Consider the following 55,980-nt stretch of genomic DNA (forward strand, 5'->3'; position numbering starts at 1 on the left):
GAAGAGATGAAGGCGCGCCGGCAGGATTCGTCGGCAATCTTCTCGTCGCGGCTTGGCTGGGACATCACCGACTACGGCCAGGAGAAATTCGACGAGCTCGGCCTGTTCCTGTTCACCGTTCGCAACGGCCGCTACGAGGACATGAAGAAGGGCATGGGCATGCTTTATGCCGAAAAAATCATGATCTCGCGCAAGGATCAGCTGTCGCCGATGCACCGCCACAACATCAAGGCCGAGGACATCATCAACCGTGGCGGCGGCAAACTGGTGCTGGAGCTGTTCATGCATGATCGCGATGGCGGCATCGATCCGAAGGCCGAAGTATCGGTGCCTGTCGACGGAACCATCCACAGACTACCTGCGGGTGGGCTCCTGAAGCTCGACCCAGGCCAGAGCGTCACCTTGCTGCCGGGCGTCTGGCACGCCTTCTGGGCCGAGGGCAAGGACGTGCTGATCGGCGAGGTTTCGACCGTCAACGACGATCTCACCGACAACGTCTTCCGCGAACCAATCGGCCGCTTCGCGGACATCGACGAGGACACAGCACCGCTGCACCTGCTGGTGTCCGATTATGAGAAGTGGGTGGGGTAAGAAGCGACGGGCGGTCTGGCCGGTTGGCAAAGTTTGCGCTATCTTTGGTCAGTGGACCCTCCGCCTAATCAACGTGGGAACGTCGCCTGGTCGAAAAAACATTGAGGACTCGCCTGTTACGGCGAGTGCAGTTCTCAATTCGTCGGACAAAACTATATGATTTAACTGCTGCTCATCTCTAGCCAGATGAATAGTGCCTAAGCAGTGCTCAAAGTGTACGTAAAAATTACAAGAAATTATATGTAAGACGTTACCTCCTTCCACCGCGCTGGCAACATCAGATCGTTCTGGATCTATGCAGCGAACCCGGCTGAGTGGCAGAACCCAAGAAAATTTGTTAGTCGTTCCGTCGCGGGCCACTAAGGTTATTGGATAAAATTGAACAAACTCTTGGGGCACGAATTTCAAAATTATTTCCTGCCACGTATCATCAACAGCCGGAGGGTTGCCAGTTGGTGGGCAGTGAAGGCTTTCAAAATTGATTAAATTGGATCTGGCACGAAGCACCGGCCGACCACGAGATTCCTCGATTGGTACGGAGGTCATCGCATCAACGGGGGTTACTGGAGAACCGTAGTCAAAAGTCGCCGGCTGAAACGACGTATCCAATCGATCGTACCAAACCCAAGCCATCGTAGTTCTCCAATAGAAGGGCTGCGAAAGCGAACCTACCGCTGATGCTTATCGGCCCTGCGGTTGCCCAGCAGCAGCTTGCGCTCGAGATGCGCCCGCAATTCCCCGTAATACGCCGTCAGGAACGCGCGCGCGTCATGGGCTTGGGGTGCCGCGCCGATCTTGCGTCCGATCGTCTCGGCAACCGTCCGCAGGGCGAAATAGTCGTCGCGGCGCAGCACCTCCTCCAGCTTGTGGAGTTCGGCAATTCCGTAGGCGTCGAGCTGGGCGTGGCTGAACCGGAACGCGCCAGCGCCGGCATCCTGCCGGGCCGACAGATCTTCCAGCAAGGCGCGCTTCGGTGCCTCGACCACCCAGGTCCCCGCCAACAGGTCGCCGATCCGCATGCGGTCGCGATTGAACAGCGGGAACAAGGCAAACAGCAGCGTCCACACCAGTCCGAACACCGCCGTCAACGTGTCGGCGAGGTCGGTCCCGCTGCGTCCAACGATGATCGACAGCGGCAGGAACACCTCGATCTCGCGCATCAGGTTGCGGGCGATGACCTGGTCGATCGACAGGCCGTCTCCGCTGCGCGACGCGACCCGGATGCCGACGATCCGCTTGCCGGGCGTAGCCGCGCGCCGGCCCGCTTCGAAAACGATGAAGTAGGCGTTGCGCAGAAAGAAGATCAGGATGATCCAGACGACGAAGAGCGGCTGAAATCCCTCGCTGCCAAGGCCTCCCACCCCGAATAGCGCGACGATCGTGATCACGATTGCCGCCACGGCGATGAACACGATGTCGAGCAGGAAGGCGGAGGCCCGCGTGCCGGCGTCGGCCAACTTTATCCGGAGATCGACGCCTTCGGGCGTGATCAGCGGCCGTACAGCCGCGAAGGCGGCGCGTTTAACGATCGCCATGCCGCACCGCCCGGAACAGGTAGAAATAAGCGATCCACAGCACCAGCATGCCCCCGCCAATGCCGTAGCGCGTGACGTCGCTGGTGATGGTCTGCCTGCCAATGCCCTCGAGCAGCCCGGCAAACAGCAGCATGACCGAGACCCCGACCATGGCGTTCGCGGCGATGCGTCCGGCGCGAGCCGCTGCCGCCATGCGTGTCAATTCGCCGGGAAAGGCGATGCTGGTGCCGATGCGCATGCCCGCCGCGCCGGCCAAAGAGATCGCGAACAATTCGGTGGTGCCGTGGATGGCCAGCCAGCCGCCGAGCTCCATGCCAAGCCCCTTGGACCAATAGACTTGGAACAACGCCCCGATCATGCAGCCGTTGTACAGCATCAGCAGCACCGTCGGCACCGCGAAGGCGAAGCCAAGGGCGAAGGCCAGGATTGCGACCTGGACGTTGTGCGTGAACAGATAGGCGGCAAAGCCTGAGAGAAAGCCATTGTCGCCATCATAAAGCATGCCTCGCAGCAGCTCGGCCGAGGTGTCGGGGCCGCGGCCTCCTGCCAGGCCGGGCGGGATGATCGCGTCGAACCAGCTCTTGTCGGATGCCACCAGCCAGGCGCCTGCACCAATGCCGATCACCATCAGCGCGACCGACGCCAATGTCTCGCGCCACAGGTCGCGAATGGCTTCGGGCCAGTCATGCAGGAAGAAATCGGCGAGGCGCTGCCGCAGCCCGCGGCGCGCGCCGTAGAGATAGAAATAACCGCGCAGCGACAGCGCTTCTAGATAGCCGACCAGCGCATTATCGAGCGATGTCGCGCGCGCCACCGACAGGGAAGACAGCGCCGATCGATAGAGCAGCGGCAGCGACAGCAGCTCCTCTTCGGAAAGCGTCCGCGGCGCACGCTTCTCGACACGCGCCAGCAGCGCCTCGAATGCCTTCCAGTCGGCCTCGCGCTCGCGGCGGAAGCTGGCCAGCGACTGGCGTACCGCGTCGCCGCGCACCGCATTGCCGCGTACCGGCGCCGTCACAGCAAATCCTCCTGCTTGAACTGCAGATAGCGCTCGACCAGCGCCGGGCCGAGCCGGTTGTGGTCGGCTTCGATCACATGCGCCCCGAGCAGGCGCAGCCGGCCGATGACGACCTGCCTTTCGCGCAAGAGCCCTCCGGCAACGACCGCGCGGGCAACATCCTCGCCGGAGCGTGGCGGCAGGTCGGCCAGGCTCTCCAGTTCGGTGTCCTTCATCATCATGAACAGCACGAGATGCCGTTCGGTGAGCCGGCCCACGGTGCGCAGCATCAATTCCGCACTGATCGGATCGACGAAATCGGTGAAGATGATGACCAGCGAGCGGCGGTCGAGCCGCGCCGCCAGCGTCGTCAATGCCAGCGTGAAATTGGTCTCCTCGCTGGAGTAGTCGATCTCGGCGGCCCGTTTCTGGATCATCGCAAAGCTGGCGGGGCCGCGCACCGCGCCGCTCGAAACGCGCGGCCTTGCATCGAAGCCGAACAGGCTGACCATGTCACCGCCCTTCAGCGCGATGAATGCCGACAGCAGGGCGGCCGTCACCGCCCGGTCCACCTTCGGCACCCCGTCGACCGGTTCGCACATCAGGCGTCCGCTGTCGATGGCCAGCACGATGTTGTTGTTCTCCTCGATGCGGAACTCGCGCGCCAAAAGCTTGCCGTGGCGGGCGCTGCGCTTCCAGTCGATCATCCGCCGGCCCATGCCCGGCTGGTAGTCCTTGAGCGCGTCGAACTCGCGGCCTTGACCGGCGCGGCGCTGCGCATGGCCTTCGGCAAGCGCCGCATGTTGCAGCAGCGTGATCGCCTCGCCGCGGGCGCTGCTGACGTCGGGCAGCACCGCAACCTTGCTTTCCACCGGCAGCACGACCTGGTTCCAGACCAGCCCGAACGGCCCGCGCCAGCGCACCCAGAGACGGTCGAAGCTGGCGACGCCGCGCCGCAGCGCCTGGAAGCGGAGGTTGAGCGAGCCGCCTCCGGCGGTTGGCAGCAAGGCGCCGCCGCTGCCGTCCACCGGCGCCAGACGCGCATCGTGGCCGACGCGGGCCTCCGCGGCGCGCGGCCCCGAGTGACGGGCGGCGACGTGCACGCTGAACTCGCCGCCGACACCGACCTGGTGCGGCGCATCGATGCTGGCATTCAGCGATGCCCGTCCGCGTCCGGCTGCTGCATCCACCGCCAGGAAGGCAAGCAGCAGACAGCTCCACAGCAATCCCAGATACCAGAACGACGGCAATGCCAACGCGACCAGGAAGGCCGGCACCGCGCCGGCCGCAGCTGCCCATACCGCTCGGCCGCTGGGATAGATCAACGTGGTGCTTCCGTCTGGTCGACCAGGTCGGAGACGATCTGCTCGACCAGCCGGCCATCGATCTGTGCGGCAGGCGAAAGGATGACCCGATGACGCAGCGCCGGAACCGCCAGCGCCTTGACGTCGTCGGGGATCACATAGGCGCGTCCGTCCAGCGCCGCCCGGGCACGCGCCGCCCGCGCCAGCATGGCGCCGGCGCGCGGACTGGCCCCGACCTCCAGATCGGCATTTTCCCGCGTAGCCCGAACCAGCGCCGCTATGTAGCCGACGACATCGTCGACAAGGGTGACGGAGCCGACGACTTCAAGGGCCTCCTGCAGCGTTTCGCGGTCCGTCTGCGCCTCGATGCCATATTGCGCGATGTCGTGCGAGGCGGAGCCGCCGCCGTGATGGACGATGATGGCTCGTTCTTCCTCGGGGCCGGGATAGCTGACGCGGTGCTTGAACAGGAAGCGGTCGAGCTGCGCCTCCGGCAGCGGATAGACGCCCTGGTGCTCGATCGGATTCTGGGTCGCGACGACCATGAAATTGCGGCCGAGCGAATGCGTGGTGCCGTCGAAAGTGACCGCATGCTCCTGCATCGCCTCGAGCAGTGCGGCCTGCGTCTTGGGCGGCGTGCGGTTGATTTCGTCGGCAAGCAGGAGATCGCAGAAGATCGGGCCGCGCGTCAGCGTGAACTGCCCGGTCTGGAAGTTGTAGATGTTCGACCCGACGATATCGCCGGGCATCAGGTCCGGCGTGAACTGGATCCGCCCGTAGGCGATCCCAAGCGCCTGGGCGAAGCAGCGCGCCGTCATTGTCTTGGCCGTGCCCGGAGGACCTTCCAGCAGGATATGCCCGCCCGCAAACAAGGCGGTCAGCATCAGGTCGACCGTATCGTGCTGCCCGGTGATCGCCTTGGCCACTTCTTCCCTGATCCGTGTCGCCAGGGCCTTCACATCATCGACGTTCACCGAGCCTCCTTGCCGTCCAGTCATGCAGCCGTTCTGCTGCCTGTTGCATCTGCGTCAGATTCTTCGCCTCGCCGGCCGCTTGCGAGCGCGTCGTGAAGCCGCCGGCTTGCTCCTTATCGCGAGAGTCGAGCCAGTGGTCGAGCGCTTTGCCTTGCAACCCTTGCGGTGCGCCGAGCAGCGCGCCGGCGCGTACCCGCATCAAGGCCGCATAGCGGCCTCCCAGTTCGTCCAGCCGGCCGGCACGCCGCATGAGCATCGCCGTCGTATCGACCAGCGCACGCTTGCCGAAGGAAATCGCGCGCTGGTCGATACGCGGCGGGCCGAACCGGCCAAGGCCATGCAGGAACGCCAGCGCCGCAGCGATCAGGATCGTCAGTGTCAGCGCCAGGAACGGCGGCTCGACCAGAAGCTTGGCGAGGTCATATTTCCGCGCCCCGCCGTGCAGTGTCAGATCGAACATGACCAGACCCTTGCCAGGCCGCAGCCATTGGATCAGGTCGCGCGCCGCGGCCGCCTTGTCGGCATCTCCAAGCGCGGAATTGTTGATTAGGTCGGGGTCGGTCAGGATGAAAAAGGGTTTGTCTTGGAATTCGATGAGGACAGCCTTGCCGCTGCCTGCCGCAATGATCGGGTGATCGTCGGCAACCCATTGCATGTCTTGCGGCGCGGCGACGAGATGGCCCCGGATCTCGAGTTGCTCGACGGTGCTCCTGCCGACACCGAGCTTGGCCTTGGCGATCCGGCCGAGCCAATCGTTGACTACGGTGTCGGGCAAACGCTCGATTTTCATCTTCCATCCCTCATGCTGCTGGAGGGGCAAGGTCTGCCATTTGGGCAGCACGAAGAGAGTCTCGCGGTCATCGCGAAGCTCAAGAATGTGGTCGAGCGCCTCCGGATCGCTGTCGGGCGAGATGGTGACGATCAGCAGTATATCTCTGGCAAGGTCGTCTTCGGTCCGCGCCATCAAGGGCGCTTCGCCGGTGAGCCGCAGCCATTCCGCCAGGCCGGCGTAGCCGACGCCGCTTTTCGACAGCGGCGTGGCGCCGCCATTGCCGGGCTGCCGGAAATCGGGAGCATAGGTGGACAGCAGGAAGAAACCGGCCGCCGCAAGCAGGCTGGCGAAAATCCCCCAAAACAGCGTTTTTCGATTGAACGGCTCCTGTGCCTCGACCGCCGGTGCGCTCACGTCCAGGCATCCCGGAAGGCGAAACGTTCATAGGCGCCGCGCGCCAGCCGCCAGCCTTCCGCGCCGACCGGCCGGCGCGCGAACAGCGCCGCCTCGACAATGCGGGCGATCTCGGTAAACGCATGGCGCGCCCTTCCCGGCAGGGAAGGGGCATTGGCGATGTCGCGCGCGGTGAGCGACGGGCGCAGGAAGTCCGGCAGCCGGCCGGCAATATCGGCGACGCTGCGCCGAAGCAAAAGGTGAACCGCCTCGTCATAGTCGCCGCGTGCAGCCAGCGCATCCGCTTGCGACAACAGGATCTGCGCGGCGCCGGCGTCGGGGCGCCAGGCTTCTTCGTCTTCGACTTCGGGTCGGGCGCGCTGCCACGGCAGCCGCCAGGCGATGCCTTTCACCTCAAGGAAGACCAGAAGCAGGATGATTGCGACGCCCGATATCACCGCCCCCCAGAACAGATAGATCATGTAGGGACCGAGCGACGACAAAAAATCCTGTAGCGGTTTCAGCCATTCGGGCGGCTTCGGCGGCACATAGGCCGGCAGGTCGAACTGGATCGACTCATCGGCGATCAGCTGCTTGTGCAGATTGGTCAGCCGTTCGGCTTCCGCTGTGCCTGGCTGTGCCACCGCCACCCTCTCCCCTGCAACCTGTGGTTCCCCAGCCGACACTGGCAATGCGGCAAGACAATTGCAAGTGGACTAGACGTCGACCTCCAATGTTGGCACATTTAATGCGGGGATCACCAGCCGATATGCGGTGATTAAGCGGGGGACGCATCATGGTTTCAACGACATTGGAACGGTCGGACAAGTTTCGCATCGGCAGGGTTTTCAGCAACAGTTTTGCGGTTATCGGCCGCAATCCGGGTCTGTTGGTCGGACTAGCGGCTCTTTTTTCCGCCCTTCCGGCACTGGTGCTTAACCTTTGGAATTACAGCAATTTTGCCAACATCAATATTGCTAGTCCCGAAACTCTGGCTGTTGCCGATCCCTCGGCGATTCTACGCAACTCGTTAATATCGGTGGCTTTTGGCTTGATATATCTTGTGCTGGCTTTGTTGTTTCAATCATCACTGGTGAGGGCGACGATAGAAGACTTGAACGGCAAGCGCCCGGCAATCGGTGACTGCATCCAAATAGCTTTACGCTGCATATTCCCGACGCTTGGGATCGGGCTGGTGGTCTTTTTCGTCATGGTCCTCGGGGTTGTTGCGATTGCCGTCGCAGGGCTGATTATCCCGATCTTCGGGACGATCATCGCGTTCGTGATGCTGCTTGTTCCCGGCATCATGTGGTTGCTTGGTATATCGGTTTCCGTACCCGTGCTGATCCAGGAGCGCCTTGGCGTGTTTGGCTCGATGTCGCGGAGCCGCGCCCTGACGAAGGGCAGCCGCTGGTCACTATTCGGCCTTTTGCTGATTCTGTTCTTGGTGGCGATTGCCTTCCAAATGGCATTCGCTTTGGTGTTTGGATTGGCTTTCGCCCTTACCGGCAGCCTCTCGACCGTTGGCCTGATTGTGGGCGCGATTGGAAGCGCCGTTGTGTCAACGGTCGTGTCGACGGTAATATCGGTTGCCATCGCCGTTAGCTATGTCGAGCTGAGACAAATCAAGGAAGGCACCAGCGTCGAAGACTTGGCGGAAATCTTCTCGTAGCGGCAAGGGATTTGCTGCCTTCATCGCGTCAGGATCGGTCTGGACTGGATAGGTAATATCGTGGCGTCAATAACGCTGGAACAGCCCGACAAATTTCGCATCGGCAGGGTTTTCAACGACAGCTTTGCCGTCATCGGACGCAATCCCGTTCTTTGCCTAGGGCTTGCCTTGATTTTCTCCGCCCTGCCGAGATTCGTATTTGCGCTCTGGTTCAGGAATACCGTTACGAATGTCGAGCATGGCGGCCCGGAATTCTCGGTTCAACGGGTCGCGCTCACGGTGGTTGGCGCGATCGGCTATATTGTCCTCATGTCCTTGCTGGAGGTGGCTTTGACGCGCGCTGCCATCGAGGATTTGAGCGGCAAGCGGCCGTCGATGCGTGATTGCATCGGGACGGCCGTGGCACTCCTGCTGCCGGCAATCGGCATTTCGCTGATTGTCAACATTGGCTTCACAGTCGGCCTCGTGCTGCTCGTCGTTCCGGGATTTTTGTTGTTGGTTCTCTGGGTTGTAGCGATACCGGTTCTGATTCAGGAAAAACTGGGGGTATTCGCGAGTTTGGGCCGCAGCCGCGATCTTTCCAAGGGCAGCCGTTGGTCTCTGCTCAGTCTCTGGTTCCCCCTGTTCGTAGCTTTGGTCGCAACAAATTTCACGTTGGGCCGCGTCCTATCCCACTTAGGCATTCCGCTCGTGTTCTTCCTGGACGCTCTGGCGCGCGCGGTCGAGCAAGTCGTGTTTTCCGTTGCCATCGCCGTCAGCTATGTCGAGCTGCGCCAGGTCAAGGAAGGCACGAGCGTCGAAGACTTGGCGGAAATCTTCTCCTGAGGACGGGTGGAGGCTTTTCACCGGGTGCCATCTCGTGTTGCGCTCGAGCAGCCGAGCTTGTTCATAAAGCCTTTGTCTGCGCCGGTAACGCTGTGGCCAGCCGCTTCGCCCATCCCTCGATGCCGGAGCGGCCGGCCAGCAGGTCCTGCCTGATCTCGATGAGGACCGCGGGAATGCCGCGATCGTCGCCATGGACCGGTATGGCGTAGTCGCCGTCGCGGCTGATCGCATAAGGCTCGTTTGCCGCGGCGTTGAGCGCACCGTCGGCGCGCAGGCCGGCAAGCACTGCCTGGCCGAAATCGACTGCCCGGTCGTAAAGCACGCCGGCGTGCCAGGGCCGCGCAATGCCGAGAAAGACCGGCGTGAAGGAGTGGATCGTCGCGATCCGCGTCGGTCTGCCCTGCTTCGCCCGGTCGTCGAGATGGGCGGCCACGCGGTCATGAAACGGCGCGAACATGATTTCGGCACGCCGGCTTCGTTCCTCCGGATCGAGGCCGACATTGCCGGGGATGTCCGTGTCCTCCGATTGCACCGGAATGCTGCCGCCGGAACCAAGCGGCCGGTTGAGATCGATCAAAAGCCGCGAATAGGAGCTGAGGAAAGCCGGAGCATCGAGCAGCTTCGACAGGGCGCGGGTCACTTCGGCGGCGCCGATGTCCCAGGCGATATGGCGCTGCAAATGGCTGCTGTCGAGACCGAGCCGCGCATACTCGGCCGGGATGTGATTGGACGCGTGCTCGCATATCAGAACGATATCGGAACGCCCCGTTTCGTTGATTGCGTCGACCGCGGGTGGCCAACCTTCCGGTAGGATGGCGCTGGCAAGCGGCTCAGCCATCAATACAGCGTCCGGTAGAGATCGCAGACCGCCACCGGGTCGAGACCGGCGAGGCGCTCGGTCTCATGCCGCTTGAGGCCGACAAAAGTCTCGACGAACACCGGCGCGAACCATCCGGTGACGGTCTTGTCGGCGACGAGCGCGTCGAGTGCCGCCGGCAGCGTTTCCGGCAGCTGCACGAGGCCAAGCTTCTTGCGCTCGGCAACGCTCATCTGTGTCGGGTCGCCCGAGACAAGCGGCGGCGCCGGCAGCTTGGCCTTCAGCCCCTCCAGCCCGGCGCGCACGATCGCCGCCAGCGACAAATAGGGATTGCCGGTGGCGTCGGCTGCCCGGTATTCGATGTTGTACTGCCGCGCAGGATCGCGCCCGCCGATCGTCACCGTCGGGCAGATGCGCAGGCTCGCCTCGCGGTCGCGATCGGCAAGCCAGGTATAGGACGAACTCCAGCTATGCGGCTTCAGCCGGTAGTAGGACGACACACTCGCCGCCGTCATGGCGGTGATCGCGGGCAGGTGGCGCAGCACACCGGCACAGAACGAAGCGGCCTGGCTGGAAAGGCCGCCCGGCTGGGCCGGGTCGTAGGTCGCCGGTTTGCCGGCGTCTTCGACGAAACTGAAATGGATGTGGACGCCGTTGCCGACGGCATCGGGAGCGGTTTTGGGCGCGAAGCTCGCCCGCCAGCCGGCACATCGCGCGACTTCGCGCGTGATCTCGCGGATGGCGACGGCGCGATCGGCCGCGGCAAGCGCATCGGCCGGCTCGCACGTCACCTCGAACTGGTCGGTGCCGAACTCGGCGATCACCACTTCGGGCGCGACGCCGGCCTCCGCCAGCGCCGCCATAAGATTGGCGGCAAACGGGTCGGCGCGGCGCAGTGCGGCCAACGACATCGAATGAGCCGGCCCGAAGTCGCCCTCGATATGGAATTCATGCTCGAAGGCGGCGATGACGGAAAGCCCGGCCGCTGTCTTCAACTCCGCCAGCGCATCGCTCAGCATGGTCCGCGTACAGCCGACCCACGGGCTGCCGTCGAGTTCGACGATGTTGCCGGCGACCATGTCGAAAGGCGTCGCCGATCCGGTCAGCGCCGTGCGAAACCGCGCGTTGAGATCGGGAACGAGCCGCACATCGCCTGACGAGCCCCACGGATTGGGATCGACGATCGAGTTGAACGGCGTCAGCGACAGGTTGGCCTGCAGCCAGCCGACGCCGGTCGCGGCGATCTTCTGCAGCTTGCTTTCGACGACCGAGCGGCCGCGCGTGATCGCCGACAGATCGGTGGTGACGACGGCAACCAGCGGTTCGACGGTCATGCAGCTTTTCCCAAGGCTTCGAAACGGGCAGTAACGATAGCGGTATCCGCGATCCAGCAATAGCCGCCGAAAGCCTCGAGCGCGCCGTCATGGCGCTCCTGCGAGGCGGCGGCGCAGGCGTCGGATACGCAGGTGACGAGGTAGCCGCGATCGGCGGCATCGCGCACCGCCATGTCGACGCACTGGTCGGTCATGATGCCGGCGACGATCAGATAACGCACGCCGAGGTTTTTCAAGACATAGTCGATGTTGGTCGAGTTGAAGACGCCCGACGAGGTCTTCGGCAGCATGATCTCGTCGCCGACCGGCGCCAGCGACGGCACCGGCAGGCCTTCCGGCCGGCTCGGCGCGATATGGATCGGCGTCAGCTTGTGGTCGAGCGAGCAGTCGCGGCCGTCTTCGGTCAGGCTCTGGATGATCGTGTGGATCACCTCGACGCCGTTGGCCCGCGCCGCCGCCAGCAGGCGCTCCTGGTTGGGGATCGTTTGCGACGCCGTCTGCCGGTAGAAATAGTGATCGGGACCGCGCTCCGGATGCGCCGGATCAGCACCCGGCTCCAGCCAGACCCGTTGCATGTCGACCAGCAGCAGCGCGGTTTCGCCAGCCCGGAACGGCTCGTTTCGTTTCGGCAGTGATGGCGTCATGCTTGGGGGTCCTGTGTTGCTGACTACAATCCGGCTGATCTAGCTGATTTTGGTCCACGCGTCCTGCGTCGCGGACACACTTATTGGGAGTATTCGAAGTCTCTAATTTAAGATAAGCTTTGTTTTCGGGCGTGGAGACGGGGGGTCTCTGTCATGATCGATTCAGATGTGTTCGACTTTGTCGAACGCTGCAGGAAACATACAGCTACCGGGCCGCTGCTGGGCGACCTTCTCGAGACCGTGAGGAATCTCGGCTTCGAGCACCTTATCCTGAGCGGGGTGCCGCTCGGTGGGCAGAAGCTTGCACCGATGGTCGAACTGAATGGCTGGCCGGCCGGCTGGTTCGAACGCTATGTCGAGGCCGAGCATGCCGCGGCTGATGGTGTTTGCATTTACTCGGCAAAGACCTTGAAGCCGTTCCTTTGGTCGGAAGTTCCGGCAAAATGGTCGGATACGGAGGGCTCACGACGCATTGCCGGCGAGGCGACTGAGTTCGGCATCTGCAGCGGCTTCGCCGTACCGATGCTCAGCGTTCATCATTGGCAATCCGTGCTGTCGTTTGCCTCTTCCGCGAAGGCCTGCGCCCTGTCGCCGCGCCATCAAGTGCAACTGGTGACGATGGCGGTATACGCGGGCATGTCGATCCAGGCCTTGGCGAATGACGATGATGACCATGAGGGCGTGCTGACCGACCGCGAAAAAGAAGTGCTCTTGTGGGCCGCGGCCGGCAAGACATCGTCTGAGACATCCCAGATTCTCGGCCTGACCGAGCGCACGGTCAAATGGCATTCGACACGGGCTCGCGAGGCTTTTGGCGTCGCAACGACCACGCAAGCGGTCGTCGAAGCGGTGCGCCGGCGCCTGATCCACCCCTAAAACGCGTCAACTGTCCCATCGGACAGGTGACGTATATTAGCGCGACTGCGAGTATCCCTGCGAGAACGATCGGGGGATCGCGCCATGATAACGGCCCACGTAGTCAATGCGCATAACAAGCATCTCTATGAAAACGAATTCGACGAGTTTCTGCGCCGCCGGCACGACTTCTTCGTGCACCAGAAACATTGGCGCCCTCCGAGCCCGGACGGTCGCGAGCTGGACCAATTCGATACCGACGCGGCGACTTACCTGCTTGGTATTGAAGACGGTCGCGTAGTGACTTCGGCTCGATTGATCCCAACGAGCGAGCCGCATATGGTCTCGGAGGTTTTTTCTCACATGTGCGAAAAATCGGGCGTCCCCAGACGTCCCGACTGGGCCGAATGGACGCGCACATTCGTCGTTCCCGACAAACGCACTGCTGGACTGAGGGGCACGCTGACGCAGCTGTGCTGCGCGGTGATGGAATACGCTCTCGACGAAGGCCTCAGCGCCGTCGGCGGCATCCAGGAAACCTACTTCATGCCCCACCATGGCGCGCTCAAGTGGCGCGCCGAGCCGATGGGCATGGCGAGGGAAGAAAACGGCGAATGGTACATCGTCGCGTATATTGAGGTGAATGAGGCGGCGCTGGCGAGTGTCCGCAAGATCCTTGGGATTGATCATTCGCTGTTGGTTCGTCGCGGAAAGCAGCTGCCCCTCTCGGACAGGAACAGAAGTCCGTGGCAGACTACTTCGTGATGACTCGTGCCGTAGAGGCTGTTCGCTAGCAATGGAGGAAGAAATGGCAATAATTGTAATGACGTGGCAGAACCCATCTGATCAAGTGAAAGCGGTATCGTCAGATAAAAGAGCTGCCGAATGGAGAAATGTCGTTCTAAAGCAAAAAGGAATTGTAGAGTATAATGCCTTTTCTGGAATATCAACTGGTAAAGATATGGCAGTAGACACCTTTAGATCCTCAGAAGATGCAGCAGCTTTTCTTGGGTCAAAAGATTTTTCTGCAATCGTATCAGAGATGCGATCATTAGGAGTGACAGAAATAGACGTTAACATTTTGGATCAACACCCAGATGTCAAGTCGGCTCTTCGACCCGCGTGAGCCGTCAGATAGCATAACACAAAAAGTATTTTGTGGAGTTGTTGAGGCGCTTGTTCGCAAACCTTACAGAACCTGGGGTTCCATGTATCTGTCAGATCGAGGATAGACCCAGTTTTCATTGAGACCGCGGACAACGCGTGTAGGGCCTCAGTCGCCATGGCGGCCGTTAGGGCGCGCTTTCGACTGGGGCCCTATTTTTTTCGTTTGTGATCGCGGGTTTGAAAGGAGCAGCGGACATGAGACCTGCGCTGGACATCATATACAACATGACTTTGGTGTGCCCGCACGATTGCGCGGTGTGCTGTGTGGATGCAGCGCATGTAACCAGAAAAGGTGAATACGTCCTCATTCGCACCCACGGACTTGCGGCTGAGCAGCGTGTCCTCCGGTCAGATCGCTCCGAAAGCATTTATGATGTTGCCGCCCGTGCCCTCCAGGAGCAAGGTCGGGAATTATCACTTGATCAAAAACTGAAAATTGTCTCGAATATCGATGTCGACGGTGTGCGCCTTGATATTTCCGGTGGTGATCCACTGGTTGTCTCTGACAATTTCAATGTGTTGAAGGCCGCAAGCGCTAAGCTCGGCCGCGGCAACGTTTCGCTCACCGCAACCGGCGCCGGCATGGCGCGAATTGGGCTCCCGGAGATTGTACCCTTGGTAGGTGAGTTCAATTTCACATTCGATAGCGCATCCCCAGACGATGTGGCCAACAGGCCGCCGACCTACGCTTCGCGAAATCTCGCACTCGGGCGGGACCTTGCGAGACTGGGTGCAGCGACGCGCGCGGAATTTCCGATCACCCGCCCGACAAGTATGCCGGAGCACGTCGAGCGACTTTATCTGCAGTTGCACAATGCCGGTATAGATAAGCTGCTGTTGATGCGGCTGTTTACGGTAGGGCGCGGCCACGTAGCCGCGGACACAACATTGGCTGCGGATGAGTATCGCGCTGTAATAGCGCAACTGCGCGCGCTTGAACGACGCCTCGGCTCGCCAACTGTGAAGCTGCAATGCGCGCTTCGCCATATCGAGGGCCGTCCGGCTGACGGGCTTGCGAATTATCCAAACCCATGCGACTTCGTCCGAGAATCGTTTGGCCTCACGCCGCGTGGTGTGCTGCTGGCGTCGCCATGGGCAATCAACGGTCATGGGGAGCCGCTCGACGACGTATTCGTGCTCGGCAACTTGGCGGAGACGCCGCTTTCAGACATTTTGGACTCCCCTCGCGTCAAGGCGATCCGCGACCGCGCCGATGAAAATTTCGGCCACTGCAAGATATTCACCTACCAATTCTCAGAGCGAGCGTCACCGTTTGATCGGCTCTTCGACAAAGCCGACCCGCTCTATGACGCCCGGTTGGCCGTTTCCGTGGCTGCGGAATAGAGAAGTCTATGGAGAAGACGGATTCAACTCTGGTGACAGCGTTTGCTGGGCTGAAGCTGAAAAGTCCCATCATCGCTGCGTCTGGCCCGCCCACCGAGTCGGCAGCAGCCATGCTTGCCTGCGCGAACGCCGGCGCCGGCGCGATCGTGACAAAGTCCATCGTCGATTACGCAAGGACCGCCTGGCCAAACATTCCGCGGCGTGTGCAGCGCAATCAACGCGGCCTTTGGATTCAGGGCAGCTTCGCAAGCGAGACGCTTACTCTCACTGAAGGACGGGCGATGACGGAGGCGGTACGCCAAGTAACCGACGTGCCGATCATCGCAAGTGTTGGGGTACTTGATCCCCAATCGGATGCGCCGGTCGAGGCAGCACTTCAGTTGGTCGAAGTAGGTGCCAGCATGGTACATTTTGACCTCTTTTATTTACCTCAACCGCGCTGCAGCGACGCAGCAATCGCAGGTCTTCGCGCCTTGTTCGGTCGCGCCAGAGCCGCCTTGCCGGTGCCGTTCGGACCTAAGTTGAACATAGACATTCCAGCGCATCGTTTTGCACTGGCGTTCGAGCCGACGTTGTTTGACGCAGTCTTCCTGTTGGATTCTATACGTGTACCGCCACCGCTCTCACCACACGGCAACCCCACAATTGACGCGTGGAGCGGTGGGTTAGAATGCTCACTATTCGGCGACTGGCAGAAGCCTATTACGCTTCAATATACACGAGTACTCGCCGACGCAGGAATTTCCCAGATATGTGCTGGCGGCGGCTTGCGGAGCGCATCGGACATCCTTGAGGCAATAATGCTTGGCGCGGGTTGCGCTCAAATTGCGACGCAGCTTATGATTCATGGTTACGACTGGATACGCCGCGTGAACGACCAGTTAGCGGCGCTCCTGTCGGAGCAAGGTTATAGCAACATTGGCAGCGCGCGGAACATAGCATTGCGATCGCGTGATGGCTCTTCGCCCGAACACACTACTCCCGTCCATGCAGTCATCGACGAATCGAAATGCCAACCATGTGGCGTGTGCACGAAGCTGGCGTTCTGCCCTTTCATCAGTGAGCAACCGAACAGCATACCGAACATTGATGATTCCTGCTACGGATGTGGTTTTTGCGAACAATACTGCCCGCATGAAGGGGCAATCCGCATGGAGCCAATTTCTTGACTGGCGCACGTCTCCTTAGTGGCCGAATGCCTTGGGCGTTAGCGCTCGCGGTCGCCGCCAGTCTTCTCGAACTCGGGCCGATCGCCGATTTGTTGCGGCGAGATGTTAGCATTTCGGCTCTGTTGTTCGCTGGATTGGCCTACCAAATCGGCAATGCGGCGCCTCGTCCAGCAACTTTGACGGTCGGGCCTGTGCTCGTAGTAACGTCGTTACTCGGTGCACTCGGGCTCAGCTGTACAGAAGTCGCGACGATCCCATGGTTCGCGGCAATCAGTTTTTTGAGCTGGTCGCTGCAGGCGATCCGGCGCAGATTCAATACTGGGGCCGGAAATGACTTGCCTTCGACCGCCGAGAAGAGAGCTTCACGCGTCTTGGGCTTCATTGCAGCTACTTTGCTGCCGACCATCATCTGGCTTCCGATAGTCGGAGTGGCGCTGAGCGCCGGTCTTGCATTGAGGCATCGATCGTCTTCACGCCGCGACCCAGCGTTGGTCTCCGGGCCGAACAGTGCCATCAAAATGGCCATGGTGCTGCACCAAGCGCACTATTTCTCCTATTGTTATGCCATGCCATTACTTTTGGCTCGCGCGGATCTCGGGAATACGCCACTTGTCGGATTTTGGTTTGCCTGCGGGTGGGTCAGCTATCTCTCGGCCGAAGCAGTTTGGCATTGCTACCCGCCAAGGACCGTATTCGTTGTCGGCCACATCGGTTTGGTGCCCCTCCTTGGACTTCTTTCCTACCTGAGTGACGTTTCATTGGGAGTTCTCTTGCTTTGGGTGCTATCTGGACTAGGGGGCGGGACAGTATACTCCTTGGCTCTCGTGCAAAAAGCCAATCGCCATTCCCACGAGCGGCTGGAACAGGCAGAAGATATCGGCCACATCGTTGGTGTGATTACAGCGCTTGCCGGCGTGTTGCTCTTGCATTTGAACGAGGCTGTTTTGCCCATGATTGGATCAATCTTGGCGGCATTTGCAGCTATGACTGTATTCATTTTCGTACCCGCTCGCCGTAACGCGTGCACCCGCGTGCAATCTACCGCCGCCGGAGGCAAAAATGCGGGTGAGTGAAATACAAGCCAAGTCGATCCTGGTCGAGTCTAAGCTACCAGCGAGCGACTACGTCGTGAACCCTTATATGGGTTGCAGTTTCGGGTGTTCGTATTGCTACGCGAGTTTCATGGGCCGGTTTCTCGCCGAGCCCATCGAAGCATGGGGGGATTACCTGGCTGTCAAGACAAATGCGATAGAAATATTCAGACGTGAGGTAGCACGTCTTCCAGACGGCAAACGCAATTCGACGATCTTGCTAAGCTCAGTCACAGACGCGTGGCAAGGTCCTGAAAAGAAGTATCGGCTAGCCCGCGGAATCTTAGAAGTCTTACGTGATATGGCGTATCCAGGCCTTGTAAGTATTCTTACAAAAAGCCCGTTAGTACTCCGGGACATTGATGTTATCAATGAGATAGGAATGAAGGAGGTCGGTGTCACTGTCACCACCACTGATGATGATATTGGCCGCTTCATGGAGGCGCACGCACCCTTGGCTACGGAGCGTCTGCGCACGCTCGCCAAACTAAACCTCGCTAATATCCCGACTTATGCCTTCCTCGGGCCGCTTTTCCCACATTATCGACATCGAGAGGACTTGCTCGATGAATTATTTCGCCAGCTAAGTGGCGTGGGGACGAAGATTATCTTTGCCGAGCACCTGAATACATCGCAATACATATTAGGGCGTATTAGCCCGCTGCTCGCGAGAGCAGCGCCAGAAGTCAGGTCGGTTTACGAAGAGGCACGCACAGACGAGCACAGGCGTGTACTCTCTGAGATGGTTATGGCATTGGTCTGCAAATACGGTTTCGAGATTAGGCTCGGGCGAGTGCTTGATCACAATCGGGACAAGAATACCGCCATACATTGAAGCGATTGTTCACCAGCGGTTCAAGCGCTGGTTGATCTGTCTTATGCCCTTCCCGAGACATGGGTGACAGTTCGTTCCGGGACATGGGTTACACTTTCGGCCCTTTGCAAGGAGGGGATTACGGTGACAGTGCACTATTTTCTTTTCGCCGCCTGCCCTCGTTTTCCGGGTTTCACGGCTTTGCCGATTTGCCCCGCGATGCGGCAGACCGGGAACGCCGGCGAGGTGCACCATGCGGCGGGGGCGACGTGGTAAAAAGTGCACTCACCGTAATTCTGATCTATACTCCGGACCGAACGCCTACGGCAAAGCGAAGGGCGGATGAAGTGCTTGATAGAGTTCTCTTTTTAATCATGGGGCGATGTTAAGATGTTAGCCTCCGACCTGACGAAATTTATCGAGCAGGATCATCTGGCTCTGGATGCCTTCGTAAAGGGCGATCCTGAGCCCTTGAAAAACCTCTACTCGCGACAGGACGACGTCATTATTGCCAATCCCTTTGGCCCGCCGGCGAAGGGATGGAGAAAGGCCGCTGAGACCATGGAACGGGCCGCCACCAATTACCGGCACGGCAAGGCCATCGGCTTTGAGCGCATCTCGGAGTATGCGACAGCCGACTTGGGATACATCATCGAGGTCGAGCGGTTCCAATCCAAGGTCGGCGGTGGCAACAAACTGGTGCCGATTGCGCTTCGAGTCACCACCATATTCCGGCGCGAGGAAGGCACGTGGAGGATCGTCCTTCGTCATGCCGATCCGATAACCTCGGCACGCCCGCCGACGTCCATTGTCGGGGAGTAGAAGGGTTGCCGGAGAGGTTTTAGGAACTACGGTGACAGTGCACCATTTCTTTCGCCGCGTGCCTCGTTTTCCGGGTTCTCACGGCTTTGCCGATTTGCCCGATCTCGGTCCCAAGGGGTGCATCAAAATCGTAATATCGGCGACGCGGCAATACTGGAGAGGGCGACACGGGAAACGTGCACTGTCACCGTAATTCGTCGTATCACGTGAACATGCGCGGAACATTCCTAGATGTAGTGTGCTCAGCCCTCCAGCGAGTGTAAGGATCAACGTCGTGCGCGGACGCGGGCACTTGACAGCTTCGATCGCGAGTGGCTCACGCGCCGCCGCTCTGTTGCAGGCTGTGCCATTGTTCAATGCGATCGCATAGGAACTTCACAAATCCACTGCACAGCAACGGCTCAGCTGCACCGTCTGGCGTGAATTCATATATCGCGTCCGACTCATCGATTCCCCAAGTTCCGAGATATTCGCCTTCCTGAGTGACGACAGCGCCGTCCTCAAGCAGGTTTATTGACCATCGAAGATTCATGCCACCTCCCGGTCCGAATGATGCGGATAGAATACAATGCGGATCATCCGCATGGTTGTAACACATGCCATTTTCGGGAATGATCTAAGTAGTTGTTTCTATCGAAAAAAGAAGCTGGCTGGGGAACCTGGATTCGAACCAGGACTAACGGAGTCAGAGTCCGTGGGTCTACCGTTAACCTATTCCCCAGCAGGCGCGGCCGTTGAAAACCACGCGGGCAGGGCGACGATGTCGCCGCGCGTGCCTTGTAGCCGCCGCCGGAAAATAGTCAACCCTGCCGTAGGCATTTCAATCGGCGCGGTTGCTTCAGATTTGCCCTGTCGTCACTCCTGCCGGCGTTTGCGCTGCCCCTCACCCTCTCCCCGTGGAGGACGGGGAGAGGGGATCGCCAGCGTTGCGTCCGAGCCCCTTCTCCCCGTTCTTCACGGGGAGAAGGTCCCGGCAGGGGGTTGAGGGGCGGCGCCGACATTGAGGATTGATCTTCTCACGGTCGTCATCAGGCCTGACGCGATTGCCCAAGCTTCAACTCTCGCTGCGGCTGTATTGCGAGTGCTCGAAGAATAGCACCACGCCGAGCGCGATCAGCAGCGGGATGATCAGGTAGAACAGCCGGAACACCAGCAGCGCCGCCAGCACGCCGACCTGGTCCATATGTGACAAGCCCGCGAGAAACACCACCTCGAACACGCCCAGCCCGCCCGGCGCATGCGAGATCTGCGCGATCGAGAACGACACCAGGAACACGCCGAGCACGACGAAATAGCCGGGATTGCCGGTGGCGGGCAGGGCAAAGAAGATGATCGCCGCCGCCGCCAGCAGCTCGATCGGGCCGACCAGCAATTGCCGCGCCACGATCGGCAGCGCCGGGTAGTGCAGCTGAAAGCTGCCGATCCTGAGTGGTCTCAGATGCAGCCAACTGCCGAATATATAGGCCGCCACCACGAGCAGCATGGCGAACCCACCTGCTTGCGCCAGTCGGTGATGCGGTATGCCGGAAAACCGGTCGATCACCTCGGGCTCGAGCAGCAGGACGATGCTTGAGACGAACAGCGTCGACAGCACGAAGGTGATCCAGCAGATCGCCACCAGAATGCCGACGTCCTGCCCGGTCAGGCCCCTGGTGCCGTAGGCGCGGTAGCGGATCACCGCACCGGAAAACACCGAGCCGCCGATATTGTGCGACAGCGCGTAGGTGGTGAACGAGCAGAAGGTGACGAACAGCCACGATACTTTCTTGCCGATGTGCAGCAACGCGATGTGGTCGTAGCCGGCGAGCGAGGCATAGGCGACGACCGAGCTCAGCGCCGCCAGCACCCAGCCGCGCGCCGGGATGGCGATTATGCCGGCCCAGACATCGTCGAGCGAGATGCCGCGCAATTCGTGCAGCAGCAGCCACAGCGAGAACACCACCGCGGCGATGCCGATGACGGGCCAGAAATAGCGGCTCCAGTTCATTGCCTGACGATCATGCGTTGCAGCCCGTACCCGTTTTCCGGTTCGCAGCAGGAAAACCGCCCGCGCTTCCGAATGGTTCATTTCAGAAATGCCTCATTGAAGCCGGCTATTCAACCGTGAAGGCGCGCTGTGGCGCTCGCGCCTTCCCTTCTCCCAAGGGGACAAGGGCTCACCGACGTCGCCGGCTTTCATGCCGCCGGCAAAATTCGCCGTGAGCGCTCTTGGTGATCCGGCGCGGCGCTGATAGTCTGGCGGCAACTTGAACATGTAAAAGCGCCTGCTGCGTCCGGTCTCCGGTTCGCGCGGCGCCGGAAGGAACGACAGTGGAAGACCACGACGCCGGCGCTGGCGCGCCGGAAGTGGGCGTGTCCAGGGGTTCGCCGACGCCGTCCGGCCAGGCAAGCCCATCCACCGGACGCTACGGCCGTCAGGTGCAACCCTGGTCCGGCAATGGACAGGCTGGCGACACGTCCCACGATCACAAGGGTCAGAACGGCCCACATCAGAACGGCAAACCCAAGAAACGGCGCAAGCGTCGGCGCGGGCGCAAGGTTTTCGCACGCGACGAGACTCGTCCGCTGGCGGCCGGCGCTTCGGTGCCCGCCGCCAACGAGGCCCCGGCCGCGCGCCCGCCCCAGCCAGCGGCTTACGCGCCTCCGCCCTCAGCTCCGCCAAGGCCGGGGCAAGGTGCCCGCACACCGCCGCCGCTGCAGGAATTGCCGGTGTTTGCCGCGCTCGATCTCGGCACCAACAATTGCCGGCTGCTGGTCGCGGTGCCGACGCGCCATGGCCAGTTCCGCGTCATCGATGCCTTCTCGCGCATCGTCAGGCTGGGCGAGGGCCTTACCGCCAATGGCCGGCTCGGCGACGCCGCAATGGACCGCGCGGTCGAGGCGCTGAAGATCTGCGGTGACAAATTGCGCAACCGCAAGGTCAGGAAAGCCAGGCTGATCGCCACCGAGGCCTGCCGAACCGCCGCCAATGGCATCGAGTTCCTCGAGCGCGTCGAGCGCGAGGCCGGCCTGAAGCTCGAGATCATCGACCGCCAGACCGAGGCGCGGCTGGCGGTGTCGGGCTGCGGTTCGCTGGTCGAGCGCGACACGCAAGGCGTCGTGCTGTTCGACATCGGCGGCGGCTCGTCCGAAATCGCGCTGATCGACCTCACCGGTCAGCGCTCGCCAAGGCTTGCCAACCATATCGTCTCGTGGACGTCGCTGCCGGTCGGCGTCGTCTCGCTGGCCGAGCGTTTTGGCGGCCGCACGGTGACACGCGAGATCTTTGGCGCCATGGTCGAGGATGTCGCAATGCGGCTGCGCGCCTTCGACGGGCGCGACCGGCTGAGCCACCTCCTGGCCAGCCCGAAATTCCATTTGCTCGGCACATCGGGCACGGTGACGACGCTGGCCGGCGTCCATCTCGATCTCGAACGCTATGACCGCCGCCGCGTCGACGGGCTGTGGATGGATCGCGACAGCGTCGACCGCATGGTCGAAAAACTGGTCGGCTGGGATTTCCAGCAACGCGTCGCCAACCCTTGCATCGGCGCCGACCGCGCCGACCTGGTTCTGGCCGGCTGCGCCATATTGGAGGCGATCCGCGCCGTCTGGCCGTCGGAGCGGCTGCGTGTCGCCGACCGCGGCCTGCGCGAGGGCATATTGAGCGAATTGATGGCCGATGACGGCGTCTGGCGGCGAGGCAGAGCATGATCCCGAAAAGTGGCTGCCGGTTTTCGGACAAGATCATGCTCAAACAAGCAATCAAGCAATGACCAAGAAACCGGAAAGACCGAGCTCCGCCGGCATTCGCGTGCTGAAGACGAAGATCAAGAAGAAAAGCGGCCTGAAGGAATCGTCGCGCCGCTGGCTGCAGCGCCACATCAACGATCCCTATGTCCAGCGCTCGAAGGCCGACGGCTATCGTTCGCGCGCCGCCTACAAGCTGATCGAGATCGACGACAAGCACCATTTGCTCAAGCCTGGCATGAAGGTGATAGACCTTGGTGCGGCGCCCGGCGGCTGGTGCCAGGTCGCCGCCGCGCGTACCAAGTCGACCGCGGAACACCCGAACGTCGTCGGCATCGACTATCTCGAGATGGACGCCGTGCCGGGCGCGCCGGTGCTGCTGATGGATTTCCTCGATCCGCAGGCGCCGGAGAGGCTGGCCGAGACGCTGGGCGGCCAGCCCGACATCGTGCTCTCCGACATGGCCGCACCGACCACCGGCCACAAGCGGACCGACCACATCCGCACCATGCATCTTTGCGAGGTGGCGGCCGATTTCGCGCTGTCGGTATTGAAGCCTGGCGGGCATTTCCTGGCCAAGACGTTTCAGGGCGGCGCCGAGAACGAATTGCTGGCGAGACTCAAGCGGAATTTCCGCTCGGTCCATCACGTCAAGCCGCCGGCCTCACGCGACGAATCGGTGGAGCTTTATTTGCTGGCGAAGGATTTTAAGGGGTAGCGCCCTTTCCTTCTCCCCTTGTGGGAGAAGGTGGCCTCGCGAAGCGAGGTCGGATGAGGGGTGTTCCAGCTTGGCAACACGCTTGCAGTTATCATCGCCTCATTTTTTCCAACACCCCTCAACCGTCTCGGCGCTGCGCGCCGATCCACCTTCTCCCACAAGGGGAGAAGGGAAGGGGTTCTCAACTCCCCGGCGGGCTCACCGGCTCCAGCGTCTTCGGCGGTGTCAGCCGGCCATGTCCAGACACGGCATTGCCGGCGTCCGGCGCCAGCCGCATGAACGACAGCGAGGCTGCCGCCGACACCGCCGCTACGATGAAGAAGGCGGTGTGGAAGTCGCTCAGCGTCAGCGGGCCGCCATGGATCTTGGTCGACACTTCCAGGATGCCGCCGGCCAGCGCCACGCCGAGCGCGATCGCCAACTGCTGGAACACCGCGGTGATCGGCGTCGCCTTGCTGGTGTCGGCGGCCGAAATCTCGGCATAGGCAAGCGCGTTGATGCCGGTGAAGAACATCGACCGGATGAAGCCCCCGGCGAGCAGCATGGCGAGGATCAGCCCATAGGGCGTGTCGGGTGTGAACAGGCCGTTGATGGCGATGGACGCGGCAGCGATGAGCGAGCCTGAAATCAGCACCCGGCGGAAGCCGGCGACCCTGAAGATCAGCGCGGTGACGAATTTCATGCCTATGGCGCCGATCGCCGAGACGAAGGTGATCATGCCGGACTGGAACGGCGTCAGCCCGAAACCGATCTGGAACATCAGCGGCAACAGGAAAGGTACGGCACCAATGCCGATGCGGAACAGTCCGCCGCCGAGCACCGACGCGCGGAACACCCGATTGCGAAACAGCTCGAGCGCCAGCAGCGGATTCTTGGCGCGGCGCGCGTGCAGCAGGTAAAGCACCGCCGATGCCAGCCCGACGGCAACGGTGATAAAGCCGGCAACTGGCGGCAGAGCCGGCAGGCTGACCACCGACAGGCCGAACACGATGCCCGATGCCGCCAGCCCGCTCAGCACGAAACCGATGAGATCGAGCGGCGGCGTCTGCGCGGCGTCGGTCTTCGGCAGGAAACGCGTGGCCAGCCAGATGCCGATCAGCCCGATCGGCACATTGATCAGAAAAATCCAGTGCCAGGAAAAATAGGTGGTGATGAAGCCGCCGACCGGCGGGCCGACCAGGGGGCCGACCAGAGCCGGGACAGTCAGCCACGACATGGCGGCGACGAGCTCGCTTTTCGGCGTCGCGCGTACCAGCACCAGGCGTCCGACCGGCGTCATCATGGCGCCGCCAATACCTTGCAGGAAACGTGACACCACGAAAGCCGGCAGCGAATTGGAAATGGCGCACGCGACCGAACCGACGATGAACACGGCGATCGCGGCGCGGAAGACATTCTTGGCGCCGAAGCGGTCGGCCATCCAGCCGCTGATCGGAATGAAGATCGCCAGCGATACCAGATAGGCGGTCAGCGCCAGCTTGAGCGCGATCGGGCTGGTGTGGATGTCGATGGCGATCGCCGGCAACGATGTCGCAATGACGGTCGAATCCATGTTTTCCATGAATAGAGCGACCGCCAGGATAAGCGGAATGGTGCGGTTCACGATGGATCCGGCCTTGAAATGTGCGTCGCGATTGCTTGCCGGCCCTGGGGGCCAAACCGACAGGTAGGGCGGTTATCATGGTTTGGCCCGGATGTCGTATTAATTTGCTGTCACGTTTGTGCGACCGCAAGTCCCGCAGCCCCTGGGGCAAAATGCAGCTTCGCCACTACACAACCATCGGCTTTTCAACGGCCACGGGACGTGTTACGAGCCAGCGCCAATCCTGAAAGGGAAGAAGACGAGTCGGCGCTGTCCATCCAGGGCGAGCGCCTTTCCTGCATTCCGAGGGCTGGCCATGGCAAAAATCATCGAGACGTCCACCGGCGCATTGGCGCTGACCTTTGACGACGTGCTGCTGCAGCCGGGTCATTCCGAGGTCATGCCCGGCGAGACCGACATCCGCACCCGCATCGCCGGCGACATCGACCTCAACGTGCCGATCCTGTCGGCCGCCATGGACACGGTTACCGAGGCGCGGCTCGCCATCGCCATGGCCCAGGCCGGCGGCATCGGTGTCATCCACCGCAATTTCTCGCCGGCCGAACAGGCCGAGCAGGTGCGGCAGGTGAAGAAATTCGAGTCCGGCATGGTGGTCAACCCTGTCACCATCGGTCCCGAGGCGACGCTTGCCGATGCGCTGGGTCTGATGCGCACCTACAGCATTTCGGGCATTCCGGTGGTCGAGAACGGCGGCACCGGCGGCCACACGGTCGGCCGGCTCGTCGGCATCCTGACCAACCGCGACGTCCGCTTCGCGTCCGATCCGGCGCAAAAGGTCTATGAGCTGATGACCCGCGAGAACCTGATCACGGTCAAGGAGAACGTCGATCAGGACGAGGCCAAGCGGCTGCTCCATCAGCACCGCATCGAGAAGCTTGTTGTGGTCGATCGGGACGGCAATTGCGTCGGGCTGATCACGGTCAAGGACATCGAGAAGTCGCAGCTCAACCCGCACGCCACCAAGGATGCGCAGGGGCGTTTGCGCGCCGCCGCCGCCACCAGCGTCGGCGATGACGGTTTCGAACGCGCCGAGCGCCTCATCGACGCCGGCGTCGACCTTCTCGTGATCGACACCGCGCACGGTCATTCGCAGCGCGTTCTGGATGCGGTGACGCGGGCCAAGAAACTGTCCAACTCGGTTCGCATCCTGGCCGGCAACGTCGCCACCGCGGAAGGCACCTTGGCGCTGATCGATGCCGGCGCCGACGCGGTCAAGGTCGGCATCGGACCAGGCTCCATCTGCACCACCCGCATCGTCGCCGGCGTCGGCGTGCCGCAGCTCTCGGCGATCATGTCGGCGGTCGAGACGGCGCAGAAATCCGGCGTTTCGGTCATTGCCGATGGCGGCATCAAATATTCGGGCGATCTCGCCAAGGCACTGGCCGCCGGCGCAAGTGCTGCGATGATCGGCTCGCTGCTGGCCGGCACGGACGAGAGCCCGGGCGAGGTCTATCTGCACCAGGGCCGCTCCTTCAAAGCCTATCGCGGCATGGGCTCGGTCGGCGCGATGGCGCGCGGCTCCGCCGATCGTTATTTCCAGGCCGAGGTGCGCGACACGCTGAAACTGGTCCCGGAAGGCATCGAAGGGCAGGTGCCGTACAAAGGACCTGTGTCTGGCGTGCTGCACCAGCTTGCAGGCGGCCTGAAAGCCGCTATGGGTTATGTCGGTGGCCGCGACCTTGCCGATTTCCGCGAGCGCGCCACTTTTGTGCGGATATCCAATGCCGGACTTCGTGAAAGCCACGCCCATGACGTCACGATTACCCGCGAAAGCCCGAATTATCCTGGCGGAGCCTGACCGTCATGCGTCTTGGCGCAATCTGGCGGCAATGATCCTGCGGCTGTCGCGCCACGCGGCCGCACTCTGTGTCGCCACCGTGGTGGTTTTCATCATCATGACGGCAATGGAGTTCCTCTATTTTCGCCAATTGAGCGGCGGTCTGCCGTCGCTCGACATGCGCTATGCCGGTTTCACCCCGGATGAGGGCATGGCCTGGCTAACAGCCCTCGGCCGGCGCGGCAGCGAAATTATTCTCGTCTGGCATTACCTGACCTTCGACCTGCTGTTCCCGGCGCTGCTGTCGCTGACGATGGTCAGCCTGATCCTGGCCACGGGCCGGCGGCTGAAGAATTTCCGTGCACTGCCTGCGCAAACCCAGTCGATATTCGCGGTTGTGCTGGTGCTGCCCTACCTGCTTACCGACTATGCCCAGAATATCGCCGTGGCTCGTCTTTTGTCCGATTTTCTGTCGGCCAATCCGGATTCGCTATCCTTCGCCTCGGCGCTGATCGTCACCAAATTCGCCCTACTGGCGATACCAGTGACCGTCACTGCGGCTTTCACTCTGATGGCTCAGAAACGGTCTTGAAGGCTGGGTGACAAAGACAGGGGGCATCTTGAACCAGACCGCGATCTTCTGGCCGATGCTGGCGCAGGTGCTGCTGGTCTATATCGTCTACGTCGTTATGGGCCGGCGCCGCCATGGTGCGGTCAGATCGGGCGAAGCCAAGGCCGGCCAGTTCAAGACGCGCTCGACGGAGCCTGGTTCCAGCGTCACCGTCGCCGACAATCTGAGCAACCAGTTCGAACTGCCGGTGCTTTTCTACGTCTTATGCTTGACGCTGCACGTGACCAATGGCGTCAATTATCTGACCTTGGCACTGATGTGGATCTTTGTCGTCTCCCGCTATCTTCACGCATCGGTCCACTTGACCAGCAATCAGCTGATCCTGCGCAGCAGGGCATTCTACCTGGGCGCGGTGGTTCTTGCACTTGGATGGATATGGCTAGCGCTGCATCTGCTCGGCTTGGTCTGAGCAAGCTCAAGGCTACAAATCGAACACAGCGATCTTGCGCTTGTCGAACCTGATGGCGAGTTCACCGCGCACAAGCTTGAGCGCGGCCTCGCCGAAGACGGCGCGCCGCCAGCCTTGCAATGCCGGCACGTCGGCTTCCTCGCCCTCGGCAGCGATGCGGTCGATGTCGTCACTGGAGGCGAGTACCTTGGATGCGACGCCCTCCTTTTCGGCAACGATCCGCAGCAGCACCTTCAGCAACTCCGCCGCGGCGCTTGACCCCTCCGGCGGCTGGAAGCTCTTCGGCAGCTTCGGCATCTCTTCCCTGGGCAGGGCAAGGGCAGCGTTTACCGCGCCAAGCAGTGCCGTCGCCGTCGACGAGCGCTCCCAGCCCTTCGGCGTGGTACGCAGCTTGCTCAGCGCCGCAGCGTCGCGCGGCGCCTGCTGCGCCACTTCGTAGATCGCATCGTCCTTGAGCACCCGGCCGCGCGGCACGTCGCGCTCGCGCGCTTCGCGTTCGCGCCAGGCGGCCACCGCCTGCACGATCGCCAGTTCCTGCGGCTTGCGCAGCCGCATCTTGAGCCTCTTCCAGGCATCCTCGGGATGCGGATCGTAGGTCTCGCGCGAGGTCAGCACGTCCATCTCCTCGTTCAGCCAGTGGGCGCGGTTTTCCCGCACCAGCTCGGCGCTGAGATGCTTGTAGACCTCGATCAGGTGGGTGACGTCGGCGAGCGCGTAGTCGAGCTGCTTTTCGGACAGCGGACGGTGGCGCCAGTCGGTGAAGCGCGAGGACTTGTCGAGCCGCGCTCCGGTGATGCGCTGCACCAGCTGGTCGTAGGAGACGCTGTCGCCGAAGCCGCAGACCATTGCCGCGACCTGGGTGTCGAACACCGGATGCGGCACCAGATCGCCGAGATGCACGATGATTTCGATGTCCTGCCGCGCCGCATGGAAGACTTTGACGATCGCCTCGTTGGCCATCAGCCTGAAGAACGGTTTCAGATCGATGTCGGGCGACAGCGGATCGATCAGCGCGGTCACCTCGGGCGCTGCCATCTGGATCAGGCACAGGATCGGCCAGAAGGTCGTTTCGCGAATGAATTCGGTGTCGACGGTGACGAATTCCGCCTTTTCGAAGGCGGCAATAGCGGTCTCGAGTTCTTTCTGGGTGGTGATGACGTGCATCAAATCGCTTTTGGCAAGGGATAGGGTCTCTTTCAATTTCAGCCGCGCGCGCTTTCGTCAAGCGCAAGCACCTCTATCCAGGCTTTGCGGGTTCATCGGGATCGGCATTCCGCTTCGCCAGCCGGGCAAAAACCGTCGAAGTGCGCAATAGCGCCGTAAAACGGCTGCGATGGGTGGCCGGCACGGCGGAGCGCGCCTGCATCCGGTAAAGGATGACGGCCACGAAGATCGCATAGACGGTGGCGCTGAACACGAACAGCGCGCTCGGCCCGAAAAATTGCATCACCGTCGAGGCTGCGAACGGCCCGCCAATGGCGCCGAAGGAATAAAACAGCATCAAGGCCGCGTTGATCAGCACGAACTCGCCCTTGTCGGCGCGGTCGTTGGAATGCGCCGCTGACAACGAATAGAGCGGCATGGCGAAGCAGCCGAAGATGAAGACGAGCAGGAAGTTGAGAAACGGGCTGCCGCCTGCCACGAATGCCAGCGCCAGTGCCGCCACCATCGCACAGCACGTCGTCATCAGCAGCACCGAGCGCCGGTCCCAGCGGTCGGAGAGATAGCCAAGCGGGTATTGTATGATGGCGCCGCCGAAAATGCCGACGCTGACGAAGGTGACGACGTCGGCGACCGACATGCCGATCTGCTCGGCATAGACCGGCGACAGGGTGCGAAAGGCGCTGTTTGTGACGCCGACGGCGATACAGCCGAAGCAGCCGAGCGGCGAGATCCGCCAGACGCGCGCCAAATCGAGCTTGACGTCTTCCGGCGGCGTCGGATTGGAGCGGTCGCCGAGCGAAACCGGCACCAGCGAAACGGTGATCATCATCGACATGATGGCGAAGATGGCAAAGCCGCCGGCGCCGAAGATCGGGATCAGGAACTGGGCGCCCGTCACCGAGCCGATGTCGACCATCCGGTAGATGGCAAGCACCCGCGCCCGGTCGGTGTTCGTGACGCCGGAATTCAGCCAGGCTTCCATGATGGTGAACAGGCCGGCAAAGCAGAACCCGCCGGCAAAGCGCACGGCGCACCACATCACCGGATCGATGACCAGCACCAGAAGCAGCGTTCCCGCCGAGGCGATCGCCGCGAGTGCCGAAAAGGCGCGCACATGGCCGACGGACTTCATGATGCGGGTCACGGCAAGGCAGCCGAGCAGGAAGCCGGCGAAATAGAACGTGCCCATCAGGCCGATCGAGGAAGCGGGAAAACCTTCCTGCGCACCACGCAGCGCAATCAACGTGCTCTGCAGGCCATTGCCGCCGAGCAGGATGCCGGCGGCGATCAGGAGGGGGATCAGCGGGCGGATGGAGGACATGAAGGAAAGCCTGTCGTTGATCCTTCTTGAACCATCGCCTTCGCCAATGCCAGCGGCAATTCCCGGTGGCGTTGGGGCCAGCCGGGGGCCTTAACGCATGTCGCGCAAAAGTGTGCAGCGGTTTTGCGATAACGACATGCATAAAAACAAGAACCTAAAGCGCGTCGCCGAGGCCGATCGAACGCGACACGTTTTAGGTGCATTAACGAGGGGGAACTTGCGCTACCGCGTGGCGCCGGACCCTCCGTGTTGGGAACCAAGGCGTATCTTTGTAGTTCAGTGCTGGTGGGCGAATGCGCGTCTTGTGAGCTGCCGGTGTGCGGAGATGGTGTCAGGCATCGACGTCGTTTCTGCTGCCCGGCCTGAAGCTCCAAAGGGAGGTCCGCCATCATGAAATTTCATTCCGCATTTGCGGCATTTGCCGTGGCCGCAGTTCTGGCGGCCGGGCCGGCGCGGGCTGTCGACCTCGTCATGGTGTCCGGAGATACCGGCAACGGCCAGAGAATCCTTCGCGAGATCCTCGATCAATACGAGAAGACGACCGGCAACAAGGTTAGCGTCGTTCCGCTGCCCCCCTCGGCGACGGACCAGTTTGGCCAATACCGGCTCTGGCTTGCCGCCGGAAGCAGCGACGTCGACGTCTATCAAACGGACATCATCTGGGCCCCCCAGCTTGCAAGGCAGTTCATCGACCTGACCGAAGCGACCAAGGATGTCGTTGGCGCCCATTTCCCATCGATCATCAAATCGCAGACCGTGGACGGCAAGCTCGTCGCCTTGCCGATATTCACCGACGCTCCGGCGCTCTACTACCGCAAGGATCTCCTCGACAAATACGGCGCCAGGGTCCCGGCCAGCTGGGCTGAACTTGCCGATACCGCCAAGCTTGTCATGGATAAGGAGCGCGCGGCCGGCAACAAGGACATGTGGGGTTTCGTTTTCCAGGGCAACGCCTATGAGGGGCTGACCTGCGATGCACTCGAATGGGTGAAGTCGAACGGCGGCGGCCAGATTATCGAGCCGGACGGCACCATCTCCATCAACAATCCGCAAGCAGCTGCGGCGCTGGAAATGGCGAGGAGCTGGGTGGGAACCATCTCACCGCCCGGCGTTCTGGCCTACCAGGAAGAAGAGTCGCGCGGAGTCTGGCAGACCGGCAACGCCGTCTTCATGCGCAACTGGCCCTACGCCTACGCGCTTGGCAACAGCGAAAGCTCCCCCATCAAAGGCAAGTTCGAGGTGACGACGCTGCCGCCGGGGTCTGGTGAGGGCGCGCACCCGGCAGCAACGCTTGGCGGCTGGAATCTCGCGGTTTCCAAATATTCGAAGAACCCGGATGCAGCGATCGAGCTGGTCAAATGGATCGCCTCGCCTCAGATGCAGAAGTACCGCGCCTTGAAGGGGGCATATCTGCCGACCATCCAGGCACTCTATGACGATGCCGACATCGCCAGCGCCCAGCCGGTGATTCCGCGCTGGAAGGAAGTCGTCCTCAACGCGGTGCCGCGTCCCTCGGCCCAAGCCAAGAGCCGGTACAATGAGGCATCGAGCGAGTTCTGGACCGCCGTCCACAACACCATTTCCGGCGAGGGCACAGCCGCCGACAACCTTGCCGATCTGGAGTTCTCCTTGACCAGGCTCAAGGGCACCGCCTGGTGACCTCGCCGCGCTCAGGCTCGCTGCTGGCGCGTCAGCGTGTGCGCTCGGCATGGCTGCTGCTTGCTCCGATGCTCATCGTGCTCGCGCCGTTGCCGGCTGGCCGTTGATGCGCACGATCTATTTCGGCTTTACCGATGCCTCGCTCGCCGACCTCGAAGCCCGCCGCTGGGTTGGCTTCGCCAACTATTTCTCCGTCGTGCAAATGCCGAGCGGCCGCGTCGTCTATGACGGGCTGCTCGCCGATCCGGTCTGGTGGCGCGCCGTCTGGAACACGGTGCGCTTCGCGGTGATTTCGGTGACCTGCGAGACGGTGCTCGGCATGATCGTCGCGCTGGTGCTCAACGCCAGGTTTCGCGGCCGCGGCATCGTGCGCGCCGCGATCCTCATCCCTTGGGCGATCCCGACGATCGTCTCGGCGAAAATGTGGCAGTGGATGCTCAACGACCAGTTCGGCATCATCAACGACGTCCTGCTCAAGCTCGGCCTGATCAGCACCAAGATCGCCTGGACGGCCAGCGCCGACACGGCGATGGTCGCCGTCCTTGTCGTCGACATCTGGAAGGCGACCCCCTTCATGGCGCTTCTCATTCTCGCCGGCCTCCAGATGCTTCCACAAGAAATCTACGAGGTCGCCAAGCTCGACGGCGTCGGCGCGTGGAGAATTTTCTGGAAGATCACCTTGCCGCTCATCCGACCGGCGTTGATGGTGGCCATGATCTTTCGCGGTCTCGATGCCCTGCGCATCTTCGATCTGATCTACGTGCTTACGCCAAACAACATACACACCAAGTCGATGTCGGTGTTTGCCCGCGAGAGCCTGTTTGAGTTCGACAAGTTCGCTTCCGGTTCCGCCGCCTCGACGCTTCTCTTCCTTATCCTCGCTCTGCTGACCATGCTCGTTCTTTGGCTCGGCCGGATAAGACTGGACAAGGACTATTGACCATGGGGGACTACTGACCATGTGGATCGTCAAGCGCACGGCTTTCTACCTCCTCGTCGCCGTTATCGTCGTCGTCACGGTGTTCCCGTTCTACTACGCCATCATCACCAGCCTGAAATCGGGGACGGCGCTCTTCCAGATCGACTATTGGCCGAAGACGATTACCTTCAGCAATTACAGGACCGTGTTCACCGAGGGGACCTTCCTGCGCAACCTCGTGAACTCGCTGTTCATCTCGAGCGCCGTTGTCGTCATTTCGCTGTTCCTGGGTGTCACCGCTGCCTATGCGCTGGCGCGCATCCGCTTCCGCGGCCGCTCGGCTCTGCTCCTCACTATCCTGTCCGTTTCGATGTTCCCGCAATTGGCGGTGCTTGCCGGGCTTTTCGAGCTGATCCGCATCTTCGGCCTCTACAATTCGCCGTTCGCGCTGATCTTGTCCTACATGATCTTCACCTTGCCGTTCACCGTCTGGGTGCTCACCGCCTTCGTTCGCGACCTGCCGATCGAGCTGGAGGAAGCGGCGATCCTCGATGGCGCCACGCCCTGGATCATCATCAGCCGCGTCTTCCTGCCGCTCATGTGGCCGGCGCTGGCGACCACCGGGCTTCTCGCCTTCATCGGTGCTTGGAACGAGTTCCTGTTCGCCCTGACGTTTACCTCCAGCAACGAGCAGCGAACCGTGCCGGTGGCGATCGCGCTGCTCTCCGGCAGCTCGCAGTTCGAGATCCCGTGGGGCAACATCATGGCCGCATCGGTGATCGTCACCGTGCCGCTCGTCGTCCTCGTTCTCATCTTCCAGCGCAAGATCATTTCCGGTCTCACGGCGGGCGGGGTGAAGGGGTGAGTGCATAGTTGAACTGCGGGCACAGAGCAGCGAACTCAGATTGACGCCTCGAGCATAAATTGATGCCGGTGGGAAAGGGGCGGGAAGAACGCGAACTCGACCCGGCTGCCGCTTGCCTTGACAAATGCACCCTCTCATGTGCTTTTCGCGCAAATTTTCAGGCTGGGCCATCATGCCTTGGCCGCAACCCAACATCCGGACTTTAAGAATGACAATGCATCGTTACCGCAGCCATACCTGTGCCCAATTGAGGAAGCTCGACGTCGGCTCGACCGTTCGCTTGTCGGGCTGGGTGCATCGCGTGCGCGACCATGGCGGCCTGCTGTTCATCGATTTGCGCGACCATTACGGCCTGACCCAGATCGTCGCCGATCCGGATTCGCCTGCCTTCAAGATCGCCGAGACCCTGCGCGGCGAATGGGTTGTGCGCGTCGACGGCGAGGTCAAGGCGCGCCTCGCCGACACCGTGAACCCCAATTTGCCGACCGGCGAGATCGAGATTTTCGCGCGCGAGATCGAGGTACTGTCGGCCGCCAAGGAATTGCCGCTGCCGGTCTTCGGCGAGCCGGATTATCCAGAGGACATCCGCCTCAAATACCGCTTCCTCGACCTGCGCCGCGACACGCTGCACAAGAATATCGTTGCGCGGACGAAAATCATCGCCTCGATGCGCAAGCTGATGGGCGAGGTCGGCTTCACGGAATTCTCGACGCCGATCCTGACCGCCTCGTCGCCGGAAGGGGCGCGCGACTTTCTGGTGCCGTCGCGCATCCACCCCGGCACTTTCTATGCGCTGCCGCAGGCACCGCAGATATATAAGCAGCTGATCATGGTGTCCGGCTTCGACCGCTACTTCCAGATTGCGCCCTGCTTCCGCGACGAGGACCCGCGCGCCGACCGTCTGCCGGGTGAATTCTACCAGCTCGACGTTGAGATGAGCTTCGTCGAGCAGGAGGATGTGTTCACCACCATGGAGCCGGTGATGCGGGGGGTGTTCGAGACCTTTGCCGCCGGCAAGCCGGTGACGGAGAAGTTTCCGCGCATTGCCTATGATGTCGCCATGCGCAAATACGGCACCGACAAGCCGGACCTGCGCAACCCGATCGAGATGCAGGCCGTCTCGGATCATTTTCGCGGCTCTGGCTTCAAGGTATTTGCCAACATCCTTGCCAACGATCCGAAGGCCGAGGTCTGGGCCATTCCGGCCAAGACCGGCGGGTCGCGCGCCTTCTGCGACCGCATGAACTCATGGGCGCAAGGCGAGGGCCAGCCCGGCCTCGGCTACATCTTCTGGCGCAAGGAGGGCGAGAAGCTCGAAGGCGCCGGGCCGCTGGCCAAGAACATCGGCGAGGAGCGCACCGAGGCGATCCGACAACAACTCGGCCTCGCCGATGGCGATGCCGCCTTCTTCGTCGCCGGTGATCCGAAGAAGTTCGTCTCCTTCGCGGGAGCGGCGCGCACCCGCGCCGGCGAGGAGCTCAATCTTGTCGACCGCGACCGCTTCGAATTGTGCTGGATCGTCGACTTCCCGTTCTTCGAATGGAACGAGGAGGAGAAGAAGGTCGACTTCGCGCACAATCCTTTCTCGATGCCACAAGGCGGCATCGATGCGCTTAACGGCGAGGATCTGCTCGGCATCAAGGCGTTCCAGTACGACATGGTCTGTAACGGTTTCGAGATCGCCTCCGGCGGCATCCGCAACCATCTGCCCGAAACCATGGTCAAGGCGTTCGAAACCGTCGGGCTGGACCGCGCGACGGTCGAAGAGCGCTTCGGCGGCCTTTACCGTGCCTTCCAGTATGGCGCGCCGCCGCATGGCGGCATGGCGGCCGGCATCGACCGTGTCGTCATGCTTCTGGTCGGCGCCAGGAACCTGCGCGAAGTGACCATGTTCCCGATGAACCAGCAGGCCTACGACCTGTTGATGAACGCGCCGTCGGAAGCCAGCCCGCAGCAGCTTCGCGAATTGTCGCTGCGCGTCGTTGCGACGAAGAAAGAGGTTTAGGAAACGCTCCGAACCGGTGCTGTTGATTCATAAAAAGCCCGGCATCGCTGCCGGGCTTTTGCTTGAAAGCTCGGTCAGTCTTCGTTCGCCGTAACCGTCACGCCGAGCGTTTTCGGCAGGTCGAGCGGGTTGGACATGGCGCCCGCCATGATCAGCGCGAACGGCACCGCGGCCGGCGGCTCGGCCGAGACCTCGATGCTTTGCGGATCGTCGAGGAACTTGTTGACCGCGGCCGAAACCTGCGCCGTCAGTTCCGGATTGTTGAGCTGCGCCATGCCGAAGGGCACGATCGCCTTGGCCTGGTTGGCGATGTCCTTGCCGGACATGCCTTGCTGCTTGCCGGCATAATCGAGCACCTTTTTGGTCAGCGAATCGTCGTCGAAGCGGATCGAGGCGCTGTTGAACGAAAGCTGCTGCAGCAGCCCGAGCATGGCCATGCCTTGCGCCGAATTGTCCGCGCCTTCGGGCTGCGCTGCCATCTTCTTCTGCATGTCCTGCAGTGATTTGATGACGTCCAGCGTGTAGCCGCCGAGATCGAAGGTCATGCCGAGCGTGCCGGCATTGTCGACCGATATTTCGTATTTCGACAAGTCCATCCTGCCGTCGGTAGGCTGCCAGGTGCCTTCCATCTCAAGATTGCCTGTTATGTTCTGGTAGCCGAGCGCGTTGATGACTTCCTTGGACTTCGGATCTTCGACCAGGGTCAGGTCGGCAGCGAATTTTTCCGTAGTGCCGGAAAACGCCATGGCCTTGCCGTCGGCCGGCGGCGTGATTGCGATGGCAAGCCCGTCCATCGAGAAAGCAGTTTTGTCAGCCACTTTGACTGTCATGTTGTCGAGCTCGGCCGATTTGTACATCATCAGCGAGCCCAGCGGACCGGTTGCGGCTTCGGCCGGAACCGTCATGTCGTGGATGACGAAGGGGCTGAGATTGAGCGTGACGCCATCTTCGCTGTGTTCGAACGGCGACGTCGATACGGTCGCGATTTGATAGCCGCCATTGGCTTCGGTCACACCTTCGAGCTTGACGTCGCCGATCTTGAGCGCCTCCTTTTCGGCCGCCGGTTTGACCGCCACGCCTTGCAGAACCATGCTGGAGGTGTCGCCGGTTACTCCGGTCCAGGAGAGGTCGACACCCTGCGCGGCGAGGGCAGCCTTCAGCCGGTCGGCGACCGCGGTATCCTGCGCGAACGCCGCATTCAGCGGCAGCGTCAGCAAAAAGGTCGAAAAAGCCAGTCTCTTAACAAGTGTCGAGTGTCTTCTAATAAGTGTCGAGTGTCTGATCGTCATCGAGAGCTCCCCTGAGAGTGTCCTGAAATTCTTTTCAAATCGTCGCGTCGTCACCATTCGGTGACGAACTGGACCGGAAAAAGGCGGGCCTCGGCACAATGGTCGAAAATCGCGGCCAAAGGCAAACCCGATCCATCAGCCTTGCGATAGAAGCAGGATGTAACGGATTGATGTTGGCCGGCGTCGCGACGCTTCCAATTCCTGTTGCATAATGGGTGTCGCGCAAAAATGTGCAACGGTTTTGCGATAACGACATGCATCAAAACAAGGACCTAAAGCGTCGCATGGGGCCGGTCGAACGCGATGCGCTTTAGGAGCACGCATACCGGTGTGCCTCTTGCCGCGAATCACCCGCTCGGCTAGTGCCAGCCCATGGGAAAAAGGCTTTTGCCGCCCGAGAGTGGCGGCGGCGACAATATTGAGCCGGTCGATCTGAAGAAGGCGCTGGAAGAGCGCTATCTCGCCTACGCGCTGTCGACCATCATGCACCGGGCGCTGCCGGACGTGCGCGACGGATTGAAGCCGGTGCATCGTCGCATCATGCATGCCATGCGCCTGTTGCGGCTCAACCCCGACCAGGGTTTTGCCAAATGCGCCCGCATCGTCGGCGAGGTGATGGGCAAATTCCATCCGCATGGCGACCAGTCGATCTACGACGCGTTGGTGCGGTTGGCGCAGGATTTTTCGATGCGCTACCCGCTGGTCGACGGGCAGGGCAATTTCGGCAATATCGACGGCGATAACGCCGCCGCCATGCGCTACACCGAAGCGCGCATGACCGAAGTGTCGACGCTGCTGCTGGAAGGCATCACCGAGGACGCCGTCGATTTCCGCCCGACCTACAACGAGGAAGACGAGGAGCCGGCCGTGCTGCCCGGCGCCTTCCCGAACCTGCTCGCCAACGGCTCGTCCGGCATCGCCGTCGGCATGGCGACCTCGATCCCGCCGCACAATGCGGCCGAGCTTTGCGACGCCGCGCTTCACCTGATCGATCATCCGGATGCGCCCGTCACCAAGCTGATGGATTTCGTGCAAGGTCCGGATTTCCCGACCGGCGGCATCATCGTCGACAGCCGAGCCTCGATCCTCGAAGCCTACGAAACGGGTCGCGGCGGCTTTCGCGTCAGGGCGAAATGGAGCCAGGAGGACCAGGGCAGGGGCACCTGGAACATAGTCGTCACCGAAATCCCTTACGGCGTCCAGAAGGCCAGGCTGATCGAAAAGATCGCCGAGCTCTTGATGGCGCGCAAGCTGCCGTTGCTCGAGGATATCCGCGACGAGAGCGCCGAGGACATCCGCGTCGTGCTGGTGCCGAAGAGCCGCTCGGTCGATCCCGGCATCATGATGGAATCACTGTTCAAGCTGACCGAGCTCGAAAGCCGCTTTCCGCTCAACATGAATGTGTTGTCGCGCGGCAAGGTGCCGAACGTGCTGTCGCTGAAAGGTGTGCTCAAGGAATGGCTGGAGCACCGCCGCGACGTCCTGATCCGCCGCTCCAAGCACCGCCTCGGCGAGATCGAGAGGCGGCTGGAGATCCTCGCCGGCTATTTGATCGCCTACCTCAACATCGACGAGGTGATCAGGATCATCCGCGAGGAGGACGAGCCCAAGCAAGTGATGATGGTGCGCTGGTCGCTGACCGACACCCAGGCTGAAGCCATCCTCAACATGCGGCTGAGAGCGCTGCGCAAGCTCGAGGAATTCGAAATCCGCGAGGAATTCAATGGCCTGACCGGCGAGAAGAAGCAGATCGAGGCACTGCTTGCGTCCGACGCCAAGCAGTGGGCGACGATCAAGTGGGAAGTCGCCAACGTTCGCCAGAAATACGGGCCCGACACCGACATCGGCAAGCGCCGCACCGAGTTCGCCGACGCACCCGAGCATGACCTGACCGATATCGCCCACGCCATGATCGAGCGCGAGCCGGTCACCGTGGTGGTTTCGGAAAAGGGCTGGCTGAGGGCCATGAAAGGTCATCTGACCGACCATTCGGCCCTGACCTTCAAGGAAGGCGACAGCCTCAAGCTCGCCTTCCACGCCCAGACGACCGACAAGGTGCTGGTCTTCACCACCGGCGGCAAGTTCTACACGATCGGCGCCGACCGGCTGCCGGGTGGGCGTGGCCACGGCGAGCCGATCCGCATCATCGTCGACATGGACAACGACCAGGATATCGTCACCGCTTTCGTCCATGATCCCAAGCGCAAGCTGCTGCTGGTGTCGCATGACGGCAACGGTTTCATCGTGCCGGAAGAAGAAGTCGTCGCCAACACCCGCAAGGGCAAGCAGGTGATGAACGTCAAGGCGCCCGACGAAGCCCAGCGCTGTGTGAGCGTCGCCGGCGACCATCTCGTCATTGTCGGCGAGAACCGCAAGATGCTGGTGTTCCCGCTGGCCGAGATCCCCGAGATGGGACGCGGCAAGGGCGTGCGCCTGCAGAAATACAAGGATGGCGGTGTCCTCGACCTCAAGACCTTCACGCTCGCAAGCGGCCTGTCCTGGCAGGATTCGGCAGACCGCACCTTCACCAAATCGCGTGACGAGCTTGCCGAATGGATCGGCGCCCGCGCCTCGGCCGGCCGCATGGTGCCGAAGGGTTTCCCGAGGACTGGCAAGTTCGGGTGAAGCGGTAATCTCCCCCTTTGAGGGGGAGATGGCCGGCAGGCCAGAGGGGGTCCCCGCGCATGAAGCGCCAGCCTGCTTTGTTCGTGGTAAGGTCGCGTCAGGACGTCCCGACCCCCTCTGTCGCCTTCGGCGACATCTCCCCCTCAAGGGGGGAGATTAGCAGCGCCACCCGAACATTTGGAATGTCGTCACGATTGCTGCACTATATCAGTGCATAAGCGATGCGATGGGCTAGGGAGAATTGGGCGCTTGAAGGAAATCAGGATCCAGAAGCCGGAGCGGCAACAGCGTCTGTTTGGCCTGTCGACGCCGCTCAGGGCCGCTGTCATTCCACCGCTGTCGGCGGCGCGCTGGCTCCTGGTGCTGATCGTCGCCGCCGGCGTATATTTTTTCCACGGCTTCCTGTTCCCGGTCCTTGCCGCCCTGGTTATCGCTTTCGCCAGTTGGCCGCTCTATCGGCGGCTGCTCGCAGGCGTCGGCGGCAACCGCACGATTGCCGCTACGCTTGCGATCCTGTTCATCCTGACCTTCCTGGTGGTGCCGATCGCGCTTGCCGGCACCTACGCCATCAACGAGGTGCGCGAATGGGTCGGCTGGGCTATCGAGACCAACCGCTACGGCGCGCCGACGCCGCACTGGATCGCCACGCTGCCTGTAGTAGGCGAATGGCTCAATGAACAGTGGACGGTCAACGTTGGCCATCCAGGCGGTATCGGCGAACTGATCCAGCTGATCAGCGGCGCCAATATCGGCAGCATCTATCGCGGCGCGCTTGCCGCCGGCGGCAGCGCCTTCGGACTTTTGCTGACGCTGCTGTTCATGATGATCGCATTGTTCTTTGCCTATCGCGACGGCGAGCATTTCGCCGGGCAGGTCGATCGCCTCGGCGAACGCATCCTGCCGGCCCGATGGGAACGGATCTCACGCGTGGTGCCGGCGACGATCTCGTCGACGGTTACCGGTATGACCGTTATCGCCATCGGCGAAGGACTGGTGCTGGGCATCGCTTACTGGTTGGCCGGCGTACCGTCGCCGGTGACGCTCGGCGCGCTGACCGGCATCATGGCGCTTATCCCCGGCGGCGCGCCGCTGTCGTTCACGCTGGTCTCGATCTATCTCGCCGCCAGCGGCTCGCCGATGGCGGGGCTGGCGCTGTTCGTCTGGGGCGCGGTCGAACTCTTCATCGTCGACAAGACATTGCGCCCGAAGCTGGTCGGCGGGCCGATAAAGCTGCCCTTCCTGCCAACCTTTTTCGGCCTGATCGGCGGCGTCAAGACAATGGGTTTTCTCGGCCTGTTCATCGGCCCGGTGCTGATGGCCCTGCTGGTCGCAATCTGGCGCGAATGGCTGCGCGAGGTGGAACTGACCGATGAACTCGCTGCCGCCGAACCGGCGGAGCAGGAAGATGCACCGCCGCAGATTGAAATTGTTGCCGAACGCGCCGCCGCGAAAAAGAATCAGGCCGGGTGACTGACGGCGAACGTGGCGCGGCGCTTGCGCCCGTCGTGCAACTGCCAGAGCGAATGGCCGATCAAGGTCATGATGAGGATCGCGCCGCCGATCAGGCTGTTGCGCGTCGGTGTTTCGGCGAAGATCATCCACACCCAGACCGGCGCCAGCACGGTTTCAAGCAGGTAGAACATCGCCACCTCCGGCCCGGAGATGTATTTCGGGCCGTTGGCGAGGCAGAAGAACGAGATCGGCATGATGACGGCACCGTTGAAGACGATCCACCATGGCGCGTTGACGTGAAAACCCACCTTGGAAACCATCAGGGTGGCGACGGCCAGCGGCAGGACCACTCCGATCAGCGCCGTGAAACCCATATCCTTGCCGCTGGCGCGCGAGATGGTGATGGCCGCGGCGATCATGAAAGCCGAGCATAGCGCCATCAGGTCGCCGAAGAGATGTCCGGTTCCAACGGAATCGCCGACAATGATCGCACGCCGACGATCATAAGTGCCAGCGCTGCAAGCGTCAGGGGCCGTGGCCTCTCCTTCAGGAACAGCCATGACAAAAGGGCCGCGAACATGGTTGTGAACGCCAGGATGAAAACGAGGTTGGCTGTCGAGGTATTGTAGACACCGGTGATGAAGGCGATCGAGCCGAGCCCGTAGAGGCCGGCAACGATGAGCCCTGACCAGCCCGGTACAAGCTGCGGTGCCTTTGCGCTCAGCGATCGCCAGGCGGCCCAGATGATAAGCGTGGCGACGAAGGTCGTGCCGGTGCGCAACAGCAGGATCGTCCACGCCTCGCCGTCGGCGAGCCGGATCAGCGGAATGTCGACGGTCAGCGTCAGCCCGCCGATGGCGGTGATCAGAAGGCCTCTCTGGTGGTCGTTGTGGGAAGACATGCGGCAATTCTCGCGTAGGCTTGGAGGCGCAAAATTGACCCGCCCGGTTTCCCAGCCGATCGGCCGGAAGCCCAGCGGCATCCTCCTCGAAACAATTTAAGAGTGAATACCGAAAGCGAAGATCAGCGCGAAACCGCTTCGTGATTGTAGCGTTCCCAGCCTTTCGGGCCGAGATGCTCCTGCGGCTGGAAGCGCATCTTATAATTCATCTTGCGCGAGCCGTTGACCCAGTAACCCAGGTAGACATGGGGCAGACCCATCGCCCTGGCGCGGGCGATGTGATCGAGGATCATGAAGGTGCCGAGCGAACGGTCCTCGAAGTCCGGGTTGAAGTAGGAATAGACCATCGACAGGCCATCGGCCATCTTGTCGGTAAGCGCCACGGCGATCAGTTCGCCCTGGCCCTTGCCGGTAATGAAGCTGTCAGGTCCGCGGCGACGGTATTCGATGACCTTGGTGTCGACATGGGTATCCTCGACCATCATGGCGTAGTCGAGCACGGTCATGTCAGACATGCCGCCACGGCGGTGGCGGACGTCGAGATAGCTGCGGAACAGCGAATACTGTTCGGTGGAGGGTTCGGCGTCGTGCATGGCGCCGACCAGATCCGAATTATGCTGTATGACCCGTTTCATGTTGCGGCTGGCGGTGAATTCCTGCGCCAGGATGCGCACGGACACACAGGCGCGGCAGGTCTCGCAGGCCGGCCTGTAGGCGATGTTCTGCGAGCGCCTGAAACCGCCCTGCGTCAACAGATCGTTCATCTCGGGGGCCTTGTCGCCGACCAAGTGTGTGAACACCTTGCGCTCGAACTGGCCCTCGAGATAGGGACATGGCGAGGGCGCGGTCAGAAAGAACTGCGGCGACTGGGTCGGGTGCTGCGTCATCGAGCCTTGGAAATACTCCTGCGAATCGCTCTACCTTTGGCGCGGACGCCGAAAAATTCAACAGGATTGTGAAAGCCTGGTTGATTGGACGTCTTCACATTTGTGCGCAAAGGCTGCGGCCGCGCTTCAAAAGTCTGCTCAGCGGCCACTGCGGCTGACAACGGTGCCGAGCAGCAGGTCGTGCAGCGTGCGCTTGCGGTCGGAAAACAGGCTCACCAGCAGGACCAGCGGCGAAAGGATGACATTACCGGCCCAAAACAGCACCGAATGCACGACGGCGGTCAGCCCGTCGATGCGGCTGCCGTCGAGTCGGTCGAGCCGGATGCCCATCATCTTCATGCCGGTGGTGGCCTGGTCTTTACTGCCGAGCGTGTTCCAGATGTAGAGGATGGCGACGGTCGGCACGAGAATGGAAAACAGCATCCAGCCGAGGCCGAGCGTCAACAGCCCGAACAGGAACACCAGGATCGCGAATGGAATGGTGAGCAGCGCGACGATGAAATAGTCGATGACGAAAGCGAGAATGCGCCGCGTGCGCACGCCCTCATAAGAGCGGACATCTTCGAGCCTGCTGGTGATGATTTCGCCGTCGAGAACGCGAGCGTTCATGCCATTTCCTCGTAATCGAACCCGGGTTAATGCACGGGCCGCGTATTGATGAAATGGTGAAGGTTCGCGGCGGAATCAAGATCGAGCCTTTCGCCGCCGTGTAGATGGCGACAGAGCGCCTGGGGCCGTCTGACTTGTTGAATTCACGGCGCGGATAGCGTTAGTTTGCTGCGGCGCACAAAGCGCGCCGAGCCGAGGGGACGGGGCGACATGGACTACGACATGCTGGTCATCGGCAGCGGCCCATCCGGGCGCCGCGCCGCGGTGCAGTCGGCCAAGCTCGGCAAGTCGGTGCTGGTGGTCGACAGGGGCCGGCGTCTCGGCGGCGTTTCGGTGCATACCGGCACTATACCGTCGAAGACGTTGCGCGAGACGGTGCTCAACCTCTCCGGCTGGCGCGAGCGCGGCTTTTATGGACGCGGCTACCGCGTCAAGCAGGACATTTCGGTCGGCGATCTGGTCGAGCGCCTGCACAAGACGCTCGACCATGAGGTCGAGGTGCTGCAGCACCAGTTCATGCGCAACACGGTCAAGAGTGCGCGCGCCGCGGTAAAATTCCTGGGCCCCAACAAGGTCAGCCTGACCACCGACACCGGCGACTACAGCGAGGTTGGCTTCGCCCATGCGCTGATCGCGGTCGGCACCCGGCCGCACCGGCCGCGCGACGTGCCGTTCGACAAGACACGGATCTTCGACAGCGACGAGATGCTGGAGCTCGATCGGCTACCGCGCACGCTGACGGTGATCGGCGCCGGCGTCATCGGCGTCGAATATGCGACAATCTTTTCGGCACTCGACGTTCCGGTGACACTGGTCGAGCCGCGCAACACGATGTTGGATTTCGTCGACCGCGAGATCGTCGACGACTTCATCCATCAGATGCGCGACCGCGGCATGACCATCCGATTGGGCAGTGCCGTCAAGGAGATCGCCTCGAAACCCGACTATGCTGAGGTGACGCTGGCCGACGGCCGCACCATACGTTCCGAGATCGTGCTTTATGCCGCGGGACGCACCGGCAATGTCGGCAATTTAGGGCTCGACGCCGTCGGCATCGAGGCTGATTCGCGAGGCCGCATCAAGGTCGATCCGCAGACCTTCCAGACCAGCGCGCCCAACATCTATGCCGCCGGCGATGTCATCGGCTTTCCGAGCCTGGCATCGACCTCGATGGAGCAGGGCAGGGTGGCCGCCTGCCATGCCTTCGGCGTGCCCTTGCCGCCCCCGCCCGAAACCTTTCCCTACGGCATCTACGCCGTGCCGGAAATCTCCACCGTCGGGCAATCCGAGGAGCAGGTGCGCGAGAGCGGTGCCGCCTACGAGGTCGGCGTGGCGCGGTTCCGCGAGACATCGCGCGGCCACATCATGGGTGTCAACACCGGTTTCCTGAAGCTTCTGTTCTCGATCGAAACACGCCGTCTGCTCGGCGCCCATATTGTCGGCGAGGGCGCGACCGAACTCATCCACATCGGCCAGGCGGTCATCAATCTCGGCGGCACAGTCGACTTCTTCGTCAACAACACCTTCAACTACCCGACGCTGGCGGAAGCCTACAAGATCGCCGGGCTGGACGCCTGGAACCGCATGGGGCGAGGGTAGCTTCGGGGCTCATCGATCCGACGCTGCAACGGCGACCGCAGGATCCGCCAGCCATTGCCTGACGATGTCGGCGTCCGGATCGCCAATTTCATGGCCGGAGGCGACGGTGTGGGCCTCGACCTTGGCGCCATGCGAGTTCAGTACAGCGGCCAGCACCGGCGCGAATGGCACGTAGGTCAGGTCGGCGGCGCCGGCGACGATCAGCGCCCGTGCCTTCGACAGGTCGGCCGGCGGCACCTCGTCGAGCACCGGCATAGGACGCAGCAATGCAGCGCGCTCGATCACGCCCGGATGCAGCAACATGACGCTCGAAACCAGATTGGCGCCGTTCGAATAGCCGAGAAAGGTCGCGTGGCGGAGATCGAGGCTGTGGCGCTTCGCGACGCCGGCGACGAAGCCTGCAAACGCATCTGCCTCCGCGCGGACACTTGCCTGCTCGAATCGCGTCGGGTTGATTCGCGTGAACCAGCGGAAACCGTCCTCCTGAGGGATGCGGCCACGGACCGTAACCAGCGCCGCATGCGGCGCGATTTGCCGACCAAGCGGCAGCAAGGTCGTCTCGTCGACACCCGATCCATGCAACAGGAACAGCCAGTCACCGGGTAAATTGGCGGATCGATGGAGCCGGTAGAAAAAGCCTGAATTCTCCTGCAAAATACCGTCTTCGAGGCTTTGCTCGGCCATAGGCACATCCTTTTGATTCCGCGTTACTTTCGTTAATTTGCCGGCTTCAAAACGGAATATTTTCAAGCTCCGCGAAAGTTGATTGAACCGGGCGCATTTCAGTCCGTTTCTTTGCCGATATAATCCCCGCGGGGGGATCGAAGCAGTGTGCGCCGGGTGGTCGCCCGAGGGATCGCATGCCGGGCATGAACAACCAGCTTTAAGGCCTTTTATCGATGACCATGCCAGTTTCGCCGGAACGCGATACGCGTATTGATGTGTTCCGGGCTCTCGCCCTCCTGACCATATTCGTCGATCACGTGCCGGGCACCGTGTTCGAAACCCTGACCTACAAGAATTTCGGGTTTTCCGATGCGGCCGAGGCCTTCGTGCTGATCTCCGGCATGTCCGTCGCTCTCGCCTACGGCACTAAGTTCCAGCCGGGAAACCGGCTGATTGCAACGCTGAAAATGTGGCGCCGCGCCGGCGTGCTCTACGTCACCCACATCGTCACGACGATGGTGGTCATGGCCATCTTCTGCGCGGCGGCGGTGTTTGCGAAACGGCCGGACCTTCTGACGCTGATCAACATCGAGCCGCTCGTCAGGAACCCGCCACAAGTCCTGGTCGGCATCGTCACGCTCGGCCATCAGCTCGGTTACAACAACATACTGCCGGTCTATGCGGCGCTGCTGTTGATGGCGCCGGTCTTCCTGCTGTTCATCAGCTACCGGCCACTGGCGGCGCTTGCTGTGTCCGCAGCCCTTTGGCTGATTGCCGGAATCTACCAGATCGCGCCGCCGAACTACCCGGAGCCCGGCTTCTGGTTCCTCAATCCGCTGTCATGGCAATTGCTGTTCAATATCGGCATGGCCAGCGTGTTGCATGTGCGGCGCGGCGGCACCATCCCGGTCAATCGCTGGCTGGTCGGCGCGGCCGCCGCCTATGTGCTGACGGCGCTCGTCTGGGTGCACAGCCCGCTGTGGGGGCATGTGTCGTGGCTCGACCTGCCGGTGGTGCTGACCGGTTTCGACAAGACGTTCCTGTCGTTGCCGCGACTGCTGCACATCCTGGCGATGAGCTACCTGGTTGTCGCCTTGCCTTTCGTCTCGAACCTGTTCCGCACCGGCCGCGACAATCCGCTCGCCATATTGGGCAAACGCTCGCTGCCGGTTTTCATTGCCGGCACGGTGATTGCCATGGCGGCGCAGGTGATGAAGCTGGTCAACCCGGGCGGCTTTGCCTATGACAGTCTGCTGCTCGCCGCCGGCATCGCCATGCAGTTCGCGCTCGCCTTCTATCTGGAATGGCTGTCCGCTATCGGCTGGTCCGGCAAGGGCAAGCCGGTCCGCAATGAGGCGCCGCCTGTCCGTCCATCCTTTGGCATCGGTCCCATGGCGGCCAACAGGTAAGATTTGGAGCCGATCTGCCCCAGTCAGCCTGTACTTGGCGGCGGTCCGGAAGATGCCCTGACGACAAGTTCGACGTCGAGCGTTTCTCGCCGCACGGTGCCGTCGAAGTCGAGGATTCTTCGCGCTGCCCGGCGGCCGATCTCGGCGATCGGCTGGGCGATGGTGGTGAGCGGAGGCTCGCAAGTTGCGGCTTCAGGCACGCCGTCGAAGCCGACGACGGAAATATCGCGGGGAACCGCGATGCCCCGTGCGTTGAGCCATTCCAATGCCACCATCGCGATCCGGTCCGACATCGCCAGGATGGCGGTCGGCGGTTCCGCCGAGGCGAAGATGGTTTCGAGACCGGCCCTTGTGCTCGCCTTATCGTTTTCCGTCTCGTAGACCGGCACCTTGGCGGTGTCGACACCAAACCGGGAAAGCTCTTCGAAATAGCCGAGGAGGCGGTCACGGGTTCCGGTATAGACTGCGGTCCGGACCTGCTCGGGCGAGACAAGACCGGTGCTGTCGTCGGCGAAGGCCAGCGACAGCACGGCGAAGCGGCGATGTCCAAGTTCCGCCAGATGGCGCGCCGCGAGCCGGCCGCCGGCAACATTGTCGATACTGATCGCCGAGACCGTCTCGTCCTGCGAGCCGAGCTCGAGCGCGACGAAGGGGAGCTTTCGTTCGCGCGTCAGCTCAACGAGACGCGGACCGCCCTCGATGCAGAAAAGGATGAAGCCGTCCACGAGGGCGCTCTGGATATTCCAGGCAAGTTTTTCCTCGTTGCCAGCCGACACGAGGGCTATCCCCGCGCCGGTGGCGTCGCAGGCTTCCGAGATGCCGGCCATCATCACGCGGGCAAACGGGTCGTCGAAGAAATAGGACAGCGGCTCGGTTGTGGCGACGCCGATTGCATTGACCTTGCCGGCGCGCAGCAGCCGGCCCTTGGGATCCGGGCCGGCGTAGCCCAGCGCCTCGGCCGCCGCCTTGACCCGCTCGCGGACTTCCTCGCGCACGATTTCGGGACGGCTGAAGGCATTGGAGGCAGTGCCGTGCGATACGCCCGCGGCTTTGGCGATGTCCGCCAGCCGGATGGGCCTCCTGCTGCCCTCGGTGGGTGATGTCATTTGTTCGTCTCCAGGACTCCTGTCCGACAGTAGTGCCGATTACTAACATCTTCCTTGGATCGATTCAAATTTTGCTTGACATTTGTGCTGTGACGCATATTCTTGAATCGATCCAAGAGCGGTTTTGCCCGCAGACTGGATCGATACAAGAGGAGAGTGCCATGCACCCCGTCAATTATCTGTTCGAGGACATTTACCGGAACGACTGGAGCATCCGCTCGAGCGCGGAGGCCCGCAAGGGGCGCGACAGGACCGGTCCGTGGATTCGCGACCTGCGTTTCCTCGTAGGACGCAAGCGGAGCTGATCGGCGGCCTATTTTTTGTGCCCGCTGATTGGATCGATTCAAAAAGGAGATTAAGCCATGCACCCGATCAAGCATCTGTTCGAAGACATCTATCGCAATTATTGGGGCATATCGCCGGCCACCGAACGGCCGGAGCGGCGGCGTGTGGTCAAAACGGCCAAACGCGACGGCCAAGTCCGGCCCGAACGTCGCCAAGACTGACAGAACCGGCGAACCTGGCTGCCGCGTCAAGGGCGCGGCCGCACCAGCGCCGAGGCGGCCATCATCAGCCAGCCGCCGATGAGCAACGTGCCGCCGATCGGCGCCGACATCGGGAACAGCCGCGAGCCAAGGAAGTCGCGGGCCAAAAGATCTCCCGAGAACAGCAGAAGCCCGACGAGAAGGATGAGGCTTCCGGTTCGCAGGATGCTATTGCCACCGAGCAGCCCGACGGCAAGGAAGACCGGCGCATGCAAGAGCAGGAAGGATGCGGCCGTACCGACGAAAGCGCCGCCGAGATGCGCCGCCGCCGCCGAAAGCGCCACGCCAGCCGCGCCGCATAGGCCGCCGGCAAAAACCAGAATGCGGCCGCCTGCCGCGTGTTCATCCGTGCTCATGTCCACGCCTCCGTGATTCCTGGCGACCGCCTGAGATAGTGCTGCGAACCGTGTCAGGATTTGCCGGCTTCCGCCAGCATGTCGCGCTCGCGGCGCGACTGGACCAGCCAGTTATAGGCCGCTCCGCCCGCCATCAGAATGGATGTGCCGAGAAACACCGAGCGCATACCGAAATGGCCGCCGGCAAAGCCGCCGAGCAACGGTCCGGCGACCTGCCCGACATATTGCGCCGAGATCGACAAGCCCAGCACATTGCCGCCGACCCCGTCGGGCACATTGTGGCGGATGACGCTGGTGATGCAGGGCAAAAGACCGCCAAGCGCCAGGCCCATCAGGAAACGCAGGCCGACGAGTTGCCAGCCCTGGGTAACGAAGGCCTGCGGGATCAGCAGCAGCGCCGAGACGGCGAGTGCGGCAACGATGACGTTCCAGTGGCCGATACGGTCGGCGAGATTGCCGAGCCGCGACGCCGACAGGATGGCGCCGAGCGCTGCCGCTGACATGACGATGCCGGAGACCAGCGTGACCTGGCACTGATCTTCGATGAGCTGCTGGACATAGACGGTGATGATCGGCTCGATCGACATGGTGGCGAAACTCAACAGCATGCCGGTCGCCAGCATGGCGACGACGGGGCGCTTGTCGGGAATCTGCGACCAGCTGTCCTTCACTTTTTCTTCTGACGCGGCCTTGGCGGCAACCGGGCGAGGCGCCTCCTTGATCAGCAAGGTGGTTGCCAGAAAAGCCAGGAAAATGACGCCGCCGGCGAGCAGGAATGTGGCGCGTATGCCAATCAGCGGCGGCAGCGCGCCGCCGAGCAGCGGACCGACCAGGGCACCGGCGGTGATACCGGCCGACAGAACGCCCAGCGCCCAGCCGGAGCGATCCTTCGGCGTCTGCATGGCAACCAGGATGGTCGAGCCCGAAGAATAGCCGCCGGCAAAGCCGATCAGCAGGCGCAAGAGCACCAATTGCCAGACAGTCTGCACCATGCCGGTCAGCGACATGCACAGCGCCATGCCGAAACTGGCGCGCACCAGCATCAGTTTGCGGCCGTAACGGTCGCCTAGCCGCCCCCACAGGGGCGCGACCAGCGCGGCGGCAAGGAAGGTGGCGCCGTAGGCGACGCCCGACCACTGCACGATCGCCGCATGGCCCTCTGCGCCCAGCTGCCCGACGTAAAGCGGCAGGAAGGGCAACAGCAGCGTCATCGCTACAAGCGTGCTGAACGAGCCGGCAAAACACACGGCGAGATTGCGGCGCCAGTGGACGTTGTGCGTGGCGCGGTTGGCGTCTTGCGGCATGTCTGTCCTGTCCGGTCAGCTTGCATGAAACTTGCTGTGGATACCAATCTGGGATACCAACCTGGTATCTGTCATGAACGCAAGCCCCGTCGCTGTCAATGCGGGCCTCTCAAACATGATCGACAAAGGCCGGCGTGATCGGCCAACGCCGGCCAGTGACCCGATTGCCGGAACGAATGACCTGAACGGAACGCCAATGTCGCAGATGCAGAACGTCGAAAAGCAGCTTCGCGAGATGATCCTCGGGCTCGAGATTGGTCCCGGCGAGCGGCTGACGGAGCGCTGGGTCGAAAGCCGCTTCGGCGCCTCGCGCACGCCGGTCAGGGCTGCGTTGCTGCGGCTCGAGACCGAAGGCCTGATCTGCCGCGACGGCCGCGGCTGGACGGTCTCGCCAATCAATCTTGCCGAGCTGGAGCAGATCGCCGTCTATCGCGAGGCGGTCGAGGTCGCGGCAGTCAGGCTGACTTGCACCTTGCAGGACAGAAGTGCCGTCGAAATCATCGAGGCGATGCTCGATTCTTGCGACGACAAGACGCCGCGCGAGGAATGGCATCGCGTCGGCAGGGATTTTCATATCGAGCTGGCACGCCTGTCAGGCAACGAGTTCCTGTTCAGAGCGGTTCGCGATGCGATGACGCGCCTGTCGCGCGCCCGCTGGCTCGAGGTTCGCGACGAGGCAGCGCTCGGCCGCGCCTGGGCCGAACACCATGCCATTCTGTCGGCGGTGCGGGCCGGCGATGCCGATACCGCCGCCCGCCTGCTTTCGGCCCATATCATCGGCAGCCGCGACCGGCTGGTGACCTCGCTGCGCAACGACCGGCGCGGCCTGCGCGCCCGTGGATTTGCCGTCGTCGCTTGAGTGAGGATCGGCTGCCATTGATCACGAAAAGAGCAGATGAGCGAAGAATGCTACTTTCGGTCTCGCTTCGCAAATGCCGATGGCGTAAGAGCGGCGATGGAAAACAACCGATTTGACACACCCGTGACCGTCAAGGGCGCGGCGGGAAGCAATCAGCTCTTGCGTACGGCCCGCGAGGCTTCCGACTACCTCCTCAACAATTGGCCCGGCAAGCGCAGCCCCAAGCACCGCGAAGCGTTGCAAGCCTGTCATGATGCGCTGGCCGGCGACAAGCCGGCCATGAACGCAAGACGGGCCTTCATTGCCGCCGCTCGTGAAGTGAACGTCTTCGTCAGCGACAAGGCGCCTGCCTGAGGCATAGCGGGATTTGACCGAGGCCCGGCCCGCCTGGCAGCCCGGATATCATCACTCTGCCGTTTCGGTTTTGGTTTGGGACTCGCTCTCGCCCTCGGGCTTCGATCGCTCCTTGGCTGCGACCTTGGCAGCCTGCTTTTCCGCCTTCTTGGCAGCCTTCTGCCGGTCGCGTTCCTTGCGTTCCTGACCGTAGTTCGGTGCTCGTGCCATATCGTTTCCTTTCGTTGTGCTTGGCCTTTGCCTAGGAGCATTGGACCGCAAACACAACACCGCAAGGCACGATCGGGCTCCATATCTCGGCGCAGTCCGGAGAGCCCGGCTTTTCAGGCGCCGTCGCGGTCGAGAACGAGATCGGCCGGCCCGAACCGGTCCTTTGCCGTGAATTGCTGGTGCCAGTAGGGATAGAGCACGGGGGGCCTGCTGACCACATCGAGCCGTGTGCGCTCCTCATCGGCAAGCACAAGGCTTGCAGCGGCGATATTGTCTTTGAAATGGGCTTCGGTTCGTCCGCCGATCACCAGCGAACTGACAGCGGGCCGGCCGAGCAGCCAGGCGAGCGCCACCTGCGCCGCCGACACGCCGTGATTATTGCCGATATCGATCAGCGTGTCGACGATCCGCCACAGCCGGTCCTCGTCGCGGATCGGCGGTTCCGACCAGCCGCTGAGCTGGCGGGCGGTCGGCTGGTCACGGTGGTATTTGCCGGACAGCAACCCGCCGGCAAGCGGGCTCCAGACCAGCACGCCGAGCCCCTGGTCGACCGAGATCGGTAACAATTCATACTCGGCCTCGCGCGCTTCCAACGTGTAATGGATCTGCTGGGTGACGAAGCGTGGCTGGTGATGACGGTCGCTGATCCCCAGCCCCTTCATCACTTGCCAGCCGGAATAATTGGAGCAGCCGACATAACGGACCTTGCCCTGCGCGACCAGCGTGTCGAGCGCGGCGATGGTTTCCTCAAGCGGTGTCAGGCCATCCCACTCGTGCAGGAAATAGATGTCGATGACATCCGTCCTGAGCCGCTTCAGGCTCCTCTCGCATTCGCGGATCAGATGGTAGCGCGACAGGCCTTCATCATTGGGGCCTTTGCCGATCCGCATGCGCGCCTTGGAGGCGATCAGCACGTCGCCCTTGCGCTTGCCGCCAAGCGCCTCGCCGATGATCTCTTCCGACACGCCGTTCGAATAGACATTGGCGGTGTCGATGACATTGACGCCGGCATCGATGCAAAGGTCGATCATCCGGCGCGCCTCGTCGAGGTCGGTCTTGCCGACCGCCGAAAACGCGCCGCCGCCGCCGAACGTCATGGTGCCCATGGTCAGCGTCGAAACCTTCAGCCCGGAACGGCCGAGAGTGCGGTATTCCATGTCGTGTCCTCACAATTTATCGGGAAAGGGCGTTGCAGACGACAGCCCTCAATGAACCGGCTATTTGTAGGATAATTCGTTCCGCTTGTCGCCCGTTCCGCAGGGCAAGCTCGATCACATCTTGCGGATTGAAACGCACAGCCAGCGCAGTAGTGGCTGCAATAAAACCGTCATTGCCGGCCTATACTAACATCGGTCCAGCGCTTCGATTTCCGGCCGCCGGGCCGGGCGGCAGAGCGCCTGACAGCGGCCGGCAAGGCCTGTAAGCGGAGCAGCGTAAATGACCGAGATAAAACAGAATTCCCCGGCCAGGGACTGGCTGGAAGCGGAACTCGCCGACACGCTGGATGAAGACTATGAGCTGGAAATCTCGGAGCCGGCGCTGTCGATGGAGATCGCCAAGATCTACAAGAATGCACATCCGCCATCGATCGACCGCCTGCAGTATTTTCGCGATCTCATCACGCTGCAATCCGAGTTGATCAAGCTGCAGTCCTGGGTCGCCTATCACAAGAAGAAGCTCGTCGTGGTTTTCGAGGGCCGCGACTCGGCGGGCAAGGGTGGTGTTATCAAGCGCATCACCCAGAGGCTTAATCCGCGCATCTGCCGCGTCGCAGCACTTCCGGCGCCGACCGAGCGCGAGAAGTCGCAATGGTATTTCCAGCGCTACGTTCCGCATCTGCCGGCCGGCGGCGAGATCGTGCTGTTCGACCGCTCCTGGTACAACCGCTCCGGCGTCGAGCGGGTAATGGGCTTTGCCCAGCCGGATCAGGTCGAGGAGTTCTTCCGCGACGTTCCGGATTTCGAACGCATGCTGGTCCGCTCAGGCATTACGCTTGTCAAATACTGGTTTTCGATCACCGACGAGGAGCAGCAGATGCGCTTTTTGATGCGCATCCATGACCCGATGAAGCAATGGAAACTGTCGCCGATGGACCTCCAGTCGCGCGTGCGCTGGGAGCAGTACACCAAGGCCAAGGAAGAAACGTTCGCCCGCACCAATATCCCGGAAGCCCCGTGGTTCATCGTCGAGGGCAACGACAAGAAACGGGCACGGCTGAACTGCATCGACCATCTCCTCAAGCAGATGCCCTATGAGGAGGTGCCGCACGAGGAGATCACACTGCCGGAGCGCGTCTTCAATCCCGAATACGAGCGCCAGGTACTGCCGCGCGAACTGTATGTGCCGGAGAAGTACTGACTAAAGCGGCGAGGAGGGCGCCGCTCCATGGCGGCACCCTGCAACAAGCTAGGTGCGCTCGATGATGACATGCGTGGCCTTCGGCGTCGCGACCTGCTCGCTGCAGCGATAGCCGAGCTTGGGCATGTCGATGCCGGCAAAAAGGCTCTCGCCGGCGCCTAGCAGGACCGGTGAGATCGCCAGATGCATTTCGTCGATGAGCTTTTCCTTGAGATATTGCCGGATCGTAGAAACGCCGCCGCCCAGCCGTACATCCTTACCGTCAGCCACTGCCTTCGCCTTCTCCAGCGCTGAGTGGATGCCGTCGGTCACGAAATAGAAGGTCGTGCCGCCCTCCATGACAATAGGATCACGCGCATGGTGCGTGAGCACGAAGACCGGCACGTGGTAGGGTGGGTTGTCACCCCACCAGCCTTTCCAGCTGTCATCCGGCCATTCGCCGCGGATCGGCCCAAACATGTTGCGGCCGAGGATCCATGCGCCGACATTTTCGAAGCTGCGTGCCGCGAACGCCTCGTCGGTGTCCGTGGTCCCGCCATCCTTGCCGAGGACCATCTTGCGGAAGGTGCGGGTGCCGAACATCCATTCGTGCAGGGCTTCTCCGCCAACACCCAGCGGGTTCTTCAGGTCTTGGTCGGGACCGGCGCCGAAGCCGTCGATCGACAGGGTGAAAGCGCTGACGCGAAGCTTGGACATGGAAGCCTCCTCGATAACCAATTGTGACATGCAAGCAGTTATCGGGGTAGCTTAACTGATTGCATATTGCAAGCGGTATTTTTGCTGGCGGGGCAATCGCTTCCAAATCATGTTGGAATAACCAATCTCAATGTCGGCGCCGCCCGTCATCCGCCTGCCGGCAGCTTCTCCCTGTATAGTGACGGGGAGAAGGGGCCGGCCGCAACGTCGATGTTTTTGCAACGCTGGAGATTGGTAAAATCTTTTACGAACGCGTCTTTCTCCCTGCCACTTTACGGAGAGAAATACCCGGCAGGGCAACGAGGGGCAGCGTAAACTTGAAGCGATGTCCTGCGGCGTTCCATGTCGCGCTTTGGACGAACGAACACTACTCGATGTAGACGCTACAAAGGCGCATCACCCCTTGAGCATCGCCGCCACTTCCGGCGCGAAGTAGGTCAGGATGCCGTCGCAGCCGGCGCGCTTGAAGGCGAGCAGCGATTCCAGCATCGCCTTTTCGCCGTCGATCCAGCCATTGGCGGCGGCGGCCTTGATCATCGAATATTCGCCCGAGACCTGATAGGCAAAGGTCGGCATCTGCAACTCGACTTTCAGCCGGCGGATGATGTCGAGATAGGGCAGGCCGGGCTTGACCATCAGCATGTCGGCGCCCTCGGCCAGATCCTGCTCGGCCTCGCGCACCGCTTCGTCGGAATTGGCGTGATCGATATAATAGGTCTTCTTGTCGCCCTTGAGCAGGCCGGCGGTGCCGACCGCCTCACGGTAGGGGCCGTAAAAAGCGGATGCGAACTTGGTCGCATAGGACATGATCGCCACATCCTGAAATCCATTGGCG

General features: G+C 61.9%; 54 protein-coding genes, 1 tRNA gene and 2 pseudogenes (2 of these 57 only partly in view). 29 read left to right on the forward strand and 28 right to left on the reverse strand.

Annotation, left to right across the window (positions count from 1 at the left end):
- Positions 1-591, forward strand: the 3' portion of a protein-coding gene (locus NKH99_RS07910) for a D-lyxose/D-mannose family sugar isomerase (protein ID WP_023674428.1). The gene continues 96 nt to the left of window position 1, outside the view; only the last 591 of its 687 coding nucleotides appear in the window; its start codon lies off the left edge, out of view; the stop codon is at positions 589-591.
- A 668-nt stretch (positions 592-1,259) separates the two neighbouring features.
- Here the strand turns inward: NKH99_RS07910 and NKH99_RS07915 are convergent.
- The 6 genes from NKH99_RS07915 to NKH99_RS07940 form a co-directional block, all read right to left on the reverse strand.
- Positions 1,260-2,048 (reverse strand): RDD family protein, encoded by a 789-nt coding sequence (locus tag NKH99_RS07915; protein WP_353013467.1) that lies wholly within the window; start codon positions 2,046-2,048, stop codon positions 1,260-1,262.
- Positions 2,049-2,112: 64 nt separating this feature from the next.
- Positions 2,113-3,144: a stage II sporulation protein M gene (locus NKH99_RS07920; protein WP_353013469.1), complete on the reverse strand. Its 1,032-nt coding sequence runs from the start codon at positions 3,142-3,144 to the stop codon at positions 2,113-2,115.
- Positions 3,141-4,448, reverse strand: a complete 1,308-nt coding sequence (locus tag NKH99_RS07925) for a DUF58 domain-containing protein (protein WP_353013471.1) — start codon at positions 4,446-4,448, stop codon at positions 3,141-3,143. The genes NKH99_RS07920 and NKH99_RS07925 overlap by 4 nt, the downstream gene beginning before the upstream one ends.
- Positions 4,445-5,401, reverse strand: coding sequence for an AAA family ATPase (locus tag NKH99_RS07930; RefSeq protein ID WP_352449246.1), 957 nt, complete (start codon positions 5,399-5,401; stop codon positions 4,445-4,447). Before NKH99_RS07930 ends, NKH99_RS07925 begins: the two co-directional genes overlap by 4 nt.
- Complete coding sequence (locus NKH99_RS07935) at positions 5,388-6,587, reverse strand: DUF4350 domain-containing protein (RefSeq protein WP_353013473.1); 1,200 nt, start codon at positions 6,585-6,587, stop codon at positions 5,388-5,390. Before NKH99_RS07935 ends, NKH99_RS07930 begins: the two co-directional genes overlap by 14 nt.
- Complete coding sequence (locus NKH99_RS07940) at positions 6,584-7,210, reverse strand: DUF4129 domain-containing protein (RefSeq protein ID WP_353013475.1); 627 nt, start codon at positions 7,208-7,210, stop codon at positions 6,584-6,586. The genes NKH99_RS07935 and NKH99_RS07940 overlap by 4 nt, the downstream gene beginning before the upstream one ends.
- Before the next feature lie 152 nt (positions 7,211-7,362).
- Between NKH99_RS07940 and NKH99_RS07945 the strand changes: the two genes are divergently transcribed.
- Together NKH99_RS07945 and NKH99_RS07950 are read left to right on the forward strand one after the other, a co-directional pair.
- Positions 7,363-8,238 (forward strand): DUF7847 domain-containing protein, encoded by an 876-nt coding sequence (locus tag NKH99_RS07945; protein WP_352501475.1) that lies wholly within the window; start codon positions 7,363-7,365, stop codon positions 8,236-8,238.
- A 60-nt stretch (positions 8,239-8,298) separates the two neighbouring features.
- Complete coding sequence (locus tag NKH99_RS07950) at positions 8,299-9,063, forward strand: hypothetical protein (protein ID WP_352770133.1); 765 nt, start codon at positions 8,299-8,301, stop codon at positions 9,061-9,063.
- A gap of 61 nt (positions 9,064-9,124) precedes the next feature.
- Here the strand turns inward: NKH99_RS07950 and NKH99_RS07955 are convergent, their stop codons facing one another.
- The 3 genes from NKH99_RS07955 to NKH99_RS07965 are packed head-to-tail and all read right to left on the reverse strand — an operon-like array spanning position 9,125 to position 11,858.
- Positions 9,125-9,901 (reverse strand): N-formylglutamate amidohydrolase, encoded by a 777-nt coding sequence (locus tag NKH99_RS07955; RefSeq protein WP_353013478.1) that lies wholly within the window; start codon positions 9,899-9,901, stop codon positions 9,125-9,127.
- Positions 9,901-11,214 carry a type I glutamate--ammonia ligase gene (locus tag NKH99_RS07960; protein ID WP_353013480.1) on the reverse strand — a complete coding sequence of 438 codons (1,314 nt, stop codon included), beginning with the start codon at positions 11,212-11,214 and terminating at the stop codon, positions 9,901-9,903. Before NKH99_RS07960 ends, NKH99_RS07955 begins: the two co-directional genes overlap by 1 nt.
- A complete protein-coding gene (locus tag NKH99_RS07965) occupies positions 11,211-11,858 on the reverse strand; it encodes a cysteine hydrolase family protein (RefSeq protein WP_353013482.1) in 648 nt (215 codons plus the stop codon). The genes NKH99_RS07960 and NKH99_RS07965 overlap by 4 nt, the downstream gene beginning before the upstream one ends.
- A gap of 153 nt (positions 11,859-12,011) precedes the next feature.
- Here NKH99_RS07965 and NKH99_RS07970 point away from each other — a divergent pair, with 153 nt between their 5' ends.
- The 5 genes from NKH99_RS07970 (at position 12,012) to NKH99_RS07990 (ending at position 16,393) form a co-directional block, all read left to right on the forward strand.
- On the forward strand, positions 12,012-12,734 hold the full coding sequence (locus NKH99_RS07970; protein ID WP_352542376.1) for a LuxR family transcriptional regulator: 723 nt from the start codon (positions 12,012-12,014) through the stop codon (positions 12,732-12,734).
- Positions 12,735-12,818: 84 nt separating this feature from the next.
- Positions 12,819-13,478 carry an acyl-homoserine-lactone synthase gene (locus tag NKH99_RS07975; RefSeq protein WP_353013484.1) on the forward strand — a complete coding sequence of 220 codons (660 nt, stop codon included), beginning with the start codon at positions 12,819-12,821 and terminating at the stop codon, positions 13,476-13,478.
- 43 nt (positions 13,479-13,521) lie between these two features.
- Complete coding sequence (locus tag NKH99_RS07980) at positions 13,522-13,839, forward strand: hypothetical protein (RefSeq protein ID WP_353013486.1); 318 nt, start codon at positions 13,522-13,524, stop codon at positions 13,837-13,839.
- A gap of 236 nt (positions 13,840-14,075) precedes the next feature.
- Positions 14,076-15,224: a radical SAM protein gene (locus tag NKH99_RS07985; RefSeq protein ID WP_353013488.1), complete on the forward strand. Its 1,149-nt coding sequence runs from the start codon at positions 14,076-14,078 to the stop codon at positions 15,222-15,224.
- 8 nt (positions 15,225-15,232) lie between these two features.
- Positions 15,233-16,393, forward strand: coding sequence for a hypothetical protein (locus tag NKH99_RS07990; RefSeq protein ID WP_353013490.1), 1,161 nt, complete (start codon positions 15,233-15,235; stop codon positions 16,391-16,393).
- A 139-nt stretch (positions 16,394-16,532) separates the two neighbouring features.
- Here NKH99_RS07990 and NKH99_RS07995 read toward each other — a convergent pair whose 3' ends face one another.
- Positions 16,533-16,919 carry a hypothetical protein gene (locus tag NKH99_RS07995; RefSeq protein WP_353013492.1) on the reverse strand — a complete coding sequence of 129 codons (387 nt, stop codon included), beginning with the start codon at positions 16,917-16,919 and terminating at the stop codon, positions 16,533-16,535.
- Here NKH99_RS07995 and NKH99_RS08000 point away from each other — a divergent pair.
- From NKH99_RS08000 to NKH99_RS08010, 3 genes are all read left to right on the forward strand, one after another.
- Entirely contained in the window at positions 16,912-17,466 is a 555-nt protein-coding gene (locus NKH99_RS08000; protein ID WP_353013494.1) for a hypothetical protein, read from the forward strand. The genes NKH99_RS07995 and NKH99_RS08000 overlap by 8 nt on opposite strands.
- 67 nt (positions 17,467-17,533) lie before the next feature.
- On the forward strand, positions 17,534-18,319 hold the full coding sequence (locus tag NKH99_RS08005) for an SPL family radical SAM protein (protein ID WP_353013577.1): 786 nt from the start codon (positions 17,534-17,536) through the stop codon (positions 18,317-18,319).
- Between the two features lie 369 nt (positions 18,320-18,688).
- A complete protein-coding gene (locus NKH99_RS08010; RefSeq protein ID WP_353013496.1) occupies positions 18,689-19,120 on the forward strand; it encodes a YybH family protein in 432 nt (143 codons plus the stop codon).
- A 316-nt stretch (positions 19,121-19,436) separates the two neighbouring features.
- On the opposite strand, the gene NKH99_RS08015 is transcribed toward NKH99_RS08010, so the two are convergent.
- The 3 genes from NKH99_RS08015 to NKH99_RS08025 form a co-directional block, all read right to left on the reverse strand.
- Positions 19,437-19,652: a hypothetical protein gene (locus tag NKH99_RS08015; protein ID WP_353013498.1), complete on the reverse strand. Its 216-nt coding sequence runs from the start codon at positions 19,650-19,652 to the stop codon at positions 19,437-19,439.
- A gap of 115 nt (positions 19,653-19,767) precedes the next feature.
- Positions 19,768-19,841 (reverse strand) — tRNA-Gln (locus NKH99_RS08020).
- Positions 19,842-20,174: 333 nt separating this feature from the next.
- On the reverse strand, positions 20,175-21,107 hold the full coding sequence (locus NKH99_RS08025; RefSeq protein ID WP_353013579.1) for a lysylphosphatidylglycerol synthase domain-containing protein: 933 nt from the start codon (positions 21,105-21,107) through the stop codon (positions 20,175-20,177).
- A gap of 323 nt (positions 21,108-21,430) precedes the next feature.
- On the opposite strand from NKH99_RS08025, the gene NKH99_RS08030 reads away from it, so the two are divergent.
- Together NKH99_RS08030 and NKH99_RS08035 are read left to right on the forward strand one after the other, a co-directional pair.
- The gene (locus tag NKH99_RS08030; protein ID WP_353013500.1) at positions 21,431-22,813 is read left to right on the forward strand and encodes a Ppx/GppA phosphatase family protein; all 1,383 of its coding nucleotides are present in this window, start codon (positions 21,431-21,433) and stop codon (positions 22,811-22,813) included.
- 58 nt (positions 22,814-22,871) lie between these two features.
- The gene (locus tag NKH99_RS08035; RefSeq protein ID WP_352472049.1) at positions 22,872-23,567 is read left to right on the forward strand and encodes an RlmE family RNA methyltransferase; all 696 of its coding nucleotides are present in this window, start codon (positions 22,872-22,874) and stop codon (positions 23,565-23,567) included.
- Between the two features lie 181 nt (positions 23,568-23,748).
- Here NKH99_RS08035 and NKH99_RS08040 read toward each other — a convergent pair whose 3' ends face one another.
- Complete coding sequence (locus tag NKH99_RS08040) at positions 23,749-25,170, reverse strand: MFS transporter (protein ID WP_353013502.1); 1,422 nt, start codon at positions 25,168-25,170, stop codon at positions 23,749-23,751.
- A gap of 295 nt (positions 25,171-25,465) precedes the next feature.
- On the opposite strand from NKH99_RS08040, the gene guaB reads away from it, so the two are divergent.
- From guaB to NKH99_RS08055, 3 genes are read left to right on the forward strand one after another with little or no spacing between them, the layout of a single operon-like run.
- Complete coding sequence (gene guaB, locus NKH99_RS08045; RefSeq protein ID WP_352458563.1) at positions 25,466-26,968, forward strand: IMP dehydrogenase; 1,503 nt, start codon at positions 25,466-25,468, stop codon at positions 26,966-26,968.
- Between the two features lie 31 nt (positions 26,969-26,999).
- Positions 27,000-27,539, forward strand: coding sequence for a hypothetical protein (locus tag NKH99_RS08050; protein ID WP_352932917.1), 540 nt, complete (start codon positions 27,000-27,002; stop codon positions 27,537-27,539).
- A 28-nt stretch (positions 27,540-27,567) separates the two neighbouring features.
- On the forward strand, positions 27,568-27,987 hold the full coding sequence (locus tag NKH99_RS08055) for an MAPEG family protein (protein ID WP_352472046.1): 420 nt from the start codon (positions 27,568-27,570) through the stop codon (positions 27,985-27,987).
- A gap of 12 nt (positions 27,988-27,999) precedes the next feature.
- On the opposite strand, the gene rnd is transcribed toward NKH99_RS08055, so the two are convergent.
- Together rnd and NKH99_RS08065 are read right to left on the reverse strand one after the other, a co-directional pair.
- Entirely contained in the window at positions 28,000-29,151 is a 1,152-nt protein-coding gene (rnd, locus tag NKH99_RS08060) for a ribonuclease D (RefSeq protein WP_353013505.1), read from the reverse strand.
- Between the two features lie 73 nt (positions 29,152-29,224).
- Entirely contained in the window at positions 29,225-30,472 is a 1,248-nt protein-coding gene (locus NKH99_RS08065; RefSeq protein WP_023674455.1) for an MFS transporter, read from the reverse strand.
- A gap of 390 nt (positions 30,473-30,862) precedes the next feature.
- On the opposite strand from NKH99_RS08065, the gene NKH99_RS08070 reads away from it, so the two are divergent.
- From NKH99_RS08070 to aspS, 4 genes and pseudogenes are all read left to right on the forward strand, one after another.
- Positions 30,863-32,131 carry an ABC transporter substrate-binding protein gene (locus NKH99_RS08070; protein WP_352836428.1) on the forward strand — a complete coding sequence of 423 codons (1,269 nt, stop codon included), beginning with the start codon at positions 30,863-30,865 and terminating at the stop codon, positions 32,129-32,131.
- 68 nt (positions 32,132-32,199) lie between these two features.
- A pseudogene (locus NKH99_RS08075) lies at positions 32,200-33,071 on the forward strand (carbohydrate ABC transporter permease).
- Positions 33,072-33,090: 19 nt separating this feature from the next.
- Positions 33,091-33,915: a carbohydrate ABC transporter permease gene (locus NKH99_RS08080; RefSeq protein ID WP_352766917.1), complete on the forward strand. Its 825-nt coding sequence runs from the start codon at positions 33,091-33,093 to the stop codon at positions 33,913-33,915.
- A 214-nt stretch (positions 33,916-34,129) separates the two neighbouring features.
- Entirely contained in the window at positions 34,130-35,920 is a 1,791-nt protein-coding gene (gene aspS / locus NKH99_RS08085) for an aspartate--tRNA ligase (RefSeq protein WP_353013581.1), read from the forward strand.
- A gap of 74 nt (positions 35,921-35,994) precedes the next feature.
- Here aspS and NKH99_RS08090 read toward each other — a convergent pair whose 3' ends face one another.
- Positions 35,995-37,209 carry an aq_1923 C-terminal domain gene (locus tag NKH99_RS08090; protein WP_353013507.1) on the reverse strand — a complete coding sequence of 405 codons (1,215 nt, stop codon included), beginning with the start codon at positions 37,207-37,209 and terminating at the stop codon, positions 35,995-35,997.
- Between the two features lie 372 nt (positions 37,210-37,581).
- Here NKH99_RS08090 and parC point away from each other — a divergent pair, with 372 nt between their 5' ends.
- Both parC and NKH99_RS08100 read left to right on the forward strand, forming a co-directional pair.
- Positions 37,582-39,834 (forward strand): DNA topoisomerase IV subunit A, encoded by a 2,253-nt coding sequence (parC, locus tag NKH99_RS08095; protein WP_353013509.1) that lies wholly within the window; start codon positions 37,582-37,584, stop codon positions 39,832-39,834.
- A gap of 249 nt (positions 39,835-40,083) precedes the next feature.
- Positions 40,084-41,304, forward strand: coding sequence for an AI-2E family transporter (locus tag NKH99_RS08100; protein WP_352542394.1), 1,221 nt, complete (start codon positions 40,084-40,086; stop codon positions 41,302-41,304).
- On the opposite strand, the pseudogene NKH99_RS08105 reads toward NKH99_RS08100, so the two are convergent.
- From NKH99_RS08105 to NKH99_RS08115, 3 genes and pseudogenes are all read right to left on the reverse strand, one after another.
- Positions 41,292-42,187: pseudogene (locus NKH99_RS08105) on the reverse strand (DMT family transporter). The gene NKH99_RS08100 and the pseudogene NKH99_RS08105 overlap by 13 nt on opposite strands.
- A 122-nt stretch (positions 42,188-42,309) precedes the next feature.
- Positions 42,310-43,074 (reverse strand): arginyltransferase, encoded by a 765-nt coding sequence (locus NKH99_RS08110; RefSeq protein ID WP_352472035.1) that lies wholly within the window; start codon positions 43,072-43,074, stop codon positions 42,310-42,312.
- 138 nt (positions 43,075-43,212) lie between these two features.
- Entirely contained in the window at positions 43,213-43,683 is a 471-nt protein-coding gene (locus NKH99_RS08115) for an RDD family protein (protein ID WP_352472034.1), read from the reverse strand.
- Between the two features lie 210 nt (positions 43,684-43,893).
- Between NKH99_RS08115 and sthA the strand changes: the two genes are divergently transcribed.
- Entirely contained in the window at positions 43,894-45,282 is a 1,389-nt protein-coding gene (sthA, locus tag NKH99_RS08120) for a Si-specific NAD(P)(+) transhydrogenase (RefSeq protein ID WP_352472033.1), read from the forward strand.
- 9 nt (positions 45,283-45,291) lie between these two features.
- Here the strand turns inward: sthA and NKH99_RS08125 are convergent, their stop codons facing one another.
- On the reverse strand, positions 45,292-45,966 hold the full coding sequence (locus NKH99_RS08125) for an alpha/beta hydrolase (protein WP_353013512.1): 675 nt from the start codon (positions 45,964-45,966) through the stop codon (positions 45,292-45,294).
- A gap of 215 nt (positions 45,967-46,181) precedes the next feature.
- Here NKH99_RS08125 and NKH99_RS08130 point away from each other — a divergent pair, with 215 nt between their 5' ends.
- A complete protein-coding gene (locus NKH99_RS08130; RefSeq protein ID WP_023674470.1) occupies positions 46,182-47,357 on the forward strand; it encodes an OpgC family protein in 1,176 nt (391 codons plus the stop codon).
- A 23-nt stretch (positions 47,358-47,380) separates the two neighbouring features.
- Here NKH99_RS08130 and NKH99_RS08135 read toward each other — a convergent pair whose 3' ends face one another.
- Positions 47,381-48,463 carry a LacI family DNA-binding transcriptional regulator gene (locus tag NKH99_RS08135; RefSeq protein WP_352682066.1) on the reverse strand — a complete coding sequence of 361 codons (1,083 nt, stop codon included), beginning with the start codon at positions 48,461-48,463 and terminating at the stop codon, positions 47,381-47,383.
- A gap of 161 nt (positions 48,464-48,624) precedes the next feature.
- On the opposite strand from NKH99_RS08135, the gene NKH99_RS08140 reads away from it, so the two are divergent.
- Complete coding sequence (locus NKH99_RS08140; RefSeq protein WP_352472030.1) at positions 48,625-48,768, forward strand: hypothetical protein; 144 nt, start codon at positions 48,625-48,627, stop codon at positions 48,766-48,768.
- A gap of 57 nt (positions 48,769-48,825) precedes the next feature.
- Positions 48,826-48,969, forward strand: a complete 144-nt coding sequence (locus NKH99_RS08145; protein ID WP_352472029.1) for a hypothetical protein — start codon at positions 48,826-48,828, stop codon at positions 48,967-48,969.
- 26 nt (positions 48,970-48,995) lie between these two features.
- Here the strand turns inward: NKH99_RS08145 and NKH99_RS08150 are convergent, their stop codons facing one another.
- Positions 48,996-49,364: a DUF423 domain-containing protein gene (locus NKH99_RS08150; protein WP_352472028.1), complete on the reverse strand. Its 369-nt coding sequence runs from the start codon at positions 49,362-49,364 to the stop codon at positions 48,996-48,998.
- Positions 49,365-49,417: 53 nt separating this feature from the next.
- A complete protein-coding gene (locus tag NKH99_RS08155) occupies positions 49,418-50,668 on the reverse strand; it encodes a multidrug efflux MFS transporter (protein WP_353013514.1) in 1,251 nt (416 codons plus the stop codon).
- 196 nt (positions 50,669-50,864) lie between these two features.
- Between NKH99_RS08155 and NKH99_RS08160 the strand changes: the two genes are divergently transcribed.
- Together NKH99_RS08160 and NKH99_RS08165 are read left to right on the forward strand one after the other, a co-directional pair.
- Entirely contained in the window at positions 50,865-51,527 is a 663-nt protein-coding gene (locus tag NKH99_RS08160; protein WP_352472024.1) for a GntR family transcriptional regulator, read from the forward strand.
- A gap of 96 nt (positions 51,528-51,623) precedes the next feature.
- On the forward strand, positions 51,624-51,881 hold the full coding sequence (locus NKH99_RS08165) for a DUF982 domain-containing protein (protein ID WP_023674477.1): 258 nt from the start codon (positions 51,624-51,626) through the stop codon (positions 51,879-51,881).
- A 51-nt stretch (positions 51,882-51,932) separates the two neighbouring features.
- Here the strand turns inward: NKH99_RS08165 and NKH99_RS08170 are convergent, their stop codons facing one another.
- Together NKH99_RS08170 and NKH99_RS08175 are read right to left on the reverse strand one after the other, a co-directional pair.
- A complete protein-coding gene (locus tag NKH99_RS08170) occupies positions 51,933-52,091 on the reverse strand; it encodes a hypothetical protein (RefSeq protein ID WP_254817539.1) in 159 nt (52 codons plus the stop codon).
- A 113-nt stretch (positions 52,092-52,204) separates the two neighbouring features.
- On the reverse strand, positions 52,205-53,248 hold the full coding sequence (locus NKH99_RS08175; RefSeq protein WP_352472022.1) for an aldo/keto reductase: 1,044 nt from the start codon (positions 53,246-53,248) through the stop codon (positions 52,205-52,207).
- A gap of 280 nt (positions 53,249-53,528) precedes the next feature.
- On the opposite strand from NKH99_RS08175, the gene ppk2 reads away from it, so the two are divergent.
- A complete protein-coding gene (ppk2, locus tag NKH99_RS08180; protein ID WP_352472021.1) occupies positions 53,529-54,449 on the forward strand; it encodes a polyphosphate kinase 2 in 921 nt (306 codons plus the stop codon).
- A gap of 48 nt (positions 54,450-54,497) precedes the next feature.
- Here ppk2 and NKH99_RS08185 read toward each other — a convergent pair whose 3' ends face one another.
- Together NKH99_RS08185 and hemB are read right to left on the reverse strand one after the other, a co-directional pair.
- Positions 54,498-55,145, reverse strand: a complete 648-nt coding sequence (locus tag NKH99_RS08185) for a dihydrofolate reductase family protein (RefSeq protein ID WP_352472020.1) — start codon at positions 55,143-55,145, stop codon at positions 54,498-54,500.
- Positions 55,146-55,541: 396 nt separating this feature from the next.
- On the reverse strand, positions 55,542-55,980 hold the final stretch of the coding sequence (gene hemB / locus NKH99_RS08190; protein ID WP_352766906.1) for a porphobilinogen synthase. The gene runs 593 nt beyond the window's last position; 439 of the gene's 1,032 nt are visible here — the last part of the coding sequence; its start codon lies beyond the right edge, outside the window — the gene reads right to left on this strand; the stop codon is at positions 55,542-55,544.

Origin of the sequence: Mesorhizobium sp. M0854, assembly GCF_040319815.1 — a bacterium.
GTDB lineage: Bacteria > Pseudomonadota > Alphaproteobacteria > Rhizobiales > Rhizobiaceae > Mesorhizobium.

What these genes read in the sequence shown, in the direction of transcription:
- NKH99_RS07945 (WP_352501475.1), top strand. Translation starts at nt 7,363, where the DNA reads ATGGTTTCAACGACATTGGAACGGTCGGACAAGTTTCGCATCGGCAGG.
- NKH99_RS07955 (WP_353013478.1), bottom strand. Translation starts at nt 9,901, where the DNA reads ATGGCTGAGCCGCTTGCCAGCGCCATCCTACCGGAAGGTTGGCCACCC.
- NKH99_RS07960 (WP_353013480.1), bottom strand. Translation starts at nt 11,214, where the DNA reads ATGACCGTCGAACCGCTGGTTGCCGTCGTCACCACCGATCTGTCGGCG.
- NKH99_RS07965 (WP_353013482.1), bottom strand. Translation starts at nt 11,858, where the DNA reads ATGACGCCATCACTGCCGAAACGAAACGAGCCGTTCCGGGCTGGCGAA.
- NKH99_RS07970 (WP_352542376.1), top strand. Translation starts at nt 12,012, where the DNA reads ATGATCGATTCAGATGTGTTCGACTTTGTCGAACGCTGCAGGAAACAT.
- NKH99_RS07975 (WP_353013484.1), top strand. Translation starts at nt 12,819, where the DNA reads ATGATAACGGCCCACGTAGTCAATGCGCATAACAAGCATCTCTATGAA.
- NKH99_RS07980 (WP_353013486.1), top strand. Translation starts at nt 13,522, where the DNA reads ATGGCAATAATTGTAATGACGTGGCAGAACCCATCTGATCAAGTGAAA.
- NKH99_RS07985 (WP_353013488.1), top strand. Translation starts at nt 14,076, where the DNA reads ATGAGACCTGCGCTGGACATCATATACAACATGACTTTGGTGTGCCCG.
- NKH99_RS07990 (WP_353013490.1), top strand. Translation starts at nt 15,233, where the DNA reads ATGGAGAAGACGGATTCAACTCTGGTGACAGCGTTTGCTGGGCTGAAG.
- NKH99_RS08000 (WP_353013494.1), top strand. Translation starts at nt 16,912, where the DNA reads ATGGCCATGGTGCTGCACCAAGCGCACTATTTCTCCTATTGTTATGCC.
- NKH99_RS07995 (WP_353013492.1), bottom strand. Translation starts at nt 16,919, where the DNA reads ATGGCCATTTTGATGGCACTGTTCGGCCCGGAGACCAACGCTGGGTCG.
- NKH99_RS08005 (WP_353013577.1), top strand. Translation starts at nt 17,534, where the DNA reads ATGGGTTGCAGTTTCGGGTGTTCGTATTGCTACGCGAGTTTCATGGGC.
- NKH99_RS08010 (WP_353013496.1), top strand. Translation starts at nt 18,689, where the DNA reads ATGTTAGCCTCCGACCTGACGAAATTTATCGAGCAGGATCATCTGGCT.
- NKH99_RS08015 (WP_353013498.1), bottom strand. Translation starts at nt 19,652, where the DNA reads ATGAATCTTCGATGGTCAATAAACCTGCTTGAGGACGGCGCTGTCGTC.
- NKH99_RS08025 (WP_353013579.1), bottom strand. Translation starts at nt 21,107, where the DNA reads ATGAACTGGAGCCGCTATTTCTGGCCCGTCATCGGCATCGCCGCGGTG.
- NKH99_RS08035 (WP_352472049.1), top strand. Translation starts at nt 22,872, where the DNA reads ATGACCAAGAAACCGGAAAGACCGAGCTCCGCCGGCATTCGCGTGCTG.
- guaB (WP_352458563.1), top strand. Translation starts at nt 25,466, where the DNA reads ATGGCAAAAATCATCGAGACGTCCACCGGCGCATTGGCGCTGACCTTT.
- NKH99_RS08050 (WP_352932917.1), top strand. Translation starts at nt 27,000, where the DNA reads ATGATCCTGCGGCTGTCGCGCCACGCGGCCGCACTCTGTGTCGCCACC.
- rnd (WP_353013505.1), bottom strand. Translation starts at nt 29,151, where the DNA reads ATGCACGTCATCACCACCCAGAAAGAACTCGAGACCGCTATTGCCGCC.
- NKH99_RS08065 (WP_023674455.1), bottom strand. Translation starts at nt 30,472, where the DNA reads ATGTCCTCCATCCGCCCGCTGATCCCCCTCCTGATCGCCGCCGGCATC.
- NKH99_RS08070 (WP_352836428.1), top strand. Translation starts at nt 30,863, where the DNA reads ATGAAATTTCATTCCGCATTTGCGGCATTTGCCGTGGCCGCAGTTCTG.
- NKH99_RS08080 (WP_352766917.1), top strand. Translation starts at nt 33,091, where the DNA reads ATGTGGATCGTCAAGCGCACGGCTTTCTACCTCCTCGTCGCCGTTATC.
- aspS (WP_353013581.1), top strand. Translation starts at nt 34,130, where the DNA reads ATGCATCGTTACCGCAGCCATACCTGTGCCCAATTGAGGAAGCTCGAC.
- NKH99_RS08090 (WP_353013507.1), bottom strand. Translation starts at nt 37,209, where the DNA reads ATGACGATCAGACACTCGACACTTATTAGAAGACACTCGACACTTGTT.
- parC (WP_353013509.1), top strand. Translation starts at nt 37,582, where the DNA reads ATGGGAAAAAGGCTTTTGCCGCCCGAGAGTGGCGGCGGCGACAATATT.
- NKH99_RS08110 (WP_352472035.1), bottom strand. Translation starts at nt 43,074, where the DNA reads ATGACGCAGCACCCGACCCAGTCGCCGCAGTTCTTTCTGACCGCGCCC.
- NKH99_RS08115 (WP_352472034.1), bottom strand. Translation starts at nt 43,683, where the DNA reads ATGAACGCTCGCGTTCTCGACGGCGAAATCATCACCAGCAGGCTCGAA.
- sthA (WP_352472033.1), top strand. Translation starts at nt 43,894, where the DNA reads ATGGACTACGACATGCTGGTCATCGGCAGCGGCCCATCCGGGCGCCGC.
- NKH99_RS08125 (WP_353013512.1), bottom strand. Translation starts at nt 45,966, where the DNA reads ATGGCCGAGCAAAGCCTCGAAGACGGTATTTTGCAGGAGAATTCAGGC.
- NKH99_RS08130 (WP_023674470.1), top strand. Translation starts at nt 46,182, where the DNA reads ATGACCATGCCAGTTTCGCCGGAACGCGATACGCGTATTGATGTGTTC.
- NKH99_RS08135 (WP_352682066.1), bottom strand. Translation starts at nt 48,463, where the DNA reads ATGACATCACCCACCGAGGGCAGCAGGAGGCCCATCCGGCTGGCGGAC.
- NKH99_RS08140 (WP_352472030.1), top strand. Translation starts at nt 48,625, where the DNA reads ATGCACCCCGTCAATTATCTGTTCGAGGACATTTACCGGAACGACTGG.
- NKH99_RS08145 (WP_352472029.1), top strand. Translation starts at nt 48,826, where the DNA reads ATGCACCCGATCAAGCATCTGTTCGAAGACATCTATCGCAATTATTGG.
- NKH99_RS08150 (WP_352472028.1), bottom strand. Translation starts at nt 49,364, where the DNA reads ATGAGCACGGATGAACACGCGGCAGGCGGCCGCATTCTGGTTTTTGCC.
- NKH99_RS08155 (WP_353013514.1), bottom strand. Translation starts at nt 50,668, where the DNA reads ATGCCGCAAGACGCCAACCGCGCCACGCACAACGTCCACTGGCGCCGC.
- NKH99_RS08160 (WP_352472024.1), top strand. Translation starts at nt 50,865, where the DNA reads ATGTCGCAGATGCAGAACGTCGAAAAGCAGCTTCGCGAGATGATCCTC.
- NKH99_RS08165 (WP_023674477.1), top strand. Translation starts at nt 51,624, where the DNA reads ATGGAAAACAACCGATTTGACACACCCGTGACCGTCAAGGGCGCGGCG.
- NKH99_RS08170 (WP_254817539.1), bottom strand. Translation starts at nt 52,091, where the DNA reads ATGGCACGAGCACCGAACTACGGTCAGGAACGCAAGGAACGCGACCGG.
- NKH99_RS08175 (WP_352472022.1), bottom strand. Translation starts at nt 53,248, where the DNA reads ATGGAATACCGCACTCTCGGCCGTTCCGGGCTGAAGGTTTCGACGCTG.
- ppk2 (WP_352472021.1), top strand. Translation starts at nt 53,529, where the DNA reads ATGACCGAGATAAAACAGAATTCCCCGGCCAGGGACTGGCTGGAAGCG.
- NKH99_RS08185 (WP_352472020.1), bottom strand. Translation starts at nt 55,145, where the DNA reads ATGTCCAAGCTTCGCGTCAGCGCTTTCACCCTGTCGATCGACGGCTTC.